Annotated in this window: 41 protein-coding genes and 3 pseudogenes (1 of these 44 running past the window's edge); 30 read left to right on the plus strand and 14 right to left on the minus strand. The window is 40.1% G+C overall.

Annotated features, from left to right (window positions below; all coding sequences use genetic code 11):
• The 3 genes and pseudogenes from NWP17_RS01690 to NWP17_RS01700 form a co-directional block, all read right to left on the minus strand.
• Positions 1-303 (minus strand): annotated as a pseudogene (locus tag NWP17_RS01690) (DUF2887 domain-containing protein); the annotation flags it as partial.
• A 6-nt stretch (positions 304-309) separates the two neighbouring features.
• A complete protein-coding gene (locus tag NWP17_RS01695) occupies positions 310-579 on the minus strand; it encodes a hypothetical protein (protein ID WP_280653186.1) in 270 nt (89 codons plus the stop codon).
• Positions 580-721: 142 nt separating this feature from the next.
• On the minus strand, positions 722-1,786 hold the full coding sequence (locus tag NWP17_RS01700) for a class I SAM-dependent methyltransferase (RefSeq protein WP_280653187.1): 1,065 nt from the start codon (positions 1,784-1,786) through the stop codon (positions 722-724).
• Positions 1,787-2,034: 248 nt separating this feature from the next.
• Here NWP17_RS01700 and gifA point away from each other — a divergent pair, with 248 nt between their 5' ends.
• Positions 2,035-2,235, plus strand: a complete 201-nt coding sequence (gifA, locus tag NWP17_RS01705; RefSeq protein WP_280653188.1) for a glutamine synthetase inactivation factor IF7A — start codon at positions 2,035-2,037, stop codon at positions 2,233-2,235.
• A 237-nt stretch (positions 2,236-2,472) separates the two neighbouring features.
• Here the strand turns inward: gifA and glnA are convergent, their stop codons facing one another.
• On the minus strand, positions 2,473-3,888 hold the full coding sequence (glnA, locus tag NWP17_RS01710) for a type I glutamate--ammonia ligase (RefSeq protein ID WP_280653189.1): 1,416 nt from the start codon (positions 3,886-3,888) through the stop codon (positions 2,473-2,475).
• A 370-nt stretch (positions 3,889-4,258) separates the two neighbouring features.
• On the opposite strand from glnA, the gene apcB reads away from it, so the two are divergent.
• Positions 4,259-4,768: an allophycocyanin subunit beta gene (gene apcB, locus NWP17_RS01715; RefSeq protein WP_280653190.1), complete on the plus strand. Its 510-nt coding sequence runs from the start codon at positions 4,259-4,261 to the stop codon at positions 4,766-4,768.
• A 196-nt stretch (positions 4,769-4,964) separates the two neighbouring features.
• Here apcB and NWP17_RS01720 read toward each other — a convergent pair whose 3' ends face one another.
• A complete protein-coding gene (locus tag NWP17_RS01720; RefSeq protein WP_280653233.1) occupies positions 4,965-5,285 on the minus strand; it encodes a hypothetical protein in 321 nt (106 codons plus the stop codon).
• A gap of 258 nt (positions 5,286-5,543) precedes the next feature.
• Between NWP17_RS01720 and NWP17_RS01725 the strand changes: the two genes are divergently transcribed.
• Positions 5,544-6,497, plus strand: a complete 954-nt coding sequence (locus NWP17_RS01725) for a putative 2-dehydropantoate 2-reductase (RefSeq protein ID WP_280653191.1) — start codon at positions 5,544-5,546, stop codon at positions 6,495-6,497.
• 253 nt (positions 6,498-6,750) lie between these two features.
• Positions 6,751-7,071, plus strand: a complete 321-nt coding sequence (locus tag NWP17_RS01730; RefSeq protein ID WP_280653192.1) for a hypothetical protein — start codon at positions 6,751-6,753, stop codon at positions 7,069-7,071.
• A 42-nt stretch (positions 7,072-7,113) separates the two neighbouring features.
• Here NWP17_RS01730 and NWP17_RS01735 read toward each other — a convergent pair whose 3' ends face one another.
• The 3 genes from NWP17_RS01735 to NWP17_RS01745 all read right to left on the minus strand — a co-directional run bounded on the left by NWP17_RS01735 (position 7,114) and on the right by NWP17_RS01745 (position 9,929).
• Complete coding sequence (locus NWP17_RS01735) at positions 7,114-7,434, minus strand: DUF2103 domain-containing protein (RefSeq protein WP_280653193.1); 321 nt, start codon at positions 7,432-7,434, stop codon at positions 7,114-7,116.
• Positions 7,435-7,442: 8 nt separating this feature from the next.
• On the minus strand, positions 7,443-7,769 hold the full coding sequence (clpS, locus tag NWP17_RS01740) for an ATP-dependent Clp protease adapter ClpS (RefSeq protein ID WP_280653194.1): 327 nt from the start codon (positions 7,767-7,769) through the stop codon (positions 7,443-7,445).
• Positions 7,770-7,883: 114 nt separating this feature from the next.
• Positions 7,884-9,929, minus strand: coding sequence for an FAD-dependent oxidoreductase (locus NWP17_RS01745; RefSeq protein WP_280653195.1), 2,046 nt, complete (start codon positions 9,927-9,929; stop codon positions 7,884-7,886).
• 113 nt (positions 9,930-10,042) lie between these two features.
• Between NWP17_RS01745 and NWP17_RS01750 the strand changes: the two genes are divergently transcribed.
• A complete protein-coding gene (locus NWP17_RS01750) occupies positions 10,043-12,190 on the plus strand; it encodes a tetratricopeptide repeat protein (protein ID WP_280653196.1) in 2,148 nt (715 codons plus the stop codon).
• Positions 12,191-12,335: 145 nt separating this feature from the next.
• On the opposite strand, the pseudogene NWP17_RS01755 reads toward NWP17_RS01750, so the two are convergent.
• A pseudogene (locus NWP17_RS01755) lies at positions 12,336-12,527 on the minus strand (DNA adenine methylase); the annotation flags it as partial.
• Positions 12,528-12,661: 134 nt separating this feature from the next.
• Between NWP17_RS01755 and NWP17_RS01760 the strand changes: the two are divergent.
• The 4 genes from NWP17_RS01760 (at position 12,662) to NWP17_RS01775 (ending at position 23,706) form a co-directional block, all read left to right on the plus strand.
• Positions 12,662-18,748: a hypothetical protein gene (locus NWP17_RS01760; protein WP_280653197.1), complete on the plus strand. Its 6,087-nt coding sequence runs from the start codon at positions 12,662-12,664 to the stop codon at positions 18,746-18,748.
• Between the two features lie 272 nt (positions 18,749-19,020).
• Positions 19,021-20,496 carry an Asp-tRNA(Asn)/Glu-tRNA(Gln) amidotransferase subunit GatB gene (gene gatB / locus NWP17_RS01765; RefSeq protein WP_280653234.1) on the plus strand — a complete coding sequence of 492 codons (1,476 nt, stop codon included), beginning with the start codon at positions 19,021-19,023 and terminating at the stop codon, positions 20,494-20,496.
• Positions 20,497-20,803: 307 nt separating this feature from the next.
• Complete coding sequence (locus NWP17_RS01770) at positions 20,804-22,882, plus strand: S-layer homology domain-containing protein (protein WP_280653198.1); 2,079 nt, start codon at positions 20,804-20,806, stop codon at positions 22,880-22,882.
• 143 nt (positions 22,883-23,025) lie between these two features.
• Positions 23,026-23,706 carry a hypothetical protein gene (locus tag NWP17_RS01775; RefSeq protein WP_280653199.1) on the plus strand — a complete coding sequence of 227 codons (681 nt, stop codon included), beginning with the start codon at positions 23,026-23,028 and terminating at the stop codon, positions 23,704-23,706.
• A 190-nt stretch (positions 23,707-23,896) separates the two neighbouring features.
• On the opposite strand, the gene NWP17_RS01780 is transcribed toward NWP17_RS01775, so the two are convergent.
• Positions 23,897-25,435, minus strand: coding sequence for a DUF1565 domain-containing protein (locus tag NWP17_RS01780; RefSeq protein WP_280653200.1), 1,539 nt, complete (start codon positions 25,433-25,435; stop codon positions 23,897-23,899).
• Positions 25,436-25,763: 328 nt separating this feature from the next.
• On the opposite strand from NWP17_RS01780, the gene NWP17_RS01785 reads away from it, so the two are divergent.
• Both NWP17_RS01785 and thiS read left to right on the plus strand, forming a co-directional pair.
• Positions 25,764-26,882, plus strand: a complete 1,119-nt coding sequence (locus NWP17_RS01785; RefSeq protein ID WP_280653201.1) for a thiamine phosphate synthase — start codon at positions 25,764-25,766, stop codon at positions 26,880-26,882.
• A 25-nt stretch (positions 26,883-26,907) separates the two neighbouring features.
• On the plus strand, positions 26,908-27,120 hold the full coding sequence (gene thiS / locus NWP17_RS01790; protein ID WP_280653202.1) for a sulfur carrier protein ThiS: 213 nt from the start codon (positions 26,908-26,910) through the stop codon (positions 27,118-27,120).
• Here the strand turns inward: thiS and NWP17_RS01795 are convergent.
• The gene (locus NWP17_RS01795) at positions 27,117-28,349 is read right to left on the minus strand and encodes a glycosyltransferase family 4 protein (protein WP_280653203.1); all 1,233 of its coding nucleotides are present in this window, start codon (positions 28,347-28,349) and stop codon (positions 27,117-27,119) included. The two genes, thiS and NWP17_RS01795, sit on opposite strands and share 4 nt — an antisense overlap.
• 857 nt (positions 28,350-29,206) lie before the next feature.
• Here NWP17_RS01795 and NWP17_RS01800 point away from each other — a divergent pair.
• From NWP17_RS01800 to mutS, 6 genes are all read left to right on the plus strand, one after another.
• Complete coding sequence (locus NWP17_RS01800) at positions 29,207-30,172, plus strand: DUF1517 domain-containing protein (protein ID WP_280653235.1); 966 nt, start codon at positions 29,207-29,209, stop codon at positions 30,170-30,172.
• A gap of 142 nt (positions 30,173-30,314) precedes the next feature.
• On the plus strand, positions 30,315-31,454 hold the full coding sequence (locus NWP17_RS01805; RefSeq protein WP_280653204.1) for an AAA family ATPase: 1,140 nt from the start codon (positions 30,315-30,317) through the stop codon (positions 31,452-31,454).
• Positions 31,435-31,953 (plus strand): hypothetical protein, encoded by a 519-nt coding sequence (locus tag NWP17_RS01810; protein ID WP_280653205.1) that lies wholly within the window; start codon positions 31,435-31,437, stop codon positions 31,951-31,953. The genes NWP17_RS01805 and NWP17_RS01810 overlap by 20 nt, the downstream gene beginning before the upstream one ends.
• A 113-nt stretch (positions 31,954-32,066) precedes the next feature.
• Positions 32,067-33,248 carry an AAA family ATPase gene (locus tag NWP17_RS01815; protein ID WP_280653206.1) on the plus strand — a complete coding sequence of 394 codons (1,182 nt, stop codon included), beginning with the start codon at positions 32,067-32,069 and terminating at the stop codon, positions 33,246-33,248.
• Positions 33,242-33,832, plus strand: coding sequence for a DUF4276 family protein (locus NWP17_RS01820; RefSeq protein WP_280653207.1), 591 nt, complete (start codon positions 33,242-33,244; stop codon positions 33,830-33,832). The genes NWP17_RS01815 and NWP17_RS01820 overlap by 7 nt, the downstream gene beginning before the upstream one ends.
• Before the next feature lie 74 nt (positions 33,833-33,906).
• The gene (mutS, locus tag NWP17_RS01825; RefSeq protein ID WP_280653236.1) at positions 33,907-36,489 is read left to right on the plus strand and encodes a DNA mismatch repair protein MutS; all 2,583 of its coding nucleotides are present in this window, start codon (positions 33,907-33,909) and stop codon (positions 36,487-36,489) included.
• Positions 36,490-36,637: 148 nt separating this feature from the next.
• On the opposite strand, the gene NWP17_RS01830 is transcribed toward mutS, so the two are convergent.
• Complete coding sequence (locus NWP17_RS01830; protein ID WP_280653208.1) at positions 36,638-37,906, minus strand: tetratricopeptide repeat protein; 1,269 nt, start codon at positions 37,904-37,906, stop codon at positions 36,638-36,640.
• 304 nt (positions 37,907-38,210) lie between these two features.
• Here NWP17_RS01830 and NWP17_RS01835 point away from each other — a divergent pair, with 304 nt between their 5' ends.
• The 4 genes from NWP17_RS01835 (at position 38,211) to sfsA (ending at position 45,436) form a co-directional block, all read left to right on the plus strand.
• Positions 38,211-40,310 carry a dynamin family protein gene (locus NWP17_RS01835; RefSeq protein WP_280653209.1) on the plus strand — a complete coding sequence of 700 codons (2,100 nt, stop codon included), beginning with the start codon at positions 38,211-38,213 and terminating at the stop codon, positions 40,308-40,310.
• Positions 40,311-40,366: 56 nt separating this feature from the next.
• Positions 40,367-42,220, plus strand: a complete 1,854-nt coding sequence (locus tag NWP17_RS01840) for a dynamin family protein (RefSeq protein ID WP_280653210.1) — start codon at positions 40,367-40,369, stop codon at positions 42,218-42,220.
• A 40-nt stretch (positions 42,221-42,260) separates the two neighbouring features.
• A complete protein-coding gene (locus NWP17_RS01845; RefSeq protein WP_280653211.1) occupies positions 42,261-44,246 on the plus strand; it encodes a dynamin family protein in 1,986 nt (661 codons plus the stop codon).
• A 467-nt stretch (positions 44,247-44,713) separates the two neighbouring features.
• Positions 44,714-45,436, plus strand: coding sequence for a DNA/RNA nuclease SfsA (gene sfsA, locus NWP17_RS01850; RefSeq protein ID WP_280653237.1), 723 nt, complete (start codon positions 44,714-44,716; stop codon positions 45,434-45,436).
• Positions 45,437-45,538: 102 nt separating this feature from the next.
• Here the strand turns inward: sfsA and NWP17_RS01855 are convergent, their stop codons facing one another.
• Positions 45,539-46,519 carry a carbohydrate kinase family protein gene (locus NWP17_RS01855; protein WP_280653212.1) on the minus strand — a complete coding sequence of 327 codons (981 nt, stop codon included), beginning with the start codon at positions 46,517-46,519 and terminating at the stop codon, positions 45,539-45,541.
• Positions 46,520-46,868: 349 nt separating this feature from the next.
• On the opposite strand from NWP17_RS01855, the gene pedR reads away from it, so the two are divergent.
• The 4 genes and pseudogenes from pedR to NWP17_RS01875 form a co-directional block, all read left to right on the plus strand.
• A complete protein-coding gene (gene pedR / locus NWP17_RS01860) occupies positions 46,869-47,132 on the plus strand; it encodes a photosynthetic electron transport-dependent transcriptional regulator PedR (protein ID WP_280653213.1) in 264 nt (87 codons plus the stop codon).
• A 131-nt stretch (positions 47,133-47,263) separates the two neighbouring features.
• Entirely contained in the window at positions 47,264-47,875 is a 612-nt protein-coding gene (locus NWP17_RS01865) for a DUF6391 domain-containing protein (RefSeq protein ID WP_280653214.1), read from the plus strand.
• A 27-nt stretch (positions 47,876-47,902) separates the two neighbouring features.
• Positions 47,903-48,895: a glycosyltransferase gene (locus NWP17_RS01870; protein WP_280653215.1), complete on the plus strand. Its 993-nt coding sequence runs from the start codon at positions 47,903-47,905 to the stop codon at positions 48,893-48,895.
• Positions 48,896-49,056: 161 nt separating this feature from the next.
• A pseudogene (locus NWP17_RS01875) lies at positions 49,057-49,185 on the plus strand (proteinase inhibitor I4 serpin); the annotation flags it as partial.
• 123 nt (positions 49,186-49,308) lie between these two features.
• Here NWP17_RS01875 and NWP17_RS01880 read toward each other — a convergent pair.
• The gene (locus NWP17_RS01880) at positions 49,309-50,445 is read right to left on the minus strand and encodes an AI-2E family transporter (protein ID WP_280653217.1); all 1,137 of its coding nucleotides are present in this window, start codon (positions 50,443-50,445) and stop codon (positions 49,309-49,311) included.
• Between the two features lie 350 nt (positions 50,446-50,795).
• Here NWP17_RS01880 and NWP17_RS01885 point away from each other — a divergent pair, with 350 nt between their 5' ends.
• The 5 genes from NWP17_RS01885 to NWP17_RS01905 all read left to right on the plus strand — a co-directional run.
• Positions 50,796-51,188: a hypothetical protein gene (locus NWP17_RS01885; RefSeq protein WP_280653218.1), complete on the plus strand. Its 393-nt coding sequence runs from the start codon at positions 50,796-50,798 to the stop codon at positions 51,186-51,188.
• A gap of 366 nt (positions 51,189-51,554) precedes the next feature.
• A complete protein-coding gene (locus tag NWP17_RS01890) occupies positions 51,555-52,985 on the plus strand; it encodes an LCP family protein (RefSeq protein ID WP_280653219.1) in 1,431 nt (476 codons plus the stop codon).
• A 71-nt stretch (positions 52,986-53,056) separates the two neighbouring features.
• The gene (locus NWP17_RS01895) at positions 53,057-54,595 is read left to right on the plus strand and encodes a tetratricopeptide repeat protein (protein ID WP_280653220.1); all 1,539 of its coding nucleotides are present in this window, start codon (positions 53,057-53,059) and stop codon (positions 54,593-54,595) included.
• Positions 54,596-54,662: 67 nt separating this feature from the next.
• Positions 54,663-55,478: a carbon-nitrogen hydrolase family protein gene (locus NWP17_RS01900; RefSeq protein ID WP_280653221.1), complete on the plus strand. Its 816-nt coding sequence runs from the start codon at positions 54,663-54,665 to the stop codon at positions 55,476-55,478.
• A gap of 457 nt (positions 55,479-55,935) precedes the next feature.
• Positions 55,936-57,671: the 5' end (the start) of a choice-of-anchor I family protein gene (locus NWP17_RS01905; RefSeq protein WP_280653222.1), read on the plus strand. It continues 2,845 nt past the right edge of the window; 1,736 of the gene's 4,581 nt are visible here — the first part of the coding sequence; its start codon is at positions 55,936-55,938; its stop codon lies beyond the right edge, outside the window.

Below are 57,671 nucleotides of genomic sequence, written 5' to 3' on the forward strand. Positions count from 1 at the left end.
TTCCTTTATTTCTCGGTAAACTCGCGTTTCTTGCAGTGTGATTCCCAACATTTCCTCTACCTCCCGTTGGCTCTTATCTTCAAACTTGTACACCATAATTGTTGTTATTAACTCTATTATGGCGCGATTTTCTGGTTGAGAAATTTCCTGCTGACTCCTGGTTAATAAATACCTGGCTTCTTCGGTTGTTTCTTCTTCGTCAATTGTAGTTAACATCATCAAGGCAACCCATACAGGTAATTGGCGAATATCTCCCAGTTCATTCAAATATATCCTATGTACCTGTGGGCTATTAAAGGGACTTTAGCATCATTTTGATTGTTGTACCTCTTCAACTGAATCTAGTCCAGAAATGGCATCACTGGATTGGCTAGGGAAATTTAACTCCTGCATTTCCGGTGATGATTCCATAATTTGATCATTGAAGTAAGAGCCAAGAATCTTGTCATAGTTAGAAGCAACGGCTAAAAATGCACCGCCCAAAACATAGATTGGTAAGGGCAGATGAAACTTTTTTAACCAATCAAACAGTTCTGCCAAAGCAAACAAAACTAAAAAACAAGCCAGCCAAACTCTCATTTTTCCATCTCCTGCGTGCAAGCAAGTCCAGTAATAAAGTAAACAGCCTGCATGATACTTGATCTTTAGAGTAACTACAAACGCCTAGAAAACTGGGTGAGAGAACATACCCACCCAGACATATAAGTTAAATATAGAAGGTTTAATTTACAGCTGGCTTATGAGCGATAAAATACTTACTAACAAAGTGAACCTGGGTGGAAATGTTTTCAAAACCGGCTGCTTCTAAACGTTGTACCAAATCATCATGGGTGTAATCCCGGTAGTAGGGTTCATGAAAGACTTCTGGGAAAGATTCCATGGTTACAGCTAATTCAGGTGAATCACTCATTTGAATGGAATCACAAATGACAAATACTCCCCCCGGTTTTGTCACTCGGAAACATTGTTCAATCACTTTTTGCCTCACCTGTGCTGGTAACTCATGGAAGAGAAACACAGAAGTGACACCATGGAAGTAGTCATTTAAATAAGGTAACTCCTCCGCATTAGCTTGTAACAGTTGGGGTAACTCTCCGGGAATCTCTGACAGGTGTTGATTGGCCTTACGCAAATAAGCGGGAGACAAATCCATACCATATAACGATGCTTGAGGTAAAGCACCCCGAATCATTCTTAATGTCCGTCCAGTACCACAAGCCACATCTAAAATACGCATTTGTCGTGGCGCAACAGAATCAAAAGCTTTTAGCCCTTGCTTGAGAGGTGCAAGAATCCGCCTCCGCATAGGGTCAGCAGTGCCACTAAAGAGAAGTTCTACCTGCAAATCATATAAATTGGCTGATTCGGCACTCAAATAGCCATTACTTTGATGATGGAAATTCTGCACATAATAGCTGGGATAACCATCGGTTTCTATTTGCGGTGAAAATTCTTGATATTTCTTTTTCTCAGACCGTTCCCAGGTTTGAGGTAAGTCCAGGCATACCAGTGGATAGTAGCGGAAAAAATCTGACCAAGGGTTGTCAAACAGTAAGCTTTGGGGATATATCCCTTTTTCTGCATCCTGCCAGTCTGTTTCTAGCAGCTGATTCATTTTTTCTCGCAGTTTGAACAAAACTTCGTTAGGAATGGGTTTCCTCTTTTGTCCCAGACTGGGATGAATCAGATTCATCAGCCGTGAACTTAAGGTTTTGTGAGCCAGACCGAAATAACTTTTGCCTTGTTGAAAGGTTTGATAAGTCAGCTTAGTTAAAGTGTCAGACATGGAAATCAGTTAGGGGTTTATTACTTTTATTCAGTATATGTAAAAGATTGTAACGGAAAATTCATCTATCTTAGGAACCTGATATTTGGCAGTTTACTGGGTTCATAGCCCATCCTCAACTACCAAAATGTAAATTTTTGTAAATAAAATGCAATTCTGTAACTTTCACTACAGAATTCTGCTATTCTCATCATAGAAGGCAAAACAAGCCATTCAACACTCAAGCCACAAACCATCAGGAGAAATATATGTCTATTCAAGATAGGTCTCGCGCGTTAGCAGTGCGTCAATATCAACAAGTGAAAAACCGTCAACAATCAATGCTGATGCGTGCAGCACAGGAACTGGGTCTTCCTGAAGAATTGTCTGAATACTGGAATCCGATTCAAGGCAAAATTGATCCCACCACTCGGTTACTTTATGAAAGCAGCCACGCTGCAATGAGCTAATTTTCACCATTATCAATAAAACGTGAACACCAGGGTTATAGACTTAAGGTCTAGGTTCCTGGCTTTCAAATGGCTATTAACCCGATTTTTATATCTCACGCAGAGGCGCAGAAGCCCGGAGGGAGAGAGGGAGAGGTGGAATAAGGATATCAGGTTGTTGTTTAAATACATGAAAACTAGTGATAGGTAAAAAAAAGCCACCCCCAAGGGTGGCAAAGATTTACTCACTAGCTCTAATCAGCAATCGTAATAAAGGTAAAACTCATAAGGATGAGGACGTAACTGCATCTGTTTAACTTCATTAGCCAGCTTGTAGTCAATCCAGTTCTGGATAAAGTCTTCTGAGAAAACTCCTGTTTCTGTTAAGAAAGCATGATCCTTTTCTAGTGCTTCCAAGGCCAATTCCAGAGAACCGGGAGTGGAAGGAACTTTCGCTAATTCTTCTGGAGAGAGTTCGTAAATATTTTTATCCAAGGGTTCGCCGGGATGGATTTTGTTCTTGATACCATCAATTCCTGCACACAGCATGGCAGCAAATGCCAAGTAGGGGTTAGAAGTGGCATCAGGACACCGGAATTCTAAACGTTTAGCTTTGGGGTTATCACCAGATAAAGGAATCCGCACTGAAGCAGAACGATTACCTTGAGAGTAGGCCAAGTTGACTGGTGCTTCATAACCAGGTACTAGGCGCTTATAAGAGTTAGTTGTGGGGTTGGTAATGGCTAAAAGTGCTGGTGCGTGCTTGAGGATACCACCAATGTAGTAGAGTCCTAGTTCACTTAAACCAGCATACTTGTCACCTGCAAATAAAGGTTTGCCATCTTTCCAAATGGACTGGTGACAGTGCATACCAGAACCGTTATCGCCAAAAATCGGCTTGGGCATAAAGGTTACTGTTTTGCCGTATTTCTTGGCCACATTCTTAATGACATATTTATATGTCATTAGCCAATCAGCAGCTTCAATTAATTTACCGAAGCGGAAACCTAGTTCGCACTGACCGCCAGTGGCAACTTCGTGATGTTGTTTTTCAATGGGTACGCCGCAATCTCTCATGATCAGCAGCATTTCTGTACGCATATCTTGGAAGGTGTCTGTTGGCGGTACTGGAAAGTAACCTTCTTTGAATCGGGGTTTGTAACCCAAGTTGGGGCTTTCTTTCCTACCGGAATTCCAACGACCCTCTACTGAGTCTACATGATAGTAAGCTTCATGGGCGTTTTGATCAAAGCGAACATCGTCAAAGATGAAAAATTCCGCTTCAGGTCCTAAAAAAGCTGTGTCACCAATGCCAGTGGAAACTAAGTAGTCGATGGCTTTTTGTCCAATTACACGGGGACAACGGCTGTACCATTCCCCCGTGCGTGGTTCTTTAATACTACAAATGATACTTAAAGTTGGCTCTTTCATGAAGGGGTCGATCCAAGCTGTATTGGCATCGAGTACCATCATCATGTCTGATTCGTTGATGCTTTTCCAACCCCGAATGCTGGAACCGTCGAAAGGCACGCCATCCGAGAAGGAACTTTCATCGATTTGGTTATGATACACCGTGAGATGCTGCCAAGTACCTATTATGTCGATGAATTTCAGATCAATCATCTGAATGTTTTGGTCTTGAATCATTTTCAAGACTTCTTTTGGGGTTGTCATTTTTACTCCTTCTCTACCAATTTCAAATCAAACCAAAATCTTCCAAAGCATCCTCATCCAGATGATTTGAACTAAGTTGTGCATGACACCATTCAAATATCATAAATCCTGGACATTAGGAAATTTTGTAGTGTTTGTTACAGCTTATTCAGATTACAGGTTATATTAACCTTTTCCTGAACATCTATACAAAAGTTAAAGTTAATCTCATTAGTGGTCAAGTTTGGCATAGAATCCTTTATGAGCAAATAAAGTGTTTTTGTGTCTCATCAGATTTTAAATAAAATAAATGACACAAAAATTTACTGGTGCGTAAGTGCAACCAAAATTAATATCAAACCATAGATAGCATTGATTGGGAGAAGAAGGAATGCGCGATGCAGTTACAAGCTTGATTAATAACTATGACGTTGCTGGCAGGTATTTTGACAGGAATGCAATTGACAGCTTAAAGTCTTACTTTGCCAGTGGTACAGCAAGGGTACAAGCCGCGGCAGCGATTAATTCTAATGCAGCTGCTCTGGTTAAACAAGCTGGTTCTCAGTTATTTGCAGAACAGCCGGAGTTGATTCGTCCGGGCGGTAATGCTTACACCACTCGTCGTTATGCCGCTTGTCTGCGGGATATGGACTACTACCTACGTTATGCTACCTATGCCATGGTTGCAGGTAATATGAATGTGTTGGATGAACGTGTACTCCAAGGATTGCGGGAAACTTACAATTCTTTGGGTGTACCCATTGGACCGACGGTTTTTGGTATCCAAATTCTCAAAGGTCTGGTCAAGGAACAAGTGGCTGCTGCTGGTATTGCTGATACTTCCTTTGTGGATGAGCCTTTTGATTATATGACTCGTGAGTTGAGCGAAAAGGACATTTAGTTTCACCACAATTATCTAGTTCAGCTAAGATCAAGCGATCGCACATTATTTGTTGAGTGTGTAGCGATCGCTTTTTTTACACCCAATTATAGTAATAGTCTAGCTTATAGTGAATTTTGCCCAAGTGAGGCAGCGGGCAAGATGCCCGCCCTACAAGACGATCATTTACATTTGTATCTCACGTATGTAAAAAATGCTATATACTGTTTTTGATACTAACAGAGCATTTCCATAGAGAAGCAAAATTACTCAGTAAGCAGGTTATAGCTAGAAATAATAATATATATGTAGGCAACATGACCACACCAATCATCAGCCAAGTATATACATGAGATATCATCACCACAGCAAAAATACTGGCAATCCCTACACATCTCCATACTTGACTGATGGGGCGACCTAATACAGTGACGATAATAGTCAGGGATGAAGCGATGATGTTGGCGGGGATGAGAAATGCACAAATAGTAGTGCAATTAGCACGGGAAAACTCAGCTAAAGTGTTGAAATCAAACATTAAATCAAGCATTAATTTTTCTTGTAGGTTGATTCTGGGGAAAAATGTCAACATATTGTTAGAGATTTCAACTTACATTAGCATAAGCTAATGTATTTACTTTAACTATGTTACATAATTTAAACTCCTAGCCAAAATGACTACTAATACCCTTAGTCCATCTTCACAAAGAATTAAGAAATGTTATATGATTAGATGTAGATGGGATAATCATAAAAAAAACCTATAGTTGTATAAATATTGAAAAAAATATAAAAAATGTGCGATCGCAAATACGCTATTCTGGGAACTGGTGCTTTAGGTGGGTTTTATGGGGCTAAATTACAAAAGGCTGGTTTAGATGTTCACTTTTTGCTCAAGAGTGATTACCAACACGTGAGCCAATGTGGTTTATTTGTCCAGTCTAAAGACGGTGACTTTACCCTTCACCAAGTCAATGCTTATCATAATGTAGAACAGATGCCACAATGTGATGTAGTCATAGTGGCACTCAAGACAACTCAAAATTATTTACTACCCAAATTACTACCATTAATAGTTAAACATAGTGGGGTAGTGTTGGTATTGCAAAACGGATTAGGCATAGAAGAAGATATTGCCCAAATAGTTAGCAATGTTCACATCATAGGTGGGTTATGTTTTCTCTGTTCCAATAAAGTCGGACCAGGGCATATTCATCATTTAGATTATGGCAAAATCACCCTAGCGGAGTATAACCCTGAATATCAACCCCATCTTATTACAGAAAAAATGGAGCAAATTGCCCATGACTTTCAAACTGCTGGTATCCCCATAGAACTAGTCCCAGACTTACTGCTGGCGCGTTGGCAAAAATTGGTGTGGAACATACCCTACAATGGACTATCTGTCATTCTCAATGCCACAACAGAGGAATTAATGGCAAATGCTGACACCCGGAGATTAATTGAACAATTGATGAATGAAGTAGCAGCAGGGGCGAAAAGTTCTGGGCGTATTATCCCCCACAGCTTCATTGAAACCATGCTTAATTACACAGTCAAAATGAAGCCTTACCGTACCAGCATGAAAATCGACTATGATCAACGCCGTCCCTTAGAAATAGAAGCTATTTTTGCTAGTCCCCTAAAAAAATCCCAGACAGCGGGTGTAAACTTACCACAAATCAGCTGTCTATATCATCAACTACAGTTTTTAGACCAGAGAAATAGATCCGCACACCCCACCCCCTAATTCCCTTCCCGCTTGCTCTGATGCGAGACAAAGCGCAGCTTTAAATGTAACAGATTATGGGTTTAGCTGCACAAGAGCTTATAACTTAACAGTAGCAAGGGAGTAAATATATTCAACTTAATCTAACTAAAAGATTTGTTGCATTACTTAAAAATAATAACAGTATTATATTGCAGTTTGTAAATATATTTTGGGTATTACCAGATTATTCCTTTAGACTGAATCTCAACGATAAAGTATTGAATCAATGCAAATGCACTCAATCAATTTTATGTGCCACGAATTTGTAGTTGCTGTATCCTTTTTCGCTTGTATTGCTGGTCTGTTGTTGCTATGGGAGCGCAACCCTTCAAAAGATCATCTAGAAGAAACAGAGAAAATACTGTTTAGAATGAGTTTTTCTTATTGGCTCGTTTACTGTTTTGCCTTTGGTGTGGAAAAGTTGATTTTCCCAGACTGGGAAACTATACTTATGTCAGTGAAAATCACTACAGCTTTGTCATATTTCTTAACCTTTTCTTGTGTGCTGAGTTTACCATTACATAAAATTTCAGTTCGCCGGGTACAAGAATAGCCTATTTGGTGAAAAATTGATGAATAACTGAACAATGGACTATTAACTGGCTTTAGTTTTCATAGCCATGGCAATTTTATCTTTAAGTTTATCCTGATCCAAAGTGGTCAGGATAAAAACCTCTTGTACTGTCTTACCGTGACGGGCTATAACTTTGTAACCACCCCGAATAGGTACAGATACCCGTAACTGCATTGTGGGACAATGACCTTTAGCCCGCCCAATGACACCAGGCGTGACAGTTTGAATCCCATCTTGTTGACAGAGACGTTCTAAAATAGGGATGAGACCAGAGATATGAGTTGAGTGATTCCAGACTAATCTGCCATCTTTGCCAGAAGTGTCTTTAGCGGGGTTGCTCATAAGGGTAATTAAGCAGCTTCTAAAGGAGCCATTGTCAAACCAGCTCGACGCAGCTGTTGATGATACAATTCAGCCATTTCTTGGGGACCGACCCAGACAATGGCTTGTCCTTCATAGTGTACTTGATTAGTCAAGTCCCAGGCAAGATCACCGGTCATTCCGGGAATATACTTCATTAAACACTCAGACACGTGTTGAAAAGTGTTGAAGTCATCATTTAAAACAATGACTTTGTAATTGGGGTAAGGCTTGCGGGTAACTTGATTAGACAGTCCGGGGGCTACAGAGGGGGCTGTACTTGTTCCGTAAACAGCTGCTGAAAGTCTTGTAACCATAAAACAGTTAGTCAAGAAAATTTTACAAAACTACATTTATTGATAACTAGTTTAGTCCATATCTGTCAAGTCAACCGCAAATCCGCTCAATCTAAAATCTAAAATTGTTTCTCCCTAACGCCAACTATCCCAGCTTTGGTTAAACATCGAAGTATTAGGAAAAGCTGTGGGGTTATTATTTTTCTCCAACAGACCTTGAAGAGTTGATAATTTTGGTTCTGGCTGGGGTAAATCATCTACTAACTCGTAAGGTACAACATGATTTTTTAAAGCAAAAGCCGCAGTAGTTCCCGCAGCAGCACCAGCAGACCACTCAAATGAGTGTACCCGATAGGCAGCAGCAGCAATGTGACTGGTGGCTATACTTTTACCTGCTATGAGTAAATTGTCGATTTTCTGGGGAATCATCGCTCTCAAAGGAATTTGAAAGGGATAAGCCTCACCAGCACCCCGCCTTTCTCCCGGAAGCTCTCTATTACCAGGTACTTCTGGGGGGCTTTTCTCCATACAAGGATGAATATCTAAGGCATAGTGACCAATACCTACAGAATCTGGAAAAATAGTAGAACGAGTCCGGGGTATTACCGCTTCCGGTGATTTTTTACCCATAATTACAGATCCTGCTTTCCAGCTGGCCAAGGTTGCTTGTAGTCTCCGGTACGCTTCTGCTGTAAGTATCTGGCGGTAGTATTTATCTTTGTAGTTGCGGCGAGAAATATCAGTTTCCCAAATGGTAAACCCCCCCGGCTGTCCCCAACTGGGACGGCCAATAATGCGCCGCCCTTCCCGGATATATGGATATTTCGATAAACCATGCACTGTCCCCATAGGGGAATTTAACCCGGACATCAAGCGGTTATTTTTTTGTTGTTGTTTAACACCCTCACCTAGTTGGGAATCTGTAGTACCTGCTACTAACCAGTAATAGTAAGCCAGTGCATTTTCCTCACCTTTGCGGAGAGTTTCTGTCCGCAGTCCCCCCATCCAGCCCCCTGGTTGTAACTGTCCAGTGGCTTGCAACTGTTGGCGAGTATAAACTAAGTTATCTTCGCCGGTTCCAGGACGATAGTCATTACCCCAAGTCCAATTTTGCATGGAAATGTCCCCCGGTGTGGGAGCAGAAAATTTAATCCCACCTGAAATAGCAGGTTTTCCTGTTTGCGGACTCCAAATGCGGCGATAGGTAAAAACTAAATCAAAGTTTGCCAGTCGTGGTAGTTCATAACTAAAATATGGAGCATACTGTGAATAAAATAAGGGCATTTTCTGGGGTTGTGGTTCATTGGTAGCCTCCATGGCAAAGGTGTAAGTAAAACCCTGGGTGCAGTAAGGATAATTTTCACTGCTAGCGGCAGAAGGTTCTAAGTGGAAAAGAGGATCAATACCCAAGCGGTAGGGAACATCGGCTAGGGCGACAATTTCCCCAGTTTCGCTGGTATCTACAACATACCATTGCGGAAAATTGCCTTTACTGTTTTGGGGAACTAAGCGAATAATATTTTTAGTAAACCAAGATGAATTTTGGTAACTATAGGCATCTTCAATAATTTGAGATAAAGTGAAGGTGTTATGAGGTGGTGTGCCTGGGGCTGGTTGATGTTGAATAGCGATCGCCCCACTAATTAACTCTCCACTCCCCTGTTTGGTTGATGGTATAATCTCTAAATCCTTAATTACTGTATTGGGGAACCATTCTAACTTGCCTTTACCTTTTTTTTCAGCATCTTCTAGCATTTCAGTGAGAATGGTGTGACCATCACCAGGCAGAAAGCAAGACTCACTCACCCAGCAATCCCCAGGGTTAAGTTTACCATACTTGCGTTCAATACGATTTCGCAATTCTAAATAGCCGCGAGGATAAAATTGCCGACGGCGCTGGGTGGGACGTTCATCTAATGCAGATGTCCCCTGAGAAGAAATTTGTCCTCCCAACCAATCAGTTATTTCTGTGAGACAAACTTTCCGTCCTGCTAATAACCCCTCATAAGCCGTAGCTACCCCAGACAGTCCCCCACCCACAACTAAAATTTCACAATTAACAGTTTTGTCTAACTTTCTTGGCGATGCAGCAACAATACCAGAATAAAGCCCAATCAAGTTAGATAAGCTGATCACCACCAGTGAAACCAGGCTGCTTGCTAGTTTGTGTCTACCCTTCATTATTCAAAAACCCTTTTACTCCTATCAAATTCATTCGGTCATAATTAATTTCTGGTATAGATTGGAGATAAGCAGCCCACTGCAAAAACTGACCCAAGAATCAGGATGGTTCTATGAAGCGCAAAAAACAACTTATTCTCACCAACCTATTGAAAAGCGCCATTGTCTTTTCACCTTTGTTACTGTCTGTTAGTATTGCTAGTGGAGAAATCAAACCATCCGTTTCTCCAGAGGCACGCCCTGCTAAAATCATATCTCATCAAGGGGAATACTTGGCTCAGTTGCCGCCTCAACAGCCCACGCCAGACACCGCCCCAGCTGAAGCTGAACCGCCTGTTAATAGTACAAGTGTATTATTTAATGTGTGGTTAGTGATCTTGAGTTTGTTTCCTGTAGCTGTGATAGCTTTATTTTGGCTGTTGCGAAGAGTTGCCATTCGTGAAATAGTTCACAGAGCTATGGCAGAGTTACAGGGTGTGGAAAATCTACAAAATCAACTCACCATTGTCAAGCAAGATGCCGAAAATCTAATTCAAGAATCTAAAAAAACCAATGGTCAATTAGAAAAACAAGTTTTTACGCTGCAACAAAATATACAAAAGGAGCAAGAAAAATTAGCTAAATTAACATCAGAATTGTTACAATCAAGGGATGCTATCTTAGCGGAGTTAGAAACAAAAATTAAAAACATTCAAGCAAATCTAGAGTCAGAATTTGTAGCACAACTATCTCAATTACAACTGCAAGCCGAACAAACAAGAGATAGAACAATTGAGAAATTAGCAAGTTTAGAATCTCAATTAAACCATAAACTAGATGAGTTGCAGTTAAAAGCTACACAACAAAAAAATCTAACTTTAGAAGAATTGCAAAAATCTAGAGATGAATTTATTGTCCAGCTTTCTGGGTTAGCGTCGGAAACTCAGGAAGATAAAGATAAAACTATAGGAATTTTGAGACAATTACACATAGATGCTGAACAAGAAAAGCAAGAAATTATAGAAAAAATTAAAGAATTAGCAAAACTATTTCAATCATCCACCTCTGAGTTACATTCTGGAAATCAGCAAGAACAAGAGAGAGTTTTGGCTAGTTTAGCCAGTATAAAAGTAAATGCTGAACAAGAAAAAGCTAGAACTATGCAAGTTTTAGCAGAGTTAGCTGATTTATTAAAATCTCAAATAGCTGAATTACAATCAGAGGCACAACAAGAAAAAGATACCTTGGTAGAAAGTTTAACTAAATTGCAGTCAGAATTTGCATCTCAACTATCAGCATTACGGGTAGATGCCCAAAATCAGAAGGAGTTAATCATTGCCAATTTAGAAAAATCAGGTTCCGAGTTTGCTGATCAGTTCTCGCAATTACAATTCCATGCTCAACAACAAAAGCTATTCATTCTAGAAAAACTAGAAAAATTAGAAACAGATTTTGTATCTCAACTTTCTGAATTGCAGTTAGACGCTCAACAACGCAAAGATGTAATATTACAAGAATTAGCCAAAACTGAACCGCCTCTTGTGACTGAAAAGGCAGAAGTTACCCAACCCCAGCCCCAAGTCCAAGAATTAGTTAATGATGATCTGCAAACAGCAGATGAGTTATTTGCTCAAAGAAAATATCCAGAAGCCATGGCAATTTATAATCAGGTAGTCAAAACTAAACCTGATAATCCTATTAGTTGGTTAAAACGGGGTTTAACTCTAGGAAGATTACAACGCTACCAAGATGCAATAGCATCCTATGAACGCGCTATTGAAATTCAACCCGATTATCATCAAGCTTGGTGCGATCGCGGTGTGGCTTTTGGTAAACTAGGACAACATCAACAAGCTTTTGCTTCTTTTGACAAAGCCACTCAAGTCAAGAGTGATGACCCAGTTGCTTGGTTAAATCGTGGTCTTTCTTTGATAGAGTTGGAAAGATATGAAGATGCCATCGCTAGTTTTGACCAAGCCATCAAAATCAATCCCAACTCCGCCAAAGTCTGGGATAAACGCGGTTATACTTTGGTAAGATTAGGAGAAGATGATGCAGCGATCGCTAGTTTTGACAAAGCATTAGCCATCAACCCTGATTATGCCAGCGCTTATTACAACAAAGCCGCCTGTTATGCTTTGCAAAGAAAACTAAAATTAGCTTTAGCAAATCTGCAAAAAGCAGTAGAACTCAATGTCACATATAAAGAGGATGCAGCATTTGACATTGATTTTGATGAAATCGCCGATGATAAAAGTTTTAGAGAAATCATTTCTCAATAAAACCATCACACCATTTATCTCTTCTCTTCTCAGTGTTAGAGGGTGTTTTATACAAAAGATACAGTAGCGGGCAAGATACCCGCACTACAATATTTTTATGATTTATGGTAACGAATCACAGACCCACAGACAAATAAATCATCAACACAAATAACTGGCGGTTTAAGTCATTAATCCAGATTTTGAGACGGGGAAATTTTTGCTTTAGGTAAATAAATACAGAACCCCCACCCACAAAAGGTTCTCGAAACTCCCTCAAGCTATCTGGTAACTGTGCCGCTATGTGCTTAATAGCTCTTGATTTACCACCAGGGTAACGTAATGGACTTTTGATCATTTTCCGTATTTACTCTTATTTAAATTCAATAACTATCGTGTATATTGTAATTATGTGTATCCAAACTGCATTTTCTGTTTATATACAGATGATACAGAGCTTTCCCGACTCAATACCATTAGCATAGGTGAAAAATGCGTATTTCCATCAGAATCGAAACTGAAACTCAATGGTTGAGAGATTTATTTGGTTTGTCTGACCAAGCCGTCCTCAAGCTATCTTTGTCATCTTCACAAAATAGCCAAGAGGTATCAATCCCCTTCGCTGGGATTGAGGAAATAGAATTTGATGCTTTAGGTGATAGCGAAGTTGTTTTCGAGACAGATATTCCCGATAATTTTGGTGATATTCATCAAGTTTCCATAGATTGGGATTCTCTATTTCATCCCGAAAATGAGAGTATAAAAAGGATTTACATCAAAGAGTTGGTAGACGCAGGGAAAAACTACGACACAGGAAATATACAGCACACAGAGAGTAACGTTATTCCCATTACATCTACCACCCAAGGGGCTAATGACTACATAGATGGGATTTATTTTAATGTTTGGCGTAAATCAAACACAGCCAATCAAACAAGCGTAGGAACTTTTTCAGGTAACTTCGATACTTCAGGGACATTTAACCCCGATGGAAAAACCTACGTTTTAATTCATGGTTGGGTAAATAGTGGTGGTAATCCAGATAACGGATTTCTACCCAGTGAACCCGGAATGCAAATGCTGACAAAATATTTGCTGGGAAATATAGAGTCACAAGATAACGTTATTTGGGTGGATTGGAGTAACTATAGTGGTTACGAATTAGAACGAGGTACATTAACAAGATCCTTAAATTATCCCGAAGCCAGTCAAAGTTTAGCGAGAAATTCACAAATAATCAAAGGATATTTAGAAACTTTGGGCTTTAATAATCAAGAAGCGCTAAATAAATTGACTATTATGGGGTTTAGTCTAGGCGCTCAAACTGCTGGTTTAACAGGAAAACTATATAAAAAAGATAGTCTTGATGTTGAAGAAGTTTATCTTTTTGATCCAGCAGGTCCTATTTTCGAGCAGGCTTATGCCGAATTTAACCAAGCCGACCCAGAAAACTACCAGCCCTTTTATGCCGATGCAGGAAAGAATGTTTACGCTTTTCACTCATCGAAAGACACAGGCTATGATTTCCCCATAGGCGATCAAGACATTTATATAAACGCATACGAGTATAATAACCCTACTGTATTTCTCAACCCCCAACAACAAAATATTCCTTATGGTGGAGATTTTGTGTCCGCTGACTTAGAAAACGGGATTCCTTTAACAACATTTGGACTTCTTTATTTCAGAGGCGATGTCAACGACAAACAAGAGCAAGATGCCAAATATGGTATTGATTATAACCTATTAGAGATAGCACAATGGCCCGCTAGTGGCCCGTTATTTTATCGACAACCCAGAGATATAGGCCCAGGTCCTGTTACTCCTCAAAAGGAAGACCAGTATTTAGGTATTGCCACTCCCGACCCTTGGGGATTAGGAGCCCATGGCTACGGACCAGCTTTTTTTGCTAAAGTCCTTGCAGATCAGCCAGTCATAGATTTAAACACAAATAGTAACACTCCCAACCTCAACGTTACTTGGGATGAAATTAGAAATCCAGATAATTACGTTACCGATAGCGCCACTAATTCTCAGGTATGGTTTATCAACGAAGAAACCTTATCTAATGCTTCCACCAACTCAGCCACATACAAAGTAACCACCAAAGTGGCTAATATAGATTGGCGCAGAAGAGATGGAACAGAGAAAAAAGTCTTTATCACTCTTAAGGGAACTTTGTATGATGGTACGAGTTACTCTAGTGACCCCATCAATCTCCGAGACTTTTATTACCCCTTAGATGAAACTCAGACTTCTAACAACCCTTTTGCCAGAGGCGTTGAATCTAATTTCATCATTGAGTCTCAAGACTTTAGTGAGATTAAATCTGTTGTCATCAATGTTGAAGATGCCAATAGAGATTACCTGCAAATAGACGAGATAGCAGTAGAAAAAGTTTCCAATGTCAATACAGTTCCTTTATTTGAACTGAAAAACCTCAGCAGAATAAATGAACAAAGTATTTTTGGCAATACCAGTTTTAGTTCTTATCCCGCAAGTAGAGAGTATGTGAATATTCTTCAGGGAGATAATGCCTTTATTGATGGTGTTTGGTTTCATGTATTAGATGAAAATGGAGAAAGAACTCCCATTAGTGATGCAGAACTAGATCCCAATCAACCTACCTATTTTATTATTCACGGTTTTACAGCCGGGCGGGGGGATGCTTGGTTTTATGATAATTTACAATATCTCAACAACCAAGATTACAAGCTTGGTAGAAATGACTGGAAACGTTGGCAAGCTTTTAATTCCACCCAGCATGGTATTGGATTAACAGTTCAAGCTTATAATCCTGATGCTAATGTTGTCATTGTTGACTGGGGTAATTTTGACGGTCCATTCGACTCTACCCCCATTTATACTGCTCCTGCTCTTTTTGGCACAGAAAGAACCGCCAATGCCTTGGCAGATTATATACTTACTCAAGGTTTAAATCCAGAAAATATCACCTTAGTCGGTCATAGTCTGGGTGGTCATGTAGCAGGAAAAACAGGTCAAAGAATTAAACAAGACATAGCCCAAGGATTGTATGCAGATAATGTCAGTAGTTTAGGTACTATTATTGGCATGGATACTGCCGGTCCTATCTTTCAATCTTTGCTACCTTCTCAAAGACTAAGTGCGGATGATGCTATTAATGTTTACAACCTACACACTTCTGCCAACTTAGGTTATGACGGTCCATTGGCGCAATATGACTTATACATTAATACTTCTTCCCTAAGCATCAATCAAACAACATTAGGGGAACTAGTTATATCTGAATCCACATCGGCAGAGTATAATCACTCTGGATTTTCCAAAGGTCCATTAGGAGCTAATGATCATAGTTATGCTCAGGCATTAACTGCCCTAATGTTTGCAGAGAGTGTTTCCTCATTCCAAACGCAACCGGGAGAAACTTTTGATGATGTTTTCAATAGAAAAGAGCAAGCAGATTTCTTTTTGTTTAATAATAGTGTCTCGGCTAATTTTTACAATGACGCTTGGGGATTCTGGCGAGAACCTTTAGATATAGTACAGGAAACCAATTACGAATTTAGCTCAGAGGTTCAGTTTCCCTTGACTATTGAGAATCTTTTTGATAAAAATTTATTCAGCGATGAATACTTCAAATGGAATTTTGACACCACCTCTGAGTTTTCCGATAATGCAGGTTTTTGGTACGACAAAAATTATACCGATGAGAGACAAAGCGAACCGATTAATTTAGCTGTTTCTCCAGACACAAAATCTTACTACGACCTCAATGATCCACCATTGTTGATAGCTACGACAACAATAGCTGAACTGGCATTAGTATATCCACTCAAAGCCTTTGTGTCTCTGTACAATCTAGCCAGTAGTGCTTTCAGCGGTCCTTTAACAGGTGGGGAGATTTGGTTTGATCAACGAAATACAGACGGGGAACTCAATTTAACTCTTGACCCATGGGAAACACCTACTACCGTTGGCAATGATGGGCAATTTACCTTACAACTCACGGAAGAGCAAAACACTTATCAAGATGTCAGTCGAGGCTTATGGAACGGTGAAAGTTTCATTAATTTTACTGAGCAAGTAATAGATTTCCGTGATGGTGTAATAGTTGCCACTAGTGGGGACGGCAACGCCATGTTAGACTCAATTACTGGTGAAGATTACGGTATTCCTTTCATTGGCTTACCCGGAGGTAATATTTCCATTGTCACAACTCTCAAATATTCACCAGTACTACTTTGGAATGACGCTCCTCAAAATATTAATTGGACAGATAATCAACGTTATTATGAAAGGCTCACCCCTGAAGCGTTCAATCAAACATTCTCTAACAAGTGGGCAAATATTCCTGACCAATTGCTGGATGATCATTACAACCCATACACAGAATTAGGTCAAGGTAACGCCGATAAAGCTGCCGATGCTCTGACCTATCAATATCAACTTTTAGCACTAGTTCAAATTACTAAACGTCTGATGACCGCTTTGGAAGTGGATCGAGACAATTGGGGCAGAGAATTATCTGCTAGTCCGGTTGAGTCTGACGGTTTTCTGGCTATTCGTAGTTTTCATTTTCTCTTCCAAGTAATTTCAGGGAATGCAGACGAATATTACACCCAATTATGGAATGATTCCGGTTATGATTGGACAAGTTTAGATCCAACCAATGCTCAACAAGTCACCGAAGCTTGGACATATATCCTCAATACTCACGCCACCAAGTTAGGCGAAGAACAATCTTTCTTTGGAGCAGATGGAAAGCCCCTTAATCCAGGGGAAGTCCAGCAAAAAGTGGAAGCACTACCTCTGGAGTGGATCGCAGAAGCATTTACTCGCGGGCAAAGACAACTAGAAGTTATTATCAGGGATGCGGGCGCAAAAGGAACTAACTTAATAATTCCTGCTATTGCCGGCGTAAAACAGAGATTCCTGCAAAATGATTCTCAAGGTTTACTTTATCAGTTTGTAGATTTGGCCTTGGAAAGTGGTAGTAAAGCAGAATATGATGCCAAAACCGAAGAAATATTTGTACGAAATGACTACTACACCAATTATGTATCTTCAGAACCGGATTCGGCTTTAGGCATAATTTCTCTGACTACTGATAGTGGTGCATCAGTAGAAAACATTGTCCTGGATTCAGCTAATGAAGTTGAAAGATATTTTCAGATTGAATTATCTCAACCGGCTCCTGTTTATGGTTTAACTGTGCGTTATGTGTTGGGAGGAGATGCTGTTGAAGGGGAAGATTATCAGATTGAAGAAACAGGTTATGGTTCTTTCTACATTGCCCCTGGTGAAACCAGTTATCGATTAAATTTAGCAGTTAGGGGTGATGCAATTAACGGAGAATCAGATTCAATCCAATTACGTTTACTCAATGCTGATTCCGGTTTTGCTATCAGTGCTGAAAAGAACTTAGCTAGTTATTTAATTTCAGCAGAACCACTGGTTTGGGGTGGCATCAGTTTTACTCCCTCCTACTCCGCCATGGGAGATGCTGGAGATAATGTTCTTTCTGTGCCAGATTCGGCGGTAAATCCGGTTTTTGTGGGAGCAGAAGGTGCTGATGAATTTATTTTCAACCATCAAGTGAAAGGGGTAACTTATTTCCAAGACTTTGATCCCTCCCAAGGGGACAAAATCTTGGTCAACCAAACAGATTTCCCCGCAGCTGTTCCAGGTGACTTCACAATATACAGTGGAACCCTCTTTTATCAAAACGAACCCCTGGCTTTAGTGGGTAATGTAGTGGAAGGAAGTGAACAAGCCTACTCAGCATTAACTCTTAGAGCCAATGTCGAGATCAGGAAATCCATAGTCAGTGGTACTAGGGCAGATGATACGCTCACCCTCTCTAGTAGCGAAACTGGATCTATGGTATTTAGTGGCAGTGGTAATGATACCATCGAAGCTAGTCTAGCCACCGCGGTGAAGGTGGAAGCGGGAGCAGGTGATGATACCATCTTCCTCAGCAGTGATAGTTATGGAAATGGTAACATCGGCGCAGATATGCTTTATGTTGGTTCCCAAGGTGCCGCTAGTGGTAGTGTATTAAATGGCGGTGCTGGTGAGGATACCCTGATAGTAGTTGAGGGCGGTGATACCAATACTCTCCTTGGTGCAGCTGACAATGATAACTTACAGGTAGCTGAAGGTAGGGGACAGTTATTGTTTGGCGGTTCCGGTGGGGATGAGTTGCGTTCTAGTGACCAAGGGGGTAACCGTCTCTATGGTGGTTCTGGGGATGATCAACTCTATAGTACCGTGAGCGATCGCCTGTTTGGTGGTGCTGGTAGTGACAGCCTGTATGCCGGGGTTGGTGGTGATAACTCACTCTGGGGCGGCGCTGGTGCTGACAATTTCTGGTTAGTAATGGGAGGTTCACTACCGGATAGCCCCAATATGGTTAATGATTTTGCAGTGGGGTCAGACCGCATCGGCATAAGTGGTATTACTGCTAATCAAGTGAGTTTAGTTGCTCAAGGCAACAACACCATGATTAAAGTTGATGGTGGTGACGTAGCTGTATTCACCGGGGTCAATCCCAGCCAACTAGACGTTACGAATAGCCAACAGTTTATTTTTGTTTAACCAAACAACCCAACAGGAAGGATGAGTTACTTTCACCCTTCCTGCTTTCCCCTTTCTTTACACATTAATTACGCGTAATAGGCAAGATTTCCTCATTGTCACACTAAGTAATTATCACTCCTGAAGAATTAATTAGAGAATTAACCAACTCCTAAACACTTACATTTATTTAGTATTAATAGAGACTAAAACAAATTAGCAGACAAAATTCTGAATTGAAGCTACAGACAGCTAAAATAATAATATATGGTATGACTAGCAATATTTATAGTATGACTGCTGCTACGACTGTAAAAACTGAATACGAAGCGATTATTGGTCTAGAAACCCATTGTCAACTCAGTACCAACACCAAGATTTTCTCTGATAGCTCTACAGCTTTCGGTGCTGACCCCAACACTAACATTGATCCCGTGTGTATGGGATTACCAGGTGTCCTACCTGTACTGAATGAAAAAGTGCTGGAATATGCTGTAAAAACAGGTTTGGCTTTAAACTGCCAAATAGCTAAATACAGCAAATTTGACCGTAAACAGTATTTTTATCCTGATCTGCCTAAAAATTACCAAATTTCTCAATATGACCTGCCTATTGCTGAACATGGTTGGTTAGAAATCGAATTAGCAGATGCTGAAGGAAACCCAATTCGTAAACGCATTGGTGTAACTCGTTTGCACATGGAAGAAGATGCAGGCAAACTGGTACACGCAGGAAGCGATCGCCTCTCCGGTTCCACCTATTCTTTGGTAGACTACAACCGGGCAGGTGTGCCATTAGTAGAAATTGTCTCAGAACCTGATCTGCGTTCAGGTCTAGAAGCTGCCGAATATGCCGAAGAATTACGCCGCATTGTCCGCTATCTCGGTGTAAGTGATGGCAATATGCAAGAAGGTTCCCTACGCTGTGATGTCAATATCTCGGTGCGTCCAGTGGGACGTAAAGAATTTGGCGTGAAAGTAGAAATCAAAAACATGAACTCGTTTAACGCCATTCAACGGGCTATTGATTACGAAATTGAACGGCAAATTGCCGCCATAGAAGCTGGGGAACCCATCATCCAAGAAACTCGCCTCTGGGAAGAGGGCAGTCAACGTACAATTAGTATGCGAACTAAAGAAGGTTCTAGCGATTACCGCTACTTCCCGGAACCAGATTTAGCACCCATTGAAGTATCTGCTGAACAATTAGAGCAATGGCGTAGGGAACTTCCGGAACTACCCGCCCAAAAACGTCATCACTATCAAGATGATTTAGAGCTTTCAGTTTATGATACACGAGTTTTAACGGAAGACCGCACCGTAGCCGATTATTTTGAAAATGCCATTGCAGCCGGCGCAAATGCCAAAGCCGCAGCTAACTGGATAACTCAAGATATAGCCGCATACCTCAACAAGCAAAAGCTCAGTATTACCGAAATTGCCCTAACTCCTGCCAATTTAGCCGAGGTAATCACCCGCATTGAATCTGGTAAAATTAGCAACGCCCAAGCTAAACAAAAATTGCCGGATTTACTAGCCGGGATGTCCCCAGAGAAAGCCTTTGCAGGTCAAGAGTTAATCACTGATCCTAGTGTACTAGAACCCATTATTGATGAAGCCATCCAGGCCAATCCCAAAGAACTAGAAAAGTACCGTAAAGGGAACACAAAGCTTTTAGGCTTCTTTGTGGGGCAAGTGTTGAAAAAAACTGACAAACGAGCTGATCCTAAGCTAACCAATGAATTAGTGGAGAAAAAGCTAAATTATTAAATGTTGATCAGTTTTTAACCTAACTCTTCATCATATCTTTACAAAGAATCTCAAAAACAGGTTACACCCCTCACACCTAACGAGGTATTCTATGTATAGTAGATGAACCCTAATGATCTGGAGAGTTGCATCAGTGGCTCTCCTTATTTTTTTATCAGAAAATAGCCTGAAAACCCTTGCCAACTGTTCCCTGTTTTAATAATAAGTAATCAAGCTAACATGATATTAATAAGTGCAAGTGGAGACGAAAATGGTATAAGTTATTATTGATGACCGTCAAAACTTAAACATTGTATCTCAAGCATCAATGGTGAACTCTGCCCTCCTGACCACAGTTTATGTTAATCCTGTCCTGGGGAATGATAACAATAATGGTTCTCGGTCTAGCCCCTTTAAAAGTCTCACCCGCGCCTTAAAAGCGACCAAAACGCCAGTGATTGTCCAGTTGACACCAGGCAACTATAGCACTGCTAACGGTGAAGTATTTCCCATAGTTATTTCTGCGGGCGTGACAATATTAGGTAACGAAGCTAATAAAGGTGCGGGAATTATTATTTCTGGGAGTGGTAAGTATCAAAGTCCTAGCTTTGGTTTACAAAACATTACTATACTTTTAGAAACTAATGCCAATCTTCTAGGTGTGACTATAACTAATCCCGTAGCTAGAGGTACTGGTGTTTGGATAGAGTCAGCAGCAGCCAATTTAGCTAATAATAGTTTTATTAAATGTGGTCGAGAAGGTATATTTGTCACAGGAAGCGCTAAACCCGCCATTGTGGATAATGTGTTTCAGGAAAACGCCGCCAGTGGCTTGATGATGGCGCGCTATAGCAAAGGAGAAGTGCTACGGAATGTATTTCACAGTAACTCTTTAGGCATAGCAATTAGTGATTACGCCGCCCCCCTAATAGCACATAACACAATCTCACATAACCGATCAGCGATCGCTCTTTCTCGCCATGCTAGACCTGTGCTGCGTTATAACCTCATTACTAAGAACACCCAAGGGGGGATGTTAGTTAACGGTAATGCTATCCCTGACTTAGGTAATAGCCAAGACATAGCAGCCAATACTTTTGAGCATAATAGCCCTTTTGATTTATACAACAGTACACCACAGCCCCTAGTTTCAGCAGGTAATCACTTGAATCCTACCCAAGTGAAAGGCAAGGTAGATTTTATAGCCGTCCGGGAAGATAATCCTCGCAGTATTTCAGGTAGCAGTAATATTTTTTCCGACTTAGGGGGACATTGGTCGGCAGATTTTGTTGAAGCATTAGTAAGTAGAGGGCTAATTAGCGGCTTTCCTGATGGTACCTTTGCCCCAGATGCGCCCATCAATCGCGCTCAGTATGCAGCCATCATTGCTAAAACTTTTCAACTACCTAAAATAAATCCAAGTAGTAAATTTACAGATGTCAATCCCCAGTTTTGGGCTGCATCAGCTATTTTAAAAACTGCTGAAATGGGTTTTATCAGTGGTTTTCCTGATGGCACGTTTCGACCAGGACAAAATTTGACCAAAGTACAAGCCATAGTATCTATAGTCAATGGCTTGCAACTAACAGGGGGGAATCCCCAAGTATTAAACCTGTACCGCGATCGCGCTCAAATTCCCACTTATGCGACTAATGCTGTAGCAATTGCTACTCAAGCATTACTAGTAGTTAACTATCCCCAAAGACAACTACTAGAACCACTGCGAGATATCACTCGCGGTGAAGTAGTAGCATTAATTTATCAAGCCTTGACAGCCACTAGTGAAGAAAAAGCCATCCCCTCACCCTATATTGTCAGCCCCGATATCAATCTACCCGGATTTACCGATATGAGCGGACATTGGGCAGAACCATTTATTCGCGGGTTGGCAAGTCTGAATTTAACCAGTGGTTTTGCTGATGGTAGCTACCAGCCAGATCAACTCATGAATCGCGCTCAATATGCAGCTTTAATAGCCGTAGCCTTTAACCCAAAACCGAAACGCCCCGCAGTTAATTTTACAGACGTATCTCCAGACTTCTGGGCTGCTCAAGCCCTACAAATAGCGAGTAGAGGTGGTTTTATTAGTGGATTCGGCGATGGTACCTTCCGCCCCAATCAAAATGTGCAAAGATTACAAGTAATTCTCTCCCTGGTCAGTGGACTAAGCCTGGCAAAAGCTGATCAAAATACAGTACTCACCTATACAGATAGTAATACAATTCCCGATTATGCTCGTCAAGCAGTGGTAACTGCCACACAACAAAGAATAATTGTCAATTACCCAGACCCCAGAGAACTTGTACCCATGAGAGAAGCAACACGTGGAGAAGTAGCTGCAATGGTTTATCAAGCATTAGTTGCTATACAGCGAACACCAAGAATTAATTCAACTTATATTATTTAGACATTCAGCAGGTGAACAAGTAAAATGAAAAACACTGTTGATTAAATTATAAACTCTTGATAAGTAATCCCATAGCTCAAAACACCATCAGCCATAAGCGAAGGGTAGAGAATTTATACCCCTCCCCCCCAGGTGATACTTCCATGTTAACAACACCCCCAGCAACTCCTACTGAATTGGCAGTCGCTCTGTTAAATCACTATAGTTTTGACCTCAGTGGGTATAGCGCCAGTGAGCTAATTAACCGTTGGCAAACTCAATACCCCGTCAACTGGCTACATTTGGCAGTGGTGGAGGCACTATATCAAGGTCGCTATAAAGCCATATCAGTGCAGCAAATCCTCACATTTTGGCAGCGTCGAGGCCAAGCTATTTATCATTTCAACATGGAATTTGAACGCCTGATTTGTAGCAAATTTCCCGAAAGCCTAACTCAACTAACAACACCAGTTCTACCCCCTCTCAAGCAACAAATTAAAAACGAATCAGCATCTATTCAACAACCAGTTACACCCAATCCCTTACTGAGTCAGGTAGGCAATAATGATTACAAACAAACTCAAACCGCAACCATACAATCAATCAATCAAGAAAAAGAGAAACCAGTAGAAGGTTTTAGCACTACTACCCCCGCCACTCAGTCCAGGCTGAACACACAAAATTCTATTCCAACAAACTCTCCATTACAAAAACCTGACCAGCAGACAAAAATACTACCACCATCTACCAATCATCCCCCCATTGGGCAATTTACCCCAGCCATCAGCAATCGCGTTGATTCCTTTACATCAAAACTTAAAGCTATATCTGATGACAAGGGATAAGTACCTATGCCCAAGTACAATTCAATACTCATATTCAATTCCTAAATCTTGCCTTGGACATATTTAAAACTAATATTCACTCAATTAGCTACAGTAGCGGGCAAGACTTGTACTGATCTTAGCCATAGTATGCCCGCACTATAAGTTTCATATCATTTATATTTGTTACCGCACTCTTGTTGACAAAAGGCTATAACTGTTCAATTGTACTATTTAAACCATTGCTATTAAGCAAAAGTCGGATTTGATCGGCATTATGGCGATCGCTAAACACTCCCACTTGCATAACTCTACGACCCCTGCTGATAGTAGGAAATGCCTCTGGTATCAAGTTTTTCACCATGTCTCGTTCCCTATTAGTTGCCGTATTCACCACTACCCGGTAACGTACGCCCGGTTGAACTCTATTGTCTGGAGTTATATTAGAAAAGCCAGTATTGCCATTGGGAAGTGGAATTGGTGGTAAAGGTGATTCACCAAAGGGCGGTTCTGGTGATGTAATGGCTAATGGGTTGGGAAATTGTGACTGGGGAGCAACAAATTCCACAACATTGGGATCAACCTTCACATAATTTATCTGTGACTGATTAGCAGCAGACAAAGTAATTTCCTCACGCTTTGGGATTTCCCGGACCATAGCATTTGCTACAGTGCTTGGTTGAGGATTTATAGCCATAGGTGCTGTTTGAGCGTTGAAATCCACCTTCCCTGCAATGCGATTTCCTAACAACTTATTACCAGCAGCAGGAACGATCTCCTCAGTAGCACTAGCATTAATGTCATAGCGCATATTATTGCGAAATTCGTTACCCCCTGGTTCAGCAACAGTACCCAAGTTTGGTATTGATTGGGCAATGGCTACTAAACCATCCTCTCTACTACCTTGTATTAAATTATTTCGTAAAATCGGCCTGGCATTGGCTTGTACTATCACCCCAGAGCGATTGTACTGAATTTGATTACCAACGATTACAGGAGCAGCATTTTGGGTAATATTAATCCCAAATCCCGTTTGCTGAAAAACATTTTCTTGTACTTGAGGCTGAGAATTACCGCCAATGGTCATCCCATTCGCCCCATTACGGTAAAAATAATTGTTGCTAATTGTCGGCGCACTGTTACCAGTCAGAGAAATTCCATCTTGAGTACTGCCAGTAAATGTGTTATCAGTAATGACCGTATCACTTGATTCCATCCACAACCCATAACCACGAGTATTAGGATTAGTCACCGTTACCCCCCTTAACTCAGCTTGGTCAGCGCCGATAATTGCCACATTTTGACCGCCAAAGCTGCGACTGAGAAATTCACCACCGCCCTGAATAATAATCCCCCGTCCTTTGTTGCGAGTATCCCCTTGAATAGCAACACCAGGTTTGAGTTTGAGGGGGAAAACTTCCCCCGTCTCAGCAGTATAAGTACCTGGGGAGAGCATAATCACTGTATTGGCAGAAGCCACCCGCAAAGCTTGAGTAATCGTTTGCAAAGGAGCGCTTTCACTACCATTACCCAAAGTGTTATTGCCCACAGTTGGGTTAACAAATAACACCTTAACTTGAGGACTGGTACTTTCCCTCTGGGATATGCGAGTAGGGACAGATGGCATTTGAGCCAAAACCCTCCCAGGGCTGATACACAGTAAGCTGATACCAGTTAATCCCAAGCTCAAACTGAAAGACAAGATCAGAGATAATCTTTGGGTTTGTGTGGAATGATATTCAAAATACATAATCTACTCACTCAACTTTAGATAAGTCCTAACAATAAATGTTTTATACTCTGATACACTAGGATGTCGATAAGTTCCCATCCGTCATGACTCTGTTTACCTTTTCCCTACCACCACGAGTAATTTTAGTCATCAAAGGGGATTCCCATATTTAACTTAATATTAAGCAATTAACCGGAGAAAAAAACACATCTTGTTGGCTGAGAAGGTTAAGATGTATTATTGAGTCGTCACTATATTTTTGTCAGCTGTGTATTAGAGTAAATATGTATCAATAAATGCAAAAATCCCCAGACCTGCTATATTAACTAAGAAATTTGTCATCAAAATGTCTAAAAGTATTGATACTACCTCACTTAATGAAATTAGTAATAGGGTTGTTGTCATGGTCGAGCCACACAGCCAAAAAGCACAAACACAACAGGTTGTTTACCGCATTTTAGATGCCAATTTAGACCGAGCTAGGGAAGGACTGCGAATCATTGAAGAATGGTGTCGCTTTGGATTAAATAATGGTCAATTGGTCGGGGAATGTAAGTATTTACGTCAAGATTTGGCTCAATGGCATACTGCGGAACTACGGGCGGCGCGAGATACACCAGGAGACCCGGGTACTGAATTGAGCCATCCCCAGGAAGAACAACGCTCTAACATGAAGGCGCTATTACAAGCAAATTTTTCCCGCATCCAAGAAGCAATGCGGGTGCTGGAAGAATACGGCAAGCTTTATCATCCCAACATGGGTAAGGCTTTTAAGCAGATGCGCTATCGTGTTTATACCCTAGAAACTAGTTTAATGGGCTACCAACGCCATCAACTCCTGTGGCGATCGCAGTTATATCTAGTGACCTCTCCTGCGGAAACTTTGTTAAAAACTGTTGAAGCTGCTCTCAAAGGTGGATTAACTCTAGTGCAGTACCGTGATAAAACTGCTGATGATATTGTGCGTGTCGAACAAGCGATCAAATTACGGCGGCTCTGTCACTCCTACGGTGCTTTGTTTATTATTAATGACAGGGTGGATCTAGCTTTGGCTGTCGATGCCGATGGGGTACATTTGGGACAACAAGATATGCCCATTACCATGGCCAGAGAATTACTCGGCCACCAGCGTTTAATCGGCAAATCAACCACCAATGCCGAAGAGATGCAAAAGGCAATTGCTGACGGTGCAGACTATATTGGTGTTGGCCCAGTTTATGAAACTCCCACCAAAGCAGACAAACCAGCAGCAGGCTTACAATATGTCAGCTATGCAGCTAAAAATAGCTCCATTCCCTGGTTTGCTATCGGTGGTATAGATGCGAGTAATATCAATGATGTGATTGAAGCCGGAGCAGAACGTGTAGCAGTAGTAAGAGCCATCATTCAAGCAGAACAACCTACCTTAATAACACAATATTTTCTCTCCCAACTTCATCGCATCAAAACCATAGCCAATTCATAACTGAGCATTAACACTTACCTTAAAAATGTCTAATCAAATTACCCTCCACGTCAACGGGGAAACTCGTACTTGCTCGCCCCAAACTCCTTTACCAGATTTACTCCAACAGTTAGGCTTTAATCCCCGTTTAGTAGCCGTAGAATATAACGGTGAAATTTTACATCGTCAATTTTGGTTACAAACACAACTACAGCCAGGCGATCGCTTGGAAGTAGTCACCATTGTTGGCGGTGGTTAATTCAACAAACCATTAGGAACAGCTTCACCAAGGTACAGCGAACGGTGAAGAGTTTTGCGTCCGGCTAATTCTTTACCTTTGCGTCCAAATTTTTCCCGTAACTGCTGGTCATGACACAAACGTTTGAAAGCTTGAAAAACATCATATCCAGATTGGGGATTCACCAAAAGACCATTTTCTTCATGACGAACTATATCAATCACAGAACCAAAACGAGAAGCAATCACAGGTTTACCAAAATAGCCAGCTTCTAAGTAGACAACTTCAAAACCCTGGATATAGTTTTGAGGAGCTAACAAAGTGAGCATAGCGAATATATCACAGGCTGCATAATAGCCGGCTAATTCACCCCCAGTTACATATCCGGTAAAGTGTACCCGCTTATCTACCCGCAAGCGCTGGGCTAAATTTTTTAATGCCGATTCACACGGACCATGACCACAAACTATATAATGAACATCAATTCCATTTGTTAACAGTAGTGGTAAATTTTCAATCACGCGATCAAAGCTTTTCTCCTTAACTAGACTCCCTACCGAAAGAATCACTATTGCTGTTTCTGGAATATTGTAACCTGCCCGCATTCGTTGACGTAAATCATCAAAATTACCTTGATTTTTGTCTACACCAAACTTTTCTGGTCTAACCACAGGTTGAATGACATGAGTAGGAGTTTTTAGGCGGAAACTCTTGCGGAGGAAATCTTCAGTAATGTAACTATTGCAAACAATTCCTTCAGCCCGTGTTAAAGTCAGTTTCAGGAGCGATCGCCATACAGGATTGTGAACAGTAGCCACAATATCACTACCATGCACATACATAAAAAAGCGTATGGGTAGAATATAGCTTAATAGCAACAGCGCCGGAAACTCATAGCCATGTCCCCATTCAATATAACGGTAGTGATAACGAAAATACAGTTTAATAGCCAACACAAAAGAGCAAACCAAATCAATAACAGGCTGCAAAAAACCACCCACCAAATCACCAAACCAACATCGAGAATTTGTCCAGCGATACACAGGAAAATCCTGCCCTTGGTCAAATACTTCATCCCCAGAACAACCAGCAGCCAAAACAACTACCCGATCCGGATCTTGAAGACAACGATTATAGAGATATTCTCCAATTACTGCCTGATTAGGTAGAAACAGATGGGATATTACTAGAATGTCAGGAGATGCCGTTTTATTTCTAATTTTTGTTGGCAGTTGTGAGATATTTTCCATGCTAATTTTGGTCAGTTTAACTCAAATAGTTGTGCAAGTGTAAATAAGTGTAAATACTGTAATTCAGGTAGCAGTTGACCTCTAATAATTTAACTAACTTTCTTCTCCTCAATTCTAACTTAAATATCTGCTACAATAGAAACAAACCTCCACACTTGAGATTAATTTAGTGTATTTTTAATCCTTCTGTATCTAATTAGCTAACACCTATCCTAGACAAACCAGGGATTTGCACATTTATTCCCAGAAATTTTTACAACCCACAACTAATAGACATACCCTGGGGATATTTGTATACCTGATTACAAAAAAACATAATTCCCCATCTTTGAACTAATACATTACAGATATCTCTACAACACTTTATAACATTAAGGATAGGGAGTTGTTGATTATTTGTGTGAAGTCTTTGTAAATTATATTTGTGGTTGATAAATTCCCCTAAGTTAATGATTTCCATCAAACCATGACGATATCATGAATAGAAATTGATCAAACTTGTTGATTTCAATACAATATCCTGAATAACCGTTAATGTAGTGCCAAAATGCCAAACAATAACCACTGGAATAGGCAAGGCTTTAGAATAACTTTATAAAATTAAATAAAAATTTACCTACAATATCAGCTTAACTCAGCGGTGGGTATCCCTTATGTACGGTTATCTGCCACGGAAACCCCCTCTCAGCTTGCTGTGTCAATAAGATAAGAAGCGTTAAATTAGAGATGTCGGTAGGAATATAAAAACCAGAAATATTTTGGCAGTAGGATAAACCGTTAGACCTAAAACCCTTATCACACCCGCAACAATTAGCGGTGATCAAATGTCAAAACTAGTACAAATTTTCAACGTCATTATGGTTAACAAACTACAAAGAACCCTCAAACCGGTGTTACAAATTTTCTTTGTTTGCAGCCTGGTGTTAGCTTTAGCACTGAGTCATGCTGATGGAGCGTTAGCGGCTCGCAGCGGTGGTCGCATCGGTGGAGGCTCATTTAGAGCGCCTTTTAGCCGCAGCTATACACCCCGCACCTATGCCCCTCCCGGTGGGGGATACTATCCTGGTGGTGGCTTCGGTTTTCCTTTCTTGATTCCCTTCTGGGGTATAGGAGGAGGATTTGGCGGACTATTCACCATTTTAATCTTCTTGGCTATTGCTAACTTTCTAGTTCAAACCTTCCGTCGTGTTACCAGTGGTGAAGGCGAAGAAATAACTAACAGCAGCAACCCCCCTGTTTGTGTAACTCGTTTACAAGTCGGTTTATTAGCCCAAGCCCGTGGGTTGCAAACCGAACTTAACCAAATTGCCGAATCTGCTGATACTAATTCCCCAGAAGGACGAGCAGAAATTTTGCAAGAAGCCAGTTTAGCTTTACTCCGTCATCCAGAATACTGGGTGTATGCAGGAGGTGCTACAGAGCAAGTTAAATTAACTTCAGCTGAAAGTCAGTTTAACCGTTGGTCATTGGCAGAACGCAGCAAATTTAGTGAAGAAACCCTCTCCAATGTCAACAACCAGTTAAAGTCAGCCTTAAACAAAGATGCTCTACCTGCTGCTAACCAACTGGAGAACCCATCCCGTCTCATCAGTGCAGGACCAGGAGAATATTTAATTGTCACCTTATTAGCTGCCACATTAGGCAAATTTGCCATCCCAGACATCAACAGTTCTGATGATTTGCGTCAAGCATTGCGGCGCATTGGTGCAATTCCCAGTGATCAACTTTTAGCCATTGAAGTACTTTGGACTCCCCAAGCTGAAGGCGATACCCTCACATCTGATGATGTGTTAGCCAAATACCCTGATTTAAAATTAGTGTAAAAAATCGGTGTAAAAATGTAGTGCGGGCATACTATTGTTACGCGACGCAAGCTATGGACTACGCTCAGTACAAGTCTTGCCCGCTACTGTACTTCACTTAAGTCAAATTCCCTGTAATTAACTAAGAGTATTGGAGTAAGTCATGCTCAAGCAACTAATCCTAGAAAATTGGAAAAGTTTCCGTTATGCAGAACTTCCTCTTGATCCGTTAACTGTTCTGATTGGTACTAATGCCAGTGGCAAATCTAATGTAGTTGAAGCTTTAGAATTTTTGCAAAGGATAGCCCAAGGAGAAAATATTGAAACTGCTTTAGCGGGAAATAAGACACTTTCTTCTCTGCGAGGTGGTGTAGAGTGGGCTGCACGTAAACCAGAAAATGAATTTACATTAAAGGTGCTAGTGGCGGGTGAGGATGAAACAACAGATCACTTATATGTTATTCAAATCCAAACAATTCCTAAAATTAGAATTATGCAAGAATCTATTGAATATATTGATGAAAAGTGTCACCCACACTCAGTATTATTTTGTAACGGTATTTATCATAGCTCAGTTTCTAGTTTAGATTGGCATATTCCACATCTAAAGACAATTTTCATCCTCAATCCCATACCTTCTAAAATGCGTGATTACTCAAGGCTTTCTGATAGGCTAGAAAGCGACGCTGCCAATATAGCCGGTGTCTTAGCAGCATTACCTGAGCAGGAAAAGACAGAAGTAGAATCAACACTATCTAACTACATCAAAGATTTACCAGAAGGCGATATTAAAAAAGTTTGGGCAGAAAAAGTTGGTAGATTAGGCATAGATGCCATGCTTTATTGTGAAGAAGAGTGGAAAACTGGAGAAATCACAGAAATTGATGCTAGAAGTATGTCAGATGGAACTCTACGTTTTCTCGCCATTATCACAGCACTACTCACTCGTCCAAAAGGTAGTCAAATTGTAATTGAAGAAATAGATAATGGTTTACATCCTTCCCGGGCAAAATTGCTGGTAAAAATACTCAGAGAAATTGGCAGCAAAAGAAATATTGATATTTTAATTACTACCCATAACCCAGCGTTACTTGATGCTTTTGGTCCTGAGATAGTCCCTTTTGTAGTTGTCGCTCATCGGGACTCAAAAACAGGAGAAAGTAAACTTAGTATCTTAGAAGATATTGAGAATCTTCCTCTTTTACTCGCATCAGGTACTTTGGGTAAACTAGCAACCAAAGGAGCAATTGAAAAAAGCCTTGCTGATCATAATAAAACCACATATGAAAATCCTGATTATTGATACATCAATACTTTGCGCCTATTTAAATGTTCCGGGTAAAGAAACTTGCGGTAGTGATTCTGACAAATGGGATAAAAGGAGAGTTGAAGAATGTTTAAAATTAGAAGAGAGCAAAGGCACAAAGTTTATACTGCCATTAGCCACAATTATAGAAACTGGTAATCATATTGCCCAAGCTAATTGTCAAAGATATGAAATTGCTCAGGCTTTTGCCGAAATATTAGTGAAAGTGGCAGATGGAGTTATACCTTGGGAAATTTTTACAACTCAAGTAGATGAACTTTGGAATTCAGAACAGCTGAAAAAGTTAGCCTCTGAATGGCCTACTTTAGCATCCGCTAAGATTTCTATTGGAGATGCAACAATTAAAACTGTAGCTGATTATTATTCTAAAGCCAGCACCAGATTTGAAGTAGAAATTTTCACTGGTGATGAGGGATTGAAGGCTTATCAACCACCCCCACCACAAACACCCACACGCCGCAGCAGTCGCAGATAAGATAACAAAACTTTGAGCGATCGCCTGTGCCAGTTGCGTAAGCCCTATGTCAATGTTATAATATTTTTAATAACTGATGGTGAAACTAAATAACAGGCAAACTGGAGAATCAAGTGGAAGGCAAGATATGTATCCGGAAACTACGATTAACAAATTTACTCTCCTATGGACATGAGGGCGAAGAAATTGAATTACAACCCCTCAATGTTTTAATTGGCGCTAACACTTCTGGTAAGTCCAATTTAATTGAAGCTTTGGGCATTTTACGGGCTACACCCACAGATTTACCCGCACCATTTCGTCAAGGTGGGGGAGTAAGTGAGTTTTTATGGAAGGGTAGCCAGGAAAAATCAATAGCTACAATTGACGCTACTATCGACTACCCCCAAAGAACCCAAAACATACACTATAAGATTAGCTTGACAGAAGTTGGTCAAAAACTAGAGTTAGTGGATGAAGCTGTAGAAAATGAACAACCGTTTCCAGACGAGAATGATGTCTATTTTTACTATCGTTACCAATCTGGCCGCCCAGTTTTAAATAATATATCGAAAGAAAAACGCTATCTCAAACGAGAGGAATTAATTCCGGGGCAATCAGTATTATCTCAAAGAAAAGACCCAGATTTATATCCAGAACTCTCTTATATCAGCAATATTTTTTCTAACATCAGTTTATATCGTCATTGGCAAATGGGACGGTATTCACAACCAAGAAATGCTCAAAAAACTGATTTACCCGAACATCCTTTACTAGAAGATGCCAGCAATATAGGTTTAGTCTTAAATAACTTACAACATCAAATAGGTAATAAAAAAATTCTGGATAGTTTAAAAGAATTTTATGCCACAGCCGAAGAAATGAGTGTGAGAATATATGGCGGTACAGTACAGATATTTATTCGTGAACAGGGATTTATTCAACCAATTCCTGCAAACCGTTTATCTGATGGTACACTGCGTTATTTATTCTTAATGGCTTTATTACTAGACCCAACTCCACCGCCAGTTATTTGTCTGGAAGAACCAGAAATTGGTTTACATCCAGATATTTTACCGACGATAGCAGAAATGTTGATTGCAGCATCAGAAAGAACACAATTAATAGTCACAACTCATTCTGATGCTTTAGTTTCTGGTTTGAGTGAATATCCAGAATCAGTAATAGTGTGTGAACGAGACAACAAAGGTTCTCACCTCCGCCGCCTTGAACCTAATCAACTAAGAGATTGGCTAAAAAATTATACTCTAGGCGACCTATGGCGCATGGGTGAAATTGGGGGAAACCGATGGTAAAAATTCGGTTGTATATAGAGGGTGGTGGTGACGGTAAAGAGACAAAAGCTAAAATGAGGAAAGGATTTAGGGAACTTTTGAAACAATTTGAATTGGATATTACCATGTGTGGTCCTCGTAATTGGGCTTTCCGTGATTTTAAAACTGCTTTAAAATCTCACCCAAATGATTTGAATATTTTGCTGGTTGACGCAGAAGTACCTGTAACCAATGATTCACCTTGGCAACATCTGAAGTTGAGGGATGACTGGGACAGACCCCCAGGAGTTGATGAGGATCAATGCCATTTGATGGTGCAATTAATGGAAGCTTGGTTGATTGCTGATGTTGAAGCGCTAAAACAATATTATGGTCAGAATTTTCTAGAAAACGCCATTCCTAAAACTTCAAATGTAGAGACTATTGACAAACCACGTATAGAAAAAAGTTTACAAAGGGCTACGCGCCGCACTACCAAGGGTGAGTATGAAAAAATTAAACACGCCTCTAAGCTTTTGGCAATGCTAGACGTAGCTAAGGTTCGTCAGGCTTCGCCATCCTGCGATCGCTTATTCACAACCTTAGATAAGATAACAAAACTTTGAGCGATCGCCCCATAAGCTGCACATCAGGTTATCATCAGGTATTGTGGAATCTCCGTGCATTACCCTTAGCATCTATGACTGCTTCTCATTCTGAAACCCAACCAACGGAAACTAATCACACTGCTGCACCTCTGGTCGATACTAAATTGATAGACCGCAGCAAGCTGAGTAAAATGTACCAGCATTATGTGGAAGTAAAGGATAAATACCCTCATGCTTTGCTGTTATATCGGGTAGGAGATTTTTTTGAAACTTTTTTCCAAGACGCTGTAACTGTATCCAGAGAACTAGAACTCGTACTCACCAGTAAACACGGTGGCGACATTGGTCGCGTAGCCATGACTGGCGTACCCCACCACGCCTGGGAACGCTACACTACCCAACTGGTAGAAAAAGGCTATGCGGTGGTAATTTGCGACCAAGTGGAAGACGCATCAGAGGCCGTGGGTTTGGTCAAGCGGGAAGTAACCCGTATCCTCACACCGGGAACTCTACTGGAAGAGGGAATGTTGAAATCTAGTCGTAATAATTACTTAGCAGCAGTGGTAATTGCCGTCAATCATTGGGGTTTAGCTCATGCAGATATATCTACAGGCGAATTCCTCACCACTCAAGGCAGTGATTTGGAACACCTCACCCAAGAGTTAATGCGCTTGCAACCTTCGGAAGTGGTGGTTCCTACTAACGCCCCTGATTTGGGTGGCTTGCTGCGTCCCGGCGAAACTTCCCCTCATCTTCCCCCATGTTTACCACCATCATTTTGCTATAGCTTGCGATCGCAAGTTCCCTTTTCCCAAGGTGAAGCTAGATCCAAATTATTGCAGAAATTTAAGCTACGTTCCTTAGAAGGAATCGGTTGTGATCATCTTCCTTTGGCTGTGCGGGCTGCTGGTGGTTTGCTAGAATATGTGGAAGATATGCAAAAAGTCAACCCCGTCACCCTGCAAAGGTTACGTACTTATATTATTACTGACTACTTAATCGTTGATAATCAAACTCGCCGTAACCTAGAAATTACGCAAACAGTCCGGGATGGTACATTTCACGGGTCTTTGTTGTGGTCATTGGATAAAAGCACCACAGCCATGGGAGGGCGAGCGTTGCGACGGTGGTTATTGCAACCATTACTGGAAATTAGAGGTATTCGGGCGCGTCAAGATACCATCCAAGAATTAATGGAAAATACCCCCCTGCGCCAGGATTTGCGGCAATTATTACGGCAAATATACGATTTGGAGCGGCTAACGGGAAGGGCTGGTTCGGGAACGGCTAACGCTAGAGATTTAGTGGCTTTGGCAGATTCCCTCTCACGCTTACCCCAATTATCTCAGCTGGTGACCGATGCGCGATCGCTGTTTCTCAAAGCTTTGCAAAAAGTCCCCCCATCCCTGGGAGAATTAGCGGAAAAATTACACGCCCATCTGGTAGAGTCACCCCCCACACATATCAAAGAAGGGGGCTTAATTCGTCCAGGGATCAGTACCATATTAGATGAGAGAAAAGCCACGGTAGAATCAGACCAACAATGGATTGCTAATTTAGAAGTAGAAGAACGGGAAAAAACAGAAATTTCTACATTAAAAGTAGGATTTAATAAAACCTTTGGTTACTATATTAGTATTCCCCGGGCTAAAGCTGACCAAGCCCCCAGTAATTACATCCGCAAGCAAACTCTAACCAACGAGGAACGCTATATCACCCCAGAATTAAAAGAACGGGAAGCCCGCATTCTCAGCGCACGGGATGATTTAAGTGAGTTGGAATATCAGATTTTTGTAGAGTTGCGCCAGGAAGTGGGAGAACAAGCGGAAGTAATTCGTGGTATTTCCCGCGCTGTCGCCGCAGCAGATGTATTGTGTGGTTTAGCTGAATTAGCTGTACAGCAGGGCTACTGTCGTCCTGAGATGGTTGAAGGAAGAGAAATCACCATTATAGATGGTCGTCATCCGGTGGTAGAACAGTCTTTACCCACAGGGTTTTTTGTCCCCAATTCTACCCAGTTGGGAAGAGAGAACACCAGCCCAGAAACAGAAGAAGAAAAACCTGATTTAATCATTCTCACTGGACCAAATGCCAGTGGTAAAAGTTGTTACTTACGTCAGGTGGGATTAATTCAGTTAATGGCGCAAATTGGGAGTTTTGTCCCCGCCAAGTTTGCCAAACTGGGGGTATGCGATCGCATTTTTACCCGCGTGGGTGCTGTGGATGACTTGGCCACAGGTCAATCTACCTTTATGGTAGAAATGAACGAAACCGCAAATATTCTGAATCATGCCACCGAGCGATCGCTGGTATTATTAGATGAAATTGGCCGGGGAACAGCCACTTTTGATGGTCTTTCCATCGCTTGGGCGGTAGCAGAATATATAGCTGTGGAGATTAGGGCGCGGACAATTTTTGCCACCCACTATCATGAATTAAATCAACTAGCTAATATTCTCCCCAATGTGGCCAATTACCAAGTTACTGTCAAAGAGTTACCCGACAAAATTGTTTTTCTCCACCAAGTCCAGTCCGGGGGGGCTGATAAATCCTATGGTATTGAAGCAGGACGTTTAGCCGGTTTACCAGATGTAGTCATTCAACGCGCAAAACAAGTGATGGAACAAATAGAAAAGCATAGTAAAATCGCCCTGGGTTTGCAAAATATGGATTAATCCATTCAGGAATTTTCAAACACAGCAGATAGCGGGTAAACTAAGTAAAAATGTAAATGATCAAACTTTTGTACTGCGGGTATCCTACCCGCTACCATACCTATTTATCAGAGTGTCATCCCATCACATACCGCGATCGCCCACAGCACTAGGGAAAATAACCCCCCTCTAAATCATCAATTACTTTTTGTATATACCACTCCTCCGTTTTCCCTGGATTATGTTCTTGCTTTTGGATAATTAATCTTTCCGCGATTTCCCAATGTCCCCCCACTATCCGCAAAAGTCGCTTACGCAGTAAATCATAGTTTTCCTGTGTTGAATTATGACTAAATACACGTATATTCTTCAAATTCTCTAATACTTGAAAGTAATTTTCCCAATCTTCCTGTTTACAAAAAATACTCACCGCTTGTTGATAATCTGCAACAGCTTTGTACATCTCCTCCATGCAATTGTAGACAATACCACGATTGTAGTAAGCTTGCCCATTATCCGGATTAATTAGCACAGCGTGGCTATAATCTTGAATGGCACGACTATAATTACCAGATTGCCGATAGGCGTTACCCCTAGCAACATATCCTAAAGCTTCATGGGGCAGCATTTTTATCACTTGGTCGAAATCAGCGATCGCTCCTTGATTATCCCCCAAAGCTAAACGGGCTTTACCTCGATTGCGATAAACCACCGCATCTTGAAAATTTAATTGGATTGCTCGATTAAAATCCGCGATAGCCTCTTGATATTTTCCCATTTTACAGTTGATTACCCCACGACAACAATAAGCTTGGGCATCTTGGGGGTCAGCTTGTAACACCCAACTAACATCAGCCATAGCCCCGCGGGTGTTTCCTACTTCCGCTTTTTCCAATAATTGTTTTAGATATGCGCTTGTAGATAATATCGGACTACTCCTAGAACTAGCCAACTGCGCCAATGATTTTTTGGCTGGTTGTAGCTCTTTAATTTTTTCCATACACAGACGACAATTTTCTGTATCCTTTTCTGCTAAATATAATTCAGCCGCCTTTTTAAAATTAGCGATCGCATCTTCAATCAATCCTTGTTTTCGCCTTACTACTCCCTGCAAATCATAAGCAGGCGCATAATTACAGTTGAGGCGAATAGCCTTTTCCACATCATCCGCAGCCCCCGGTAAATTTTTTAGCTCCACCCTAGCCAACCCCCGACAATAATAGGCCTCCATACTTTCAGGATTCAACTTCAAAGCTTCTGTATAATCAGAAATAGCTTGATAAATAATACCTAAATGATAATAAGCCAAACCCCGGCGCAAAAAAGCATCCGCAAAATCCGGATTGTCGTGTAAACAATCGCTAAATTCCTGAACAGCACCTGTATAGTCCTTTTCCTGAGCCTTTTTCAATCCCCGCTCATAAAATTTATCACTCATAGTTACTACCCATTACCCGCTTTTTCTCTGTGTTGTCGAGTATCTCTGTAGTTCATTATAACTGGACTTTAGACTAAAAGAGTATGCTCAAGGTGGAAAAGGAGGTCATCCTGTCACCCCTGGATACGGATACAGTACCATAGCGTGGATACCAGAAACAGATTCACCAAAGTATAAATATGTTGACATAGTAGTACGGCAATTGTATTGTATTATATGGTATGATTTTAAAAATCCTACAATTAACCAGTTCATATTCTAACTTAACAAAAATCTAACTCAAGGTTAATTAACGGTTAAAAGTATGACACCAGCAAATGAACATTTCAGCAAAATTGATCAACATATTCAATTTTTAGAGAAAATATTGCAAAAGCCGAGTATTACTAACTCTGCTAGACAGGAATTATCTCAACAGCTACAAAAGATTAAAAAACGTCGTGCTGATCATAATTTATATTTAGCAGTAATTGGTGAATTTTCCAGTGGTAAAAGTACCTTTATTAATGCTTTACTTAGGGATGATTTACTGAAAACTTCTGCATTAGTAGCTACAGCAATAGATACGAAAATTAGTTATGGAACGAGTTTTAAAGTTCAGGCTTTATTTAAACATACAAGACCAAAACAGTTTATCAAAAAACCTATAGAACCATCTAAAAAAACTAATCCAAAAATAAAAATTGCTTGGTTTCCCAGTTTGATAATTTGGATACCTTTAATGATTTGGTTATCTAGCATATCTGCTGTTTTTCTAGGTTTATTATTACTACCAATAATTATAGTTATTACAACAGGTATTAATCAATCATTAAAAAATAAACCTACTACTAGAAAGCTACCAGTTACTAGTAAAATGGTTACTTCCAATGAAGTTATAGAAATGGGAATTTCACCCCATCAATTTGTACATATGGTAACATCAGAAGAAGAACTTTCTAGAGCTTTAGATAATGTTAAAATTTACCATCCAGCGAATTTTCTTAAAAGTGGAATTGTGATTATAGATACTCCTGGAACTAATGCAGAAAATGAAGAACATGGTAAAATAACCAAAAAAGTGATAGAAACCGAAGCTGATGCTGCTGTAATTATTATACCTGCGGGACAACCTCTTTCAACTACATTAATTAGCTTTCTATCTGGACCAATTTATCAATATATTCATCGTTGTGTCTTTGTGATTAGTAAAATGGATACTATTCGACAAAAAGAGCAGGGGAGATTAATTAAAAATATTGAAAAAAGGCTGATGGAAAATTTACAAATAGACAATTTCTTAATGATAGAATCTGCACCACAAGTAGTGTTAGATATGTTAAACCCACAAGAGGAAATTGACGATAAACAGAAACCTTGGCATGATAAATTTGTGGATTTAGAAACAAGATTGTATGAATATATGATCAGTTGTAGAGAAATTGCTATTGCAGAAAGTGTGAGTAGATTACTAACACAAGTTTTTCGTCAATCAGAGTATCATTTGCAAAGTCAACAAGAACAGTATAGAAGAAAACAAGAAGCAATTGAACGTGAAGTTATTAGAGATTTACCATCATTTACATCAGAACAATATGGAGAATGTGCGAGTATGATTGAAAATGCTACTAATGTGGCCAAATCTAAAGTAGAAAAAATCCTGAGTGATTGTCAAGAGAATATGGAATCACAAATTAGAGGAATGATTTTTGCTACAGAAAATAAGGATGAGCTAAAAAATCTCCTAGAAAATCGAATTTCACCAGTTTTTAACAATGCTCGTTCTACTCTGGATACAAGTTTAAGTAGTGCTACTAGAGAATTAAATACTTCTTTTAATCAAGTTAAAAAACATTTTGATCAGAAATTTTCCCAAGAGTATAGTAAATTAAAAGCATTGTCCAGCAATTCTAATTTAACGACAATACAAGCTATACAGGACAATATGCAAATTAGCACTTCCAGTGTGATGTCTGTAGCTTCGGAAATTGGTAAAGAAGCAGGAGATCAATCAGGTAGAAATGTAGGAGTAGGAGCAGGAGCAGCACTGGGAACATTAATTTTACCAGGTGTGGGAACAGTTGTTGGTGCTGTATTAGGAGGTATTTTTGGTAGCTTATTCGGTCCATCATTAAGTGAACTAAAAAATCGTTCTTGGAATGAACTACAACCCAAGATTAATGATTATTTTAGAGCCGCAAAAACAACTGTGGAACAATCTTTAATCACCTATTCTCAACAAATGAAAAATCAGTTGAATAGTCATATTGATACCTATGTTGTTACCTATCAGACAATTGTTAATAATATGCAACAAGAGCAAAGGGAGGAAAAAGAACGTTTGTATAGACTACAGCAAGATATTCAAGCTGATTTATTAGAAATTAGTACGAGAATTAAATCTCTGGAAATACCTAATATCTAATTTGTCACCCAAATGTTGTTAATAAAAAATGTGAGAAAACAATCGAGAGAATAATTATGATAGATGATATCTTAGGCAATTTTCAACACTGGTTTATGGATGATTTAAACTCAGAATTCTCAGAAATGGACACAAAATTACAACCAGAAATAGAAATTAAAATACCTAGTGATTTAACTAATAAATTATCTCACTGGTTTAACCAATGTTCTGAACTTGCTCACTCTTTATCAAAAGAAAATCAAGAATTAGGAGAACATATTGTAACTGGACTATCAACTATTGATAAAAGACGACTTTTACCAGGATTTAGACTAGCATTTGTGGGAGAATTTAGTAGAGGAAAAAGTTATTTAATTAACCGCTTATTAAATAGAAATATTGTACCGGAAGGTGCATTACCTACTACAGCTACACTCACTTCTATTGTGGCAGGTTTAGAGGAAAAAATGGAAATAAGAACAGGAGGAAAAATAGAAATTCGCTCCTTAGAAGAAACATCATGGCAAGATTTATTAGCAACGGATGAAGCAGGATCAGATCAAGAAATTTTTGCAGGTGTAAGAATTAGTTTAAATCATGAATGGTTGCGTTTTTTAGATATAGAAATTATTGATACTCCCGGAGCAGGAGATTTAAGTGAAAGACGAGCAAATCTAGTTTCTGATATATTAAATCAATGTGATGCGGCGGTTTTATTGGTTAGTGCTACATCACCATTTAGCATGACAGAAGCAGCTTTTTTAGAACAGGAAGTGATTGGTCGTCATGTTCCGCGTATAATGGTAACTATCTCTAAATTGGATCTCATTAATGCTAATGAAAGAGGAAAATTAATAGACAATATTACTCATAAAATTCAGCAAATTTCCCCACATATTCCTGTAATTTCCACATATCCTATTGATGATAATTTACAATCAGAAAATGACTGTTTAACAGCTATTATTACTGAAATAGAATCATTAGTAAATCAAGGAGAACGTCGTATTTGGAGAAGTCGTCAAGTATCACAACAATTGATAGACTGGTTAAATCAGTTAATAGAAATATCTCAAGATATGATTTCTAGCATACATCTAAATATAGAAGAAAAGAAACAATATTTACGTCAAGCCAGAAATGATATAGATAGAGCAAATATTACCTGGGATAACTTACAATTAGAATTAGAACAAAGGAGGTTACAAAGGAATAAACAAATATATCAAACTTTAACCGCAAACAAAGAAGAAATGTTAGAGAACCTTCAATTTGAATTACAAAGGACTCCCGATTTAAAACTTTGGTGGGAACGTGATTTACCATTTCGCTTAAGAAGGGAATTAACCATTTTAAGTCGTAAATCTGAAAGTTTCTTATTGAAATTTTTAGGACAAGATGTAGAATGGTTACAAAATGAAGTAGCCAGAATTTTTAATACTCATCTCAAGCAACAAGTTTTTACACCATTAGAAAATACAGGAGTGGAATTTCAACTGGAAGATCAAAATATTACAGATTTACAAAAATACCGTTTATTTACTAGAATTGGTAGCACTGCGGCCATGATTGTAGGTTCAATTTTAGGGGGACCAATTGGTATGGCTGCTAGTACAGGAGTTTTACTTTTTTTGAAACAATATCTCAGTCAAGAATTAGAAACACAAAGAGAGCTTTTATCAGAGGAATTAAACCGCGTAGTTGATATTTCTATTGATGAATATTCTCAACAAATTTCCCAACGGTTACGTCAACTTTATCAAAGGATTATAGATGATATGGAAACAGAGCAAGCTACTTGGAAATCTGCTAAAAAAGCCGCTTTGAATGTGGATTTATTTAGTAATACCGATGAACATAATTTGCAAGAGATAATCCAAAAATCTTTGATTTTACAACAACAAATAACTGCTGCATTGTCAATATAAGTCAATAGAAACTAGTCATAATTCATGCGAGGATAAAAAGATGTCACAGTTAAATAATGATCGAGAAAAATTTGAAGAAAAAATCAAGACTCTTGTAAGATTAATTGAAAAGCAAATAAAAATTGCTAACTTCCTTAATAAACCTGATCAAATAGCTAATCTCAAAAATTTACTGAACATTGTACAATCTACTAGCTTTAAAGTGATGGTATTGGGGGAATTTAAACGCGGTAAAAGTACCTTTATCAATGCTTTATTAGGTGAAGAAATTTTACCAGCTTTTGCTACTCCATGCACTGCAATTATTAACGAAGTTAAATGGGGAGAAAAACCACGTGCTATACTCCATTTTAATCAAGTAGATGGTCAAGAAAGAGAAGAACCGAAGGAGATACCAGTAGATGAAATTGAAGAATATGTAGTGATTAAAGAGGATGTAGATCAAAGTCAAGCAATTAATGAAAGTCCTTATGAAAAGCTAGAAATTTTCTGGCCTCTGAAACTGTGTGAAGATAGGATAGAAATTATTGATTCTCCAGGTTTAAATGAACATAAAACTCGTCAGCAAGTAACAGAAAGTTATTTAGTTACTGTTGATGCTATTATTTTAGTTTTATCTTGTGAACAATTATTTTCTAAATCTGAGCAAGAAGTAGTTGATAATAAACTCCTTCCCATGGGACATGAAGATATTTTCTTTGTTTGCAATCGCATTAATTTGATTCGCAGAAATGAAGTAGACACAGTTAAAGATTCTGCTCTTAGGAAATTATCTTCACGTACCAGACTAGGACCAGAACGTATTTTCTTTATTGACGCATTAGGCGCATTAGATGGTAAACTAGGTCATAATAATGAAGCATTACAAAAATCAGGTGTTCCTCAATTAGAAATTGCACTCCAGAAGTTTTTAACCAATGAAAGAGGTCGAGTTAAAATTCTTCGTCCTGCTCAGGAATTGAGAAATGCAATTAACGAAGTAAGAAAAACTATACCTGAACAAATAGCTATGTTAAAAACCGATGTTTCGGAATTAGAAAAACGTTATGCTGCTGCTCAAGAAACATTAAAAATTTTGGAAGATAAACGTCGCAGTATTGTACAAAAGTTAGCAAATTCCATTGAGGATACAAAAGAGCTAGTCAGTTATAAAACCAAAGATTTTTGTCGAGACTTAGTTCCAAAAATTAAAACCATTGCTCAGGAATATCAATTACAAACTGAGATTAAGTTCTTCTCTTTAGATCATAAATCAATGATAGAAACTGCTGTTAAAGAAGTTGTCAGTTATTTAGAAAGTCAGTCAGAAAAAGAATTTTATAATTGGCAAACTTCTGAACTTGAGCCATTATTAGCAAGAAGAATGGACAATATGAAAACTTCCTTAGATAGTGAAGCTAAAGAATTTATTGATAGAGTAGATAATCTGCGTTTAGAACTTTCTGGAGTGTCTATTTCTAAAGTAGAAGTTTCCAAAGGAGATGTAGGAGTGAGAGATGTTTCAGCCGTAGAAAGGATTTTTTCCGCAGCAGGTGGTTTTTTAATTGGTGGTCTTGGTGCTGCTACAATTGGAGCTACTTTTGGCTATCAAGAAATGTTAACAAGTTTAATACCACAACTGATAATTGGTGTTATAGGTTATATATTTTTAGGATTTAATCCTATTACTTTAATACCCATGCTTGCAGCTGCTTTAATTCAGGGTAAATTAATGGAAGGTGGACTTGCTAACAGAATTAAAGAGGAAGTAGGTAAGAAATTTTCAGAACAATTAAATCAATCCACAGTGGATATAGTGGATAAAGTTAGTAAAGCGGTTAGTGTAGAACTGAATAAGGTTAAAAATCTCGTAGATAAAGGTTTAGAAGCTGAAATTCAGAACATTAGACAACAGGTTAAGAATGTTTTAGATGATAAAGAAAAAGGGCAAGCAGAAGTTGATAAAAAGCTGAAACAATTGGATGATTTAACTCAATATGTTAATAAAATTGATGGAGAACTTTATGATTTAATTTCTCAGGTTTAACTGGACTTTAGACTAAAAGAGAGCGATCGTTAGATAAAGGGACTGCAAAAAAATCAAGGGATGCCTGTAAGAACAGACACCCCCATAGCGGAAAATGAAAGAAGCACAACCAACGTTCATCTACCGCTATGGATGTTTTTACACAACTGAAAGAATTTCGTCAAGCAGCATATCAATGTTTATGTCGGGCAAAGGACGCAACTAAGAAATGACGGATGCAATATTGCTGACACGCAAAGCCTACAGTCTGGGAGATTTATCGCTGTTTCCAGTATTCAGGCGAAAGTGGTCAAGTCTTTTTTTTAATTTTTTACTTTGCTTTTTTTCAACTCAGCTTCCCTGAGTCATTTTGTGTTTTTAGTCTAAAGTCCAGTTATAAAAAAAATTAAATAATTTAAACGTGGGAAAAGAGTAAAGTAAAGCTTAAATAAAAAAAACGAGCAAATACAATAATGAACTACGAATTAATCACAAACTGGCTTTACCGCTATCCAACCCTATATTCAGGAATACTACTCAAGCGTTACAAGCGCTTTTTTGTTGACGTTCAACTTGACTCCGGCGAAATAGTCACAGCCCATTGTCCCAACACAGGTCCAATGACGGGAGTATCCACCATTGGTAGTGCTGTAAAGCTTTCCAAAAGTGACAATCCCCATCGGAAATTGGCCTACACCTTAGAATTGATACAGGTAGATGATAACCAGCCCATCTGGGTAGGAGTCAATACCATTTTACCCAATCGCATAGTCAAAATAGCCTTAGCAAAATACTTATTCCCTGAATTGAGAAACTATAGCGAAATAAAGACAGAAGTAGTTTATGGACAGCAAAAAAGTCGAGTAGATTTTTTCTTAACAGGTAGCAACGGGGAAAGTCCCATTTATTTAGAAGTAAAAAATACCACTTGGTCACAGGGAACCTTAGCAATATTTCCCGACACAGAAACCACCAGAGGACAAAAGCATTTACAGGAATTAACAGCATTATTACCCCAAACTCGTGCGGTGATGTTGTACTTTATCAACAGAGGTGATTGTACAGAGTTTGCCCCAGGTGATACCACAGACCCTACATATGGTAAGCTGTTACGAGAAGCCATCGCTGCGGGTTTAGAAGTATTACCCTGCCGTTTTCACGTATCACCAGAAGGCATACGCTACCTAGGTTTAGCAAAACTAAGAATTTAAACCGCCTAGTAGCATATTCGGTAGTTTTAGGAAAGTATGATAACCACTTTCCAGCCGGGAGTATCAGCCCATTGTCGCTGATATCCCAACTAAGTTTACTACTTACTCAACTTCAGGAGAAGCCAGAAAAGCGTCAACCTCAGCCCCGGTGGGTTGAGAAGCGATCGCCCCTGGTTTAATAGTAGTCAAAGCCCCAACTGCATTAGCATAAGCAACAATACTTTTAGCTACTTCTGCATCTTGTAAACTTTTAATACCATATTGACAAAGCCGGTGGATAAATCCTGCCAAAAAACTATCCCCCGCTCCTGTTGTATCCACAACATTCACCCGATAAGAAGGTAAATGACCTTCGTTTTCACCCAAACAATAGGCGCAACCATTTTCCCCATCCGTCACCAGCACCCCTTCAATAGAGTTGAGACGGTAAGTAATTGCCCCTGGATCTGTGGTATTAAATAGCCATTCTGCCTCTTCCTTGGACAGTTTCAGGAAATCAACTTGCTTGAATATTTCCGAGATTTTTTGCCGAGCAACATTTGCATCTTGCCAAAAAACAGGACGCCAGTTAACATCCAAAATAATCTTCAGGTCATATAATTCTGCCAGTTTTAAAGCTTGATGAACTGCCTGCTCGCTTTCAGGATAAGCTAACTCTAAGGTTCCCAAAACTAAAAAGTCCGCTTCAGCAAACAACGCTTCCGGTAATTGTTGTGCTTGTAAGCGTGTATCGGCAAATTCAGAACTATCATACTCACCAAATCCCGCAAAATTGCGATCGCCTGCCAAATCGCGCAAAACATAAACTTGCCTAGTTGGTGCGGTAGAATAGCGTTGCACCCCTGTTGTATCCACACCAACTTCTGTTAACAGCTTCACTAATTGATTCCCAGGCTCATCTTCACCAACAGCCCCAATGAAACCTGCGGAAGTTCCCAGTTTTACCAAAGCACAAGCCACATTAGCCGGCGCACCCCCTGGGTAAGGAGTCCAGGACTTCACTTCCTCTAACTTTAGCCCCAATTGATCAGCTAAACAATCGAACAAAATTTCACCAAGGCACAAAACACGAGGATTGCTCATTTAATTTCCGAATCTGGGGTTTGCGATTTTGATTTAGTAATTACAGTATAAAATATACATCAATCTCAACTCATTTGTCGTCAGTTATAAATCAACAAAATAGCAATTTTTGCCACTACCATACCTAATATATCCTCCTGGCTTTGAGTTTTTATGTATGTAATTTTACGTTTTTATTGAATACATATTGTTAAAAATGACAAACAACAACCAAATATTACCACCAAAGCAAATCTAAAGAAAATATGGTCAATGTCATTAATGCCGTAACTTTAAACCCTACCAACAAAAGAATCTTCTAGAATGAAAAGAAGATGAGTACATATACCAAGGGAGGATAGGAAAAGTGATGACTAGTGCCGAGTTTCAGACCCCTGTCAGTCTGTCAGAAAGAGAATTGCAAATTATCGAATTAGTGGCCGCTGGCTTAACTAACCAAGATATTGCCGTTAAACTGGAGATTAGCAAACGCACAGTTGACAACCATATCAGCAATATTCTCACCAAAACGCAAACTGAAAACCGAGTGGCTCTCGTGCGTTGGGCTTTGCAGTGGGGTAAAATTTGCTTAGATGAAGTTAATTGCTGTCTTTTACCCATCAAGAGCGAGTAGTTCATTTGTAAATATTTGTTATCAGGTGAATCTCTGGCGTAAATTGTTATCAATATCAATAATATCCTGCCCCAAGGTTACATTTAATGGTAAATCAATCTTCCTCCATCAGCTAGGAAAGCAGTCTTTTTATGAATACTTCAGCTTCTGATTTTTTCAACTTTGACTTTACTGCACCCCAACCAACACAAGACGCTGATTTACTCAAACAGCTATCATTCATACCCGGCTTAAAAGAAATAATCCTGCTGCGACAAGTTCACGCCCTAGAACACGCCACTGTTTGGGTGCTGAGTGAAGTCGCAGGAGAACCAGCAAAAATACAGCTAGATAACGAACTCCTAGGCGGTTTGTCCACAGAACAGGGATTTTATATATATGGGGAAGTGAATATTAGTGATTTGCGTCGGGCAGTGACAGTAGGTTTAAATCGTCTCATCAATGGAGAATGGGATTTAGCTGTACATCCCCGATGTGGTACAAATACATCAGTGGCTATGCTGTTAACCTTGGGACTAGCTGTCGGCGTAAATATGTTATTACCATTCCGACCAATTGAGCAATTAATTGGTTTAGGACTAGCGGCCACCACAGCAGCAGAACTCGCACCCGATTTAGGTCAGATAGCACAGCGCTACCTCACCACCGCCATTCCCTTTAACTTAGTAATTGAAAATATTACACTTACCCGCGACCTTTGGGGAAGAAAGGGACATTTCGTCAAAATCACATGGCAAGATTGAGCAAGTTTAAACCACCAAAATACTTTCATGAGAAAGCTTTACTTTTTAGTTCCCGGTACATACGGCACATTTGCCTGCGGTGGACTGTGGGCAGAATTAAAAACAGTCAAACTCGCACAGCAACTCTGTAGTGCTGATGTAGTCACCTATCGCCAAAGAGAACCAGATCAGCTGTTTATCAATGATGTGCTGACAGAAAAAAATTTAGATGCGGCAATTTTTGTGATTAGCTGGGGATATGATGTACCTCAACTAGCTGCCAAGCTGAAGCAATATCACGTTATCTACCATGCCCATAGTGCTGGTTATAAATTTAACCTACCTGCCAGTATTCCCATTATCACGGTCAGCCGGAACACAATGGCGTATTGGGGGCAAAAATCACCTAATTCTCTGATTTATTATTTGCCCAATCAAATCAGTCAGGAATTTAAAAATTTACATCTAGAACGCAATATTGATGTTTTAGTCCAGTCCCGAAAATCTTCTCAGTATTTACTCCAAGAATTAATCCCAGCTTTGCAGCAACAATGTCATGTAAAATTAGTTGATTCTTATGTAGAAGATTTACCCGGGCTATTTAATCAGGCGAAAATTTATCTATATGACTCAGCTGAATATTGGGCGCAACAACAAGTCAGCGAAGGTTTTGGGCTACAACCAATAGAGGCTCTGGCTTGTGGTTGTCAGGTATTTTCTAGTGTTAACGGTGGACTGTCAGATTATTTAGATCCTGGGTTTAACTGCTATAAAATCGCTGGATACTCGAAAGAGTATGACCTGCAACGGGTGATTAAGTCATTGAAACACTCACAAACTACCGCATTACCGGCAGAATTTTTGTCCGAGTATCGCACTGAAAATATTATCCAACGACTGGAAGTTATTTTAGAGGAATTAAACGAATTTTTTACTCATAAAATCAACTTTTCTGCGAATATTCAGGATTTGTCCCCCGCTCGTTTGGCAAAACTACGCATTCAAAGCATATACAGGAAAATTAGACAGAAATACTTTTAAGAATTATTGCTGAGAATATGATGGAAATTTTAGCCATCATCTCCAACGGGATCAAATGCCCGTTACTAAAAGTGTAACCAGCATAAATTTAGGTTCCAGTAGGTGCCATAGTAAACAATCGAAACCAATATCTAAAAACATTGGGGATAAGAGGTGGCAAAATGAACCGACAGAAATTAAGTGGTGTGGAAACACAATTTCTACAAAGACGTTATGGTGTCAGCCTGGGAAGACGTTACGTTTTAGCAGCAGCTAGTGTTGTTTTATTCAGTGTGTTAGGCTGTTCTCAGGACTGAGATACTATGGAGAAAAAGTTGTAAGCCCTAGCTACTCAAAACATGACCGCAAGATTCGTAAGTGGCAGCGAAAATTAGCGCGTCAACAAAAAGACTCAAAAAGAAGAAACAAGACTCTCATAAGGCATTTTGGGCTTCAGCTGTTGCTGGTTTCTCTGTCACAACGATGGTTGGTTTTTCTTCTCCTTCACCATTTAAACGTTGAGGACGCAAAGCTGTTAAAGCTGTCTTGATAATTACAGCACTGGGGACTGCTACGATTACCCCTAACAGCCCACCAACTCTCGCTCCTGTGAGGACGGAAATTAATACCCACACTGGGTTTAAGCCAGTAAAACTACCTAAAATACGCGGTGCAATTAAGTTTTCTAAAATTTGTTGCACAATCACGGCGGCGATGACTACCCTAACGCCCATAGAGAAATCTTGTAGTGCCACTAAGGAGGTGGTCAGCGCTATGCCCACCGAACCACCAAAGGGAACCAAGGCCATAATGCCAATAGTTAAGCCAAACAACACACCAAATGGAACTTTCAGCCATAGAAACGTAGGAATTAGGGCTGATGCCATACAGGTAGATAAAATTAGTTGGGTAATGAAAAAGTTTTGAAAACTCAACCGTACTGTTTTCGAGAAAGCTTCCCGAAATCCCCCAGGTAGCCATTCTACCAAACTCTGCCACAGTTCACCCCCATGCTGCAAAAGATAGAACGTCAAAACCATTGTCAAGAGAAAATCCAGTAGGCTAGTAAATGTCACTACTGCTAGGTTTAACACTTGTCCGGCGATTTCCTGCAGCTGTCCCTTGACGCGATCATTAATTTGGACTAAAAGAGCATCAAGGTTAATCGGTAAGTTCAGAGTTTCTGCTGTCTCATTTAAGATTATTAATTGAGAACGTCCAGAGTCAATTAACTCTGGCAATCGTGCTACTAACTGCTGGGCCTGGGTCAGGGCTAAGGGAAACAAGGTGACACCCAAGGCCAATAGTACCGACAAAGCTAACAAAAACACTAAAACAGCAACTTGTTCTCGTCTCGCACCTTGACGTTCCATCCAACTCACAGGATAGTTGAGCAGAAATGCTAATACCGAGGCTCCAGCTAAAATAGCTATCAGGGAATGGAAATAATGAAAAATCGCCGAAATAGCCCAACCATTAAGAACTAAAAGTGGGGCAAATAGGGCGATCGCCCCAATTCTGGCTATGGGTGTAAATGTTTGCCACCATTTGAGTAGCTTGCGTGTCTGCATTTTTTCTTGGATTACTCCAATATTTCTTTGATTTAAAAAGCTATTCCTCTAGTTTCCATGAATCTTTTACCTACTTCTAGGGTAAAACTAAAACTAAGAAGTAGAACCGCTAAGATTCAATTGTTAAGGCAAATCAAATAACCGTTAGGTTCCTGGCTCTTTATCCAGATTGATTACCCTGACCTATTGAAAATATGATAGCACTGAATGCCACCAAGGGTTAAAAGCCTCAGTTTGCTTTTCTCCAGGACTTAAAAGACGTTCAAATCCTATTTCTTTCTGAAAACGTTTTCATGACCTTGATTATGTCTAACTACACATATTTTTAGTTTAGGATTAAACACGCCCCTATGGAAAATCTTGAACCAATCAACAATTCCCAGTACACTCAAGACACGGACACATCTAAAAAACAGTTCTTTTGGTATTTCATTCCGGTCATGGGTTTTTTTCTATCCTTGTGGACTCTCTATCGCCACCGGGGAAGTCGGGAACAACTAACCATGAGTCGTCTGTCTATTACTTTGGCACTTACTTGGCTGTTGGGGTATCTTTTGTTGTTAACTGGCTCTGTAACTTCAGAGTTTTTCACGTTGCGAATGTTAATCCTCAATAGCTTTTGGACATCTGGCTACTTTTTAGTGAGTTTCTGGCTTATTATTCGCGTCATTCAGGGTAAATCTCACCGTTTATCAGGGTTCAGCCGTCTTGCCGAAGACGTGTTAGGCCAGTATTTGTCTTAATTTCTAGAAATCGGCTAATTTCAGTGTTATTACGGTTGCTGATCAACTAGCAGATGATTTCCCATAAGACAAATTATTGTCATAGTCGTAATTTATCTCCGGATGTACCACAAAAAAGCAGAAATTCTGCTATAAGTGTTGTGGTTGTGACAACAGTAGTAAGTCAGCATAGTCAATAAAAAGTTAACTTGTATGCGGCCTTTCCTAAACACAGTGCGATACAAAGATGAATAATATAAATCTTGTAGTGCAGGCGTCTTGCCGGCTATTGTACCTATTTAGGTAAAACTAGCTATAAGTTAATTTACTTGCATACTAATTAGTCGAATTAGTCGAAAAATTATTCTCATCAGTGTGGGGGAGTCCGTGGCCAGTCAAAGAACTTCAGCAAAAGAAAACCAGTTAGCAAAAGCCCTGAAATGGAAAAACCAAGATGCTCAAAGACCTAAGTCTGGACGTTGGCTGTTGTTCTGGCTGGGTATGAGTGGTATTGCAATGGTATCAGCAACAGCAGGAGCGCTGTTAGCGGTCTCTCTGACCAGTACGCCATTACAACAAGCACAGTTGAGTCCCCAAGAAAAAGCGGTTTTTGATGGCGATCGCATCTCCGGTGGTGGGTTACGATTCTCAGAATTAACTCGCCCTGTTAATCTCTTGGTAATGGGAATGAGCGTACTTCCCTCTGACATTAATAATGCTCCCTCAGAATTGCAAAATCTAGGCTATCAACCACAGGTAAACTCTTTTGATGGGTTAGCCGATGTGATGATCTTGATCAAATTTGATCCGGAAACAAAAAAAATAGCCATGCTGTCCATTCCCAGGGACACCCGCACAGAAGTAGTTGGCTATGGAGTGAAAAAACTTAATGCTGCTAATGTTGATGGCGGGCCAGCCTTAACTGCTCAAAGTGTCAGTAATCTTTTGGGCGATGTACCCATTGATCGCTATGTCCGCATTAACGTTCTTGGTGTTGGTAAACTGGTTGATGCTTTGGGCGGGGTGACAGTACACGTTCCCAAAGATTTAAAATACCGGGATGACTCCCAACACTTGTATATTAACTTAAAAGCAGGTAAACAACATCTCAACGGCGATCAGGCTTTGCAACTATTACGCTTTCGTAATGATGAACTCGGAGATATCGGCCGGGTCCAACGCCAACAAATGGTGATCCGGTCCTTGATAGACCAAACTCTTAACCCTATAACACTGGCTCAATTACCTAAAATTCTCAACGTAGTTAAAGAAAATCTGGATACCAATTTAACAATTGAAGAATTGTTAGCTTTGGTAGGTTTTAGCGTGCGAACCAACCGCTCCAATATGCATATGTTCATGTTACCAGGTCGCTTTAGCCAACAAGAAGAATACAATGCTAGTTATTGGATACCAGATCAAACTGCTATTGAACGCATGATGTCTCAACACTTTGGCTTAGGATTAATCAGTGATATCCAACAGGTAAGCACTCGCCGTTTGCGAATATATATTCAAGATAGCACCGGCAGCGATCGCTCTGAACTAACTTCTATAACCGAAACTTTACAAGCGTCTGGATATCGCCACGTCAGAATATATACACCGTGGCATGAACCTTTAGATGTGACTAACATTATCGCCCAGCAGGGAGATGGTGAAAATGCAGAGTTAATTCGCTCTTTATTGGGATTTGGGGAAGTGCGAGTGGAAAGCACCGGCGTTCTTAATTCTGATATTACTATCCAGTTGGGTAAAGATTGGTTACAACAAAAACTTCTCTTTCAATCCACAAAGTCAAATTTCTTTGCTCGCTAAAAAAAACCCCTACGGGGGTTTTTCTTCTGTTTCTCCACAATAATCTGATCACTAGATTCGCAGAACTATACATGGACTGGATTACACTACTGCGATCGCTGCAAGCTGATTTTATTAACAGGTTAAGATCAAGTTTTTTACTTCATTGTGAAATAGAAAGTCAACATAGTGAATTAACCATTATCTCCGGAGCAAGATTAAAAACATTACGAGAATTTTGCTGGCTGATGGCTGAAAAATATAAACGCACTTCGCCAGTTCGTGATGTTTTTATTAACAATCTCAAAGGTAAACTAGGCGAAGAAGTTGTTAAAGAGCGTTTAGGTGATTTAATTACAGAAGTCGATTATGAAAAACGATTTGGCGGTGATGGTCATGTTGATTTTACTTTAACTTCCGACCCCACAATTGGTATTGAGGTCAAATCTCGTCATGGTACTATTGATCAAGTGAGATGGTCAGTAAGTTCTCAAGAAGTCGCTAAAAATGCAGTGGTGGTGTGCATTTTAATTCAAGAAGAAGTTAACGAAGCACAACCAAAGTACCACCTTTTTTTAGCTGGTTTTTTGCCTACACAAATGATCAAGTTAAGAACTGGTAGAATATCCTTTGGTATACATCAACTATTATATGGAGGTGGTTTGTGCTGCTATCTAGAACAGTTACAAAAATCAACTAATTCTCAAAACCCCCAATTATCACATTCAGATAAAATTGACTATGGAGAAGTATTTTATATTCAACTAGGTGATGAATGTTTTGAGAAACATGATTATCAAGGGGCAATTACTAACTATAATCAAGCTTTGCAAATAAAAAAAGATATTGATATTTATTATAAATATGCTTTAAGTTCCTATAATTTAGGAGATTATCAAGCAGCTATCGTCAACTTTTCTCAAGCACTACAGTTAAATTTTCATCATGCTAAAACATATCATTACAGAGGTTTAGCCCATTACCAACTGGGAAATTATCCAGAAGCAATAGACGATTATACCCAAGCAATCAGAATTAATCCTCATCTTGCCATTGCTTATAAAAATCGTGCTGAAGTTCGCGCTGACATCGGAGATCATCAGGGAGCAATAGAGGATTACACTCAAGCAATCAAAATTAATCCTGATTATGCCCATACTTACAAAAATCAGGCAATGGCACGTTATTTTATAGAATATCACCAAGGGTTTTCCCAAGCCCTCAAGGTTAACCCCCAGGATGCTCTTGCTTACAAAAACCGTGGTGATGCTCGTACTGATTTAGAAGATTATCAAGGCGCAATTGCAGACTATACCCAGGCTATACAGATTAATCCTGATTACGTAGATGCTTATTATAACCGTGGTAATGCTCATTATGATCTCGAGGATTACCAAGGAGCAATAGAAGATTACACCCGAACCATCAAGATTAATCCCCAATATGCCCACGCCTATTATAATCGTGGTAATGTTTATGCTCAACTAGGAGATACACAGCCCGCCATTGACGATTTTCGTCAAGCAGCAGATATTTATCGTCGATCCGGTAAACTAGAAGCACTTAAAGATGCTCGAGCCAGAGTGGCAGATTTAGAAATCGCCGAATCATTAGATATTTTGAATTTTTAATGGTGCATAAGTAAGGATATATATTTAAAATCTAACACAAACAAAATTACTGTTTTTTGCTGAATCTATGAAGTCTTATTTAGCCGCAGCTGTTCAAATGACCAGTGTATCCGATATCCAGAAAAACCTAGCACAGGCGGAAGAACTAATTGATCTAGCTGTGCGTCAGGGCGCTGCATTGATTGGTTTACCAGAAAACTTTTCTTTTATGGGAGAAGAAAAAGACAAACTGGCACAAGCAGAAGAAATCTACCATGAAACCGCAAAATTTCTCAAAAACATGGCCCAGCGCTTTCAAGTTACCATCTTGGGGGGCAGTTTCCCAGTTCCTGTAGAAAAAACAGGCAAAGTTTATAACACTACCATCCTCATTGACCCCACTGGTGAAGAACTCTCCCGTTACCATAAAGTACACTTATTTGATGTTAACGTCCCCGACGGTAACACCTATCGAGAATCTAGCACCGTTGTGGCTGGTCAACAACTCCCCTCTGTGTATTCTTCACCGCAACTGGGTAATATAGGCCTGTCTGTCTGCTATGATGTCCGCTTTCCTGAATTATATCGACATTTGTCAGACCAGGGAGCCGAGGTCATGTTTGTACCTGCTGCCTTTACCGCCTTCACAGGTAAAGACCACTGGCAAGTATTATTACAAGCACGAGCCATTGAAAATACAGCCTACATCATCGCACCTGCTCAAACTGGCAATAACTACCACCGTCGCTACACCCACGGACACGCCATGATTGTAGACCCTTGGGGCGTGATTTTAGCAGATGCCGGTGAACAGCCGGGAATTGCCATAGCAGAAATCAAACCCTCGCGTTTAGAACAAGTCCGCCGTCAAATGCCCTCTCTTCAACACCGGGTGTTTAATTAAGCAACTTGATCAAAATTACCGAACATACACAGCTGACTAATACAGGGACAAAACCCTGAATGGTAAATGTAAAAGGCGATGGCAAACCTGACAAAATTTAGCGATCGCCCTTTACAAATGCAAGTTAAAAGTTTACATTTTCTTATGGATAGCCTTTGAGGCAATCCTGGGTAAGTTGAGCAAGGCGGATAGTTTTAAATATTCGCTTAAATATTCATTAATTGTTTCATAAAGACTTCTCAAGTTTTGCGTATTTTTACGTAAATACTCCGGCCGGAATCCACTCAAATATGTGTGGCAAACTTCACACCCATCCCTGACTAATCAGTAATGTAGTCCCATGTCCCACATGGCACAACCAAGAAGTGATTTAGTCAGCAGTGAAACTACTGAGGCTTGCCATGTCTAGTAAGCAAGAAGCCATGTTTTCAGCACTTTTGATTTTTCTTAACCTACTATGTCTACAATCAAACTGAATCTGCTTGGAAGCTACGCAACTAACATCTCTGGTAAAAGCGCTGCCGAGATTGCCGCTTATGATCCAACCACAAAACGCTTATTTGTCGTTAATGCCCACGCTCCCGCAGTAGACGTGCTAGATATTAGCGATGCGAGTAATCCCACCAAACTATTTGAGATTGATCCGTCTGATTATGGGGACGGGGCTAACAGTGTAGCAGTATCTAACGGCATCGTCGCCATAGCCATTGAAAGTGATCCTAAGACAGACCCCGGCAAAGTCGTATTCTTCAACACAGACGGCGAATTCCTCAAGGAGGTCAACGTAGGTTCCCTCCCCGATATGCTAGTATTCACCCCTGATGGCACTAAGGTACTAGTAGCCAACGAAGGAGAACCCAACGGGGACTACACCATCGATCCAGAAGGTTCCATCAGTATTATTGATATATCTGGGGGCATAGAAAACCTCAGCCAAGCCAATGTCGCCACCGTTGACTTCACCGCTTTTGATAACCAAAGCCAAGAACTAATTGATAGCGGAGTCCGCATATTTGGACCAAACGCCACCGTAGCTCAAGACCTAGAACCAGAATACATAGCAGTCTCCGGTGATTCTAGCACCGCCTACGTAGCCCTCCAGGAAAACAACGCCATAGCAGTAGTAGATATTACTAATAGCATCGTCACAAATATATTACCCCTCGGCTATAAAGATCATAGTGTCAATTCCCTAGATGCTAGCGATCGCGACGACTCCATCAACATCACCAACTACGCCAATTTATATGGCATCTACCAACCAGATGCCATCGCCGCTTACGAAACTAACGGTCAAACCTACATTGTCACCAGTAATGAAGGTGATGCCAGAGACTATGACGGTTTTAAAGAAGAAGCCCGCGTTAAAGACCTAATACTTGACCGGGATGCTTTCCCCAATGCCCGTGACCTCCAACGGGATCAAAACCTCGGTCGCCTCACCATCACCACCACCAAAGGTATTAGCAACAACAAATTTTTTAAATCCCAACTTTCAGGAGATCAAGAAACAACTCCTGTAACTACCGAGGCCACAGGTACAGCCGTCCTTAAACTCAACGACGATGCCACCGCCCTCAGCTATGAAGCTCGTGTCACAGGTCTAGATTTTGGATCCATCCTTGGCTTGGATGCTCAAACCCCTGACACTGCTGATGATGTCACAGGTTTACACATCCACACAGCACCCGCAGGACAAAACGGCCCTGTGGTATTCAACATTTTATCCAACCCCGACTCAAACTTTACCATCAACGAAGATGGTTCCACAACCCTCACAGGTATTTGGGATGATATTGCAAATTTTGCCACAGACCTAGGTAATGCCGAAACCAACCAAGAAGTAGACTTGTATTTTAACGTCCACACAGTAGCCAACCCTAGTGGTGAAATTCGCGGACAACTGACCTCCACCCCAGCTTACAATGAGCTATACGCCTTTGGCGGACGTTCTTTTAGTATTTGGGATACCCAAGGCAACCTGGTCTATGACAGTGGCGCAGAGTTTGAGCAGAAAATCAGCCAACTCTTCCCTAATGATTTTGATGATACTCGCAGTGACAACAAGGGACCAGAACCAGAAGGAGTAACTATTGGTGAAGTTAATGACCGTACCTATGCCTTTATTACTCTTGAACGCACAGGTGGGGTCATGACCTATGACATCACTAACCCTGCTGAAGCTTTCTTTGT

The sequence above is a fragment of the Chrysosporum bergii ANA360D genome, assembly GCF_029891735.1.
Lineage (GTDB): Bacteria > Cyanobacteriota > Cyanobacteriia > Cyanobacteriales > Nostocaceae > Umezakia > Umezakia bergii.

Bases quoted from the DNA above. Each gene is read 5' to 3' on its own strand.
- NWP17_RS01900 (WP_280653221.1), top strand. From the start codon at position 54,663: ATGAAGTCTTATTTAGCCGCAGCTGTTCAAATGACCAGTGTATCCGAT.
- NWP17_RS01805 (WP_280653204.1), top strand. From the start codon at position 30,315: ATGCTCAAGCAACTAATCCTAGAAAATTGGAAAAGTTTCCGTTATGCA.
- apcB (WP_280653190.1), top strand. From the start codon at position 4,259: ATGCGCGATGCAGTTACAAGCTTGATTAATAACTATGACGTTGCTGGC.
- NWP17_RS01810 (WP_280653205.1), top strand. From the start codon at position 31,435: ATGAAAATCCTGATTATTGATACATCAATACTTTGCGCCTATTTAAAT.
- NWP17_RS01865 (WP_280653214.1), top strand. From the start codon at position 47,264: ATGAATACTTCAGCTTCTGATTTTTTCAACTTTGACTTTACTGCACCC.
- NWP17_RS01820 (WP_280653207.1), top strand. From the start codon at position 33,242: ATGGTAAAAATTCGGTTGTATATAGAGGGTGGTGGTGACGGTAAAGAG.
- NWP17_RS01870 (WP_280653215.1), top strand. From the start codon at position 47,903: ATGAGAAAGCTTTACTTTTTAGTTCCCGGTACATACGGCACATTTGCC.
- NWP17_RS01735 (WP_280653193.1), bottom strand. From the start codon at position 7,434: ATGAGCAACCCCGCTAAAGACACTTCTGGCAAAGATGGCAGATTAGTC.
- NWP17_RS01835 (WP_280653209.1), top strand. From the start codon at position 38,211: ATGACACCAGCAAATGAACATTTCAGCAAAATTGATCAACATATTCAA.
- NWP17_RS01720 (WP_280653233.1), bottom strand. From the start codon at position 5,285: ATGTTTGATTTCAACACTTTAGCTGAGTTTTCCCGTGCTAATTGCACT.
- NWP17_RS01880 (WP_280653217.1), bottom strand. From the start codon at position 50,445: ATGCAGACACGCAAGCTACTCAAATGGTGGCAAACATTTACACCCATA.
- NWP17_RS01725 (WP_280653191.1), top strand. From the start codon at position 5,544: ATGTGCGATCGCAAATACGCTATTCTGGGAACTGGTGCTTTAGGTGGG.
- NWP17_RS01700 (WP_280653187.1), bottom strand. From the start codon at position 1,786: ATGTCTGACACTTTAACTAAGCTGACTTATCAAACCTTTCAACAAGGC.
- NWP17_RS01800 (WP_280653235.1), top strand. From the start codon at position 29,207: ATGGTTAACAAACTACAAAGAACCCTCAAACCGGTGTTACAAATTTTC.
- NWP17_RS01830 (WP_280653208.1), bottom strand. From the start codon at position 37,906: ATGAGTGATAAATTTTATGAGCGGGGATTGAAAAAGGCTCAGGAAAAG.
- NWP17_RS01855 (WP_280653212.1), bottom strand. From the start codon at position 46,519: ATGAGCAATCCTCGTGTTTTGTGCCTTGGTGAAATTTTGTTCGATTGT.
- NWP17_RS01780 (WP_280653200.1), bottom strand. From the start codon at position 25,435: ATGTATTTTGAATATCATTCCACACAAACCCAAAGATTATCTCTGATC.
- thiS (WP_280653202.1), top strand. From the start codon at position 26,908: ATGTCTAATCAAATTACCCTCCACGTCAACGGGGAAACTCGTACTTGC.
- NWP17_RS01775 (WP_280653199.1), top strand. From the start codon at position 23,026: ATGTTAACAACACCCCCAGCAACTCCTACTGAATTGGCAGTCGCTCTG.
- NWP17_RS01745 (WP_280653195.1), bottom strand. From the start codon at position 9,929: ATGAAGGGTAGACACAAACTAGCAAGCAGCCTGGTTTCACTGGTGGTG.
- NWP17_RS01885 (WP_280653218.1), top strand. From the start codon at position 50,796: ATGGAAAATCTTGAACCAATCAACAATTCCCAGTACACTCAAGACACG.
- NWP17_RS01695 (WP_280653186.1), bottom strand. From the start codon at position 579: ATGAGAGTTTGGCTGGCTTGTTTTTTAGTTTTGTTTGCTTTGGCAGAA.
- NWP17_RS01895 (WP_280653220.1), top strand. From the start codon at position 53,057: ATGGACTGGATTACACTACTGCGATCGCTGCAAGCTGATTTTATTAAC.
- gatB (WP_280653234.1), top strand. From the start codon at position 19,021: ATGACTGCTGCTACGACTGTAAAAACTGAATACGAAGCGATTATTGGT.
- clpS (WP_280653194.1), bottom strand. From the start codon at position 7,769: ATGGTTACAAGACTTTCAGCAGCTGTTTACGGAACAAGTACAGCCCCC.
- NWP17_RS01795 (WP_280653203.1), bottom strand. From the start codon at position 28,349: ATGGAAAATATCTCACAACTGCCAACAAAAATTAGAAATAAAACGGCA.
- NWP17_RS01785 (WP_280653201.1), top strand. From the start codon at position 25,764: ATGTCTAAAAGTATTGATACTACCTCACTTAATGAAATTAGTAATAGG.
- NWP17_RS01840 (WP_280653210.1), top strand. From the start codon at position 40,367: ATGATAGATGATATCTTAGGCAATTTTCAACACTGGTTTATGGATGAT.
- gifA (WP_280653188.1), top strand. From the start codon at position 2,035: ATGTCTATTCAAGATAGGTCTCGCGCGTTAGCAGTGCGTCAATATCAA.
- mutS (WP_280653236.1), top strand. From the start codon at position 33,907: ATGACTGCTTCTCATTCTGAAACCCAACCAACGGAAACTAATCACACT.
- NWP17_RS01760 (WP_280653197.1), top strand. From the start codon at position 12,662: ATGCGTATTTCCATCAGAATCGAAACTGAAACTCAATGGTTGAGAGAT.
- NWP17_RS01845 (WP_280653211.1), top strand. From the start codon at position 42,261: ATGTCACAGTTAAATAATGATCGAGAAAAATTTGAAGAAAAAATCAAG.
- pedR (WP_280653213.1), top strand. From the start codon at position 46,869: ATGACTAGTGCCGAGTTTCAGACCCCTGTCAGTCTGTCAGAAAGAGAA.
- glnA (WP_280653189.1), bottom strand. From the start codon at position 3,888: ATGACAACCCCAAAAGAAGTCTTGAAAATGATTCAAGACCAAAACATT.
- NWP17_RS01730 (WP_280653192.1), top strand. From the start codon at position 6,751: ATGCACTCAATCAATTTTATGTGCCACGAATTTGTAGTTGCTGTATCC.
- NWP17_RS01770 (WP_280653198.1), top strand. From the start codon at position 20,804: ATGGTGAACTCTGCCCTCCTGACCACAGTTTATGTTAATCCTGTCCTG.
- NWP17_RS01750 (WP_280653196.1), top strand. From the start codon at position 10,043: ATGAAGCGCAAAAAACAACTTATTCTCACCAACCTATTGAAAAGCGCC.